At 51.5% G+C, this 57,671-nt stretch carries 39 protein-coding genes (2 of these 39 cut by a window edge); 28 read left to right on the plus strand and 11 right to left on the minus strand.

Annotated features, from left to right (window positions below):
* From Q4E93_RS00185 to Q4E93_RS00195, 3 genes are all read left to right on the plus strand, one after another.
* A protein-coding gene (locus tag Q4E93_RS00185) for a chemotaxis protein CheB (protein ID WP_303581959.1) crosses the window boundary here: on the plus strand, positions 1-2,754 show its 3' portion. It extends 636 nt beyond the left edge of the window; only the last 2,754 of its 3,390 coding nucleotides appear in the window; its start codon lies off the left edge, out of view; its stop codon occupies positions 2,752-2,754.
* Positions 2,755-2,839: 85 nt separating this feature from the next.
* Positions 2,840-3,925 carry a fatty acid desaturase gene (locus Q4E93_RS00190; protein ID WP_303581960.1) on the plus strand — a complete coding sequence of 362 codons (1,086 nt, stop codon included), beginning with the start codon at positions 2,840-2,842 and terminating at the stop codon, positions 3,923-3,925.
* A 3-nt stretch (positions 3,926-3,928) separates the two neighbouring features.
* Positions 3,929-5,035, plus strand: coding sequence for a fatty acid desaturase family protein (locus Q4E93_RS00195; RefSeq protein WP_303581962.1), 1,107 nt, complete (start codon positions 3,929-3,931; stop codon positions 5,033-5,035).
* Here Q4E93_RS00195 and Q4E93_RS00200 read toward each other — a convergent pair.
* Positions 4,998-5,558 carry a helix-turn-helix domain-containing protein gene (locus Q4E93_RS00200; protein ID WP_303581964.1) on the minus strand — a complete coding sequence of 187 codons (561 nt, stop codon included), beginning with the start codon at positions 5,556-5,558 and terminating at the stop codon, positions 4,998-5,000. The genes Q4E93_RS00195 and Q4E93_RS00200 overlap by 38 nt on opposite strands.
* Before the next feature lie 88 nt (positions 5,559-5,646).
* The gene (locus tag Q4E93_RS00205; protein ID WP_303581966.1) at positions 5,647-6,588 is read right to left on the minus strand and encodes an NmrA/HSCARG family protein; all 942 of its coding nucleotides are present in this window, start codon (positions 6,586-6,588) and stop codon (positions 5,647-5,649) included.
* Between the two features lie 83 nt (positions 6,589-6,671).
* Here Q4E93_RS00205 and Q4E93_RS00210 point away from each other — a divergent pair, with 83 nt between their 5' ends.
* The gene (locus Q4E93_RS00210) at positions 6,672-7,049 is read left to right on the plus strand and encodes a winged helix-turn-helix transcriptional regulator (protein ID WP_303581967.1); all 378 of its coding nucleotides are present in this window, start codon (positions 6,672-6,674) and stop codon (positions 7,047-7,049) included.
* A gap of 20 nt (positions 7,050-7,069) precedes the next feature.
* Here the strand turns inward: Q4E93_RS00210 and Q4E93_RS00215 are convergent, their stop codons facing one another.
* On the minus strand, positions 7,070-8,944 hold the full coding sequence (locus Q4E93_RS00215) for an acetate--CoA ligase family protein (RefSeq protein ID WP_303581969.1): 1,875 nt from the start codon (positions 8,942-8,944) through the stop codon (positions 7,070-7,072).
* A 15-nt stretch (positions 8,945-8,959) separates the two neighbouring features.
* Positions 8,960-9,466: a nicotinate-nucleotide adenylyltransferase gene (locus tag Q4E93_RS00220; RefSeq protein ID WP_303581971.1), complete on the minus strand. Its 507-nt coding sequence runs from the start codon at positions 9,464-9,466 to the stop codon at positions 8,960-8,962.
* A 338-nt stretch (positions 9,467-9,804) separates the two neighbouring features.
* On the opposite strand from Q4E93_RS00220, the gene Q4E93_RS00225 reads away from it, so the two are divergent.
* Genes Q4E93_RS00225 through Q4E93_RS00235 form a run of 3 tightly spaced genes read left to right on the plus strand, consistent with a single transcriptional unit; the run spans position 9,805 to position 12,928 of the window.
* On the plus strand, positions 9,805-10,941 hold the full coding sequence (locus Q4E93_RS00225) for a COG1470 family protein (protein WP_303581973.1): 1,137 nt from the start codon (positions 9,805-9,807) through the stop codon (positions 10,939-10,941).
* Positions 10,942-10,944: 3 nt separating this feature from the next.
* Positions 10,945-11,937: an ABC transporter ATP-binding protein gene (locus Q4E93_RS00230; RefSeq protein ID WP_303581975.1), complete on the plus strand. Its 993-nt coding sequence runs from the start codon at positions 10,945-10,947 to the stop codon at positions 11,935-11,937.
* Entirely contained in the window at positions 11,873-12,928 is a 1,056-nt protein-coding gene (locus tag Q4E93_RS00235; RefSeq protein WP_303581977.1) for an ABC transporter permease, read from the plus strand. Before Q4E93_RS00230 ends, Q4E93_RS00235 begins: the two co-directional genes overlap by 65 nt.
* A 45-nt stretch (positions 12,929-12,973) precedes the next feature.
* Here the strand turns inward: Q4E93_RS00235 and Q4E93_RS00240 are convergent, their stop codons facing one another.
* A complete protein-coding gene (locus Q4E93_RS00240) occupies positions 12,974-13,840 on the minus strand; it encodes an OmpA/MotB family protein (RefSeq protein ID WP_303581979.1) in 867 nt (288 codons plus the stop codon).
* Positions 13,841-13,937: 97 nt separating this feature from the next.
* Positions 13,938-14,942 (minus strand): glycoside hydrolase family 43 protein, encoded by a 1,005-nt coding sequence (locus Q4E93_RS00245; protein ID WP_303581980.1) that lies wholly within the window; start codon positions 14,940-14,942, stop codon positions 13,938-13,940.
* A gap of 68 nt (positions 14,943-15,010) precedes the next feature.
* On the opposite strand from Q4E93_RS00245, the gene Q4E93_RS00250 reads away from it, so the two are divergent.
* Positions 15,011-15,829 (plus strand): AraC family transcriptional regulator, encoded by an 819-nt coding sequence (locus Q4E93_RS00250; RefSeq protein WP_303581982.1) that lies wholly within the window; start codon positions 15,011-15,013, stop codon positions 15,827-15,829.
* Positions 15,830-15,897: 68 nt separating this feature from the next.
* Positions 15,898-17,541, plus strand: coding sequence for a serine hydrolase domain-containing protein (locus Q4E93_RS00255; RefSeq protein WP_303581984.1), 1,644 nt, complete (start codon positions 15,898-15,900; stop codon positions 17,539-17,541).
* A 28-nt stretch (positions 17,542-17,569) separates the two neighbouring features.
* Here Q4E93_RS00255 and Q4E93_RS00260 read toward each other — a convergent pair whose 3' ends face one another.
* Positions 17,570-18,859, minus strand: a complete 1,290-nt coding sequence (locus Q4E93_RS00260) for an NAD(P)/FAD-dependent oxidoreductase (protein WP_303581986.1) — start codon at positions 18,857-18,859, stop codon at positions 17,570-17,572.
* A 259-nt stretch (positions 18,860-19,118) separates the two neighbouring features.
* On the opposite strand from Q4E93_RS00260, the gene Q4E93_RS00265 reads away from it, so the two are divergent.
* The 11 genes from Q4E93_RS00265 to Q4E93_RS00315 all read left to right on the plus strand — a co-directional run bounded on the left by Q4E93_RS00265 (position 19,119) and on the right by Q4E93_RS00315 (position 37,669).
* On the plus strand, positions 19,119-19,352 hold the full coding sequence (locus tag Q4E93_RS00265) for a hypothetical protein (RefSeq protein WP_303581988.1): 234 nt from the start codon (positions 19,119-19,121) through the stop codon (positions 19,350-19,352).
* 304 nt (positions 19,353-19,656) lie between these two features.
* Positions 19,657-22,806 carry a SusC/RagA family TonB-linked outer membrane protein gene (locus Q4E93_RS00270; RefSeq protein ID WP_303581990.1) on the plus strand — a complete coding sequence of 1,050 codons (3,150 nt, stop codon included), beginning with the start codon at positions 19,657-19,659 and terminating at the stop codon, positions 22,804-22,806.
* Between the two features lie 35 nt (positions 22,807-22,841).
* Positions 22,842-24,422: a RagB/SusD family nutrient uptake outer membrane protein gene (locus Q4E93_RS00275; protein WP_303581992.1), complete on the plus strand. Its 1,581-nt coding sequence runs from the start codon at positions 22,842-22,844 to the stop codon at positions 24,420-24,422.
* 167 nt (positions 24,423-24,589) lie between these two features.
* A complete protein-coding gene (locus Q4E93_RS00280; protein WP_303581994.1) occupies positions 24,590-27,724 on the plus strand; it encodes a SusC/RagA family TonB-linked outer membrane protein in 3,135 nt (1,044 codons plus the stop codon).
* Positions 27,725-27,738: 14 nt separating this feature from the next.
* Positions 27,739-29,613, plus strand: a complete 1,875-nt coding sequence (locus Q4E93_RS00285; RefSeq protein ID WP_303581996.1) for a RagB/SusD family nutrient uptake outer membrane protein — start codon at positions 27,739-27,741, stop codon at positions 29,611-29,613.
* A 27-nt stretch (positions 29,614-29,640) separates the two neighbouring features.
* Entirely contained in the window at positions 29,641-30,045 is a 405-nt protein-coding gene (locus Q4E93_RS00290) for a hypothetical protein (protein ID WP_303581998.1), read from the plus strand.
* Positions 30,046-30,071: 26 nt separating this feature from the next.
* A complete protein-coding gene (locus tag Q4E93_RS00295; protein ID WP_303582000.1) occupies positions 30,072-31,082 on the plus strand; it encodes a DUF4466 family protein in 1,011 nt (336 codons plus the stop codon).
* Complete coding sequence (locus Q4E93_RS00300) at positions 31,072-33,147, plus strand: right-handed parallel beta-helix repeat-containing protein (RefSeq protein WP_303582002.1); 2,076 nt, start codon at positions 31,072-31,074, stop codon at positions 33,145-33,147. Before Q4E93_RS00295 ends, Q4E93_RS00300 begins: the two co-directional genes overlap by 11 nt.
* Positions 33,148-33,171: 24 nt before the next feature.
* Entirely contained in the window at positions 33,172-35,073 is a 1,902-nt protein-coding gene (locus tag Q4E93_RS00305; protein WP_303582004.1) for a heparinase II/III domain-containing protein, read from the plus strand.
* Positions 35,070-36,116 (plus strand): LacI family DNA-binding transcriptional regulator, encoded by a 1,047-nt coding sequence (locus tag Q4E93_RS00310; protein ID WP_303582006.1) that lies wholly within the window; start codon positions 35,070-35,072, stop codon positions 36,114-36,116. The genes Q4E93_RS00305 and Q4E93_RS00310 overlap by 4 nt, the downstream gene beginning before the upstream one ends.
* 233 nt (positions 36,117-36,349) lie before the next feature.
* A complete protein-coding gene (locus Q4E93_RS00315; protein ID WP_303582008.1) occupies positions 36,350-37,669 on the plus strand; it encodes a sensor histidine kinase in 1,320 nt (439 codons plus the stop codon).
* Positions 37,670-37,687: 18 nt separating this feature from the next.
* Here the strand turns inward: Q4E93_RS00315 and Q4E93_RS00320 are convergent, their stop codons facing one another.
* Entirely contained in the window at positions 37,688-38,791 is a 1,104-nt protein-coding gene (locus tag Q4E93_RS00320) for a terpene synthase family protein (protein WP_303582010.1), read from the minus strand.
* Between the two features lie 180 nt (positions 38,792-38,971).
* On the opposite strand from Q4E93_RS00320, the gene Q4E93_RS00325 reads away from it, so the two are divergent.
* The 6 genes from Q4E93_RS00325 (at position 38,972) to Q4E93_RS00350 (ending at position 49,514) form a co-directional block, all read left to right on the plus strand.
* Positions 38,972-39,583, plus strand: coding sequence for a response regulator transcription factor (locus Q4E93_RS00325; RefSeq protein ID WP_303582012.1), 612 nt, complete (start codon positions 38,972-38,974; stop codon positions 39,581-39,583).
* Positions 39,584-39,717: 134 nt separating this feature from the next.
* Complete coding sequence (locus Q4E93_RS00330) at positions 39,718-40,182, plus strand: Hsp20/alpha crystallin family protein (RefSeq protein ID WP_303582014.1); 465 nt, start codon at positions 39,718-39,720, stop codon at positions 40,180-40,182.
* A gap of 185 nt (positions 40,183-40,367) precedes the next feature.
* Positions 40,368-40,793 (plus strand): hypothetical protein, encoded by a 426-nt coding sequence (locus tag Q4E93_RS00335; protein WP_303582016.1) that lies wholly within the window; start codon positions 40,368-40,370, stop codon positions 40,791-40,793.
* Between the two features lie 171 nt (positions 40,794-40,964).
* The gene (locus Q4E93_RS00340; RefSeq protein ID WP_303582019.1) at positions 40,965-44,219 is read left to right on the plus strand and encodes a SusC/RagA family TonB-linked outer membrane protein; all 3,255 of its coding nucleotides are present in this window, start codon (positions 40,965-40,967) and stop codon (positions 44,217-44,219) included.
* Positions 44,220-44,242: 23 nt separating this feature from the next.
* On the plus strand, positions 44,243-45,868 hold the full coding sequence (locus Q4E93_RS00345) for a RagB/SusD family nutrient uptake outer membrane protein (protein ID WP_303582021.1): 1,626 nt from the start codon (positions 44,243-44,245) through the stop codon (positions 45,866-45,868).
* A 70-nt stretch (positions 45,869-45,938) separates the two neighbouring features.
* A complete protein-coding gene (locus tag Q4E93_RS00350; protein ID WP_303582023.1) occupies positions 45,939-49,514 on the plus strand; it encodes a VCBS repeat-containing protein in 3,576 nt (1,191 codons plus the stop codon).
* Here Q4E93_RS00350 and Q4E93_RS00355 read toward each other — a convergent pair.
* The gene (locus tag Q4E93_RS00355) at positions 49,477-50,544 is read right to left on the minus strand and encodes a LacI family DNA-binding transcriptional regulator (RefSeq protein WP_303582025.1); all 1,068 of its coding nucleotides are present in this window, start codon (positions 50,542-50,544) and stop codon (positions 49,477-49,479) included. The two genes, Q4E93_RS00350 and Q4E93_RS00355, sit on opposite strands and share 38 nt — an antisense overlap.
* 172 nt (positions 50,545-50,716) lie before the next feature.
* Here Q4E93_RS00355 and Q4E93_RS00360 point away from each other — a divergent pair, with 172 nt between their 5' ends.
* Complete coding sequence (locus tag Q4E93_RS00360) at positions 50,717-52,054, plus strand: AGE family epimerase/isomerase (RefSeq protein WP_303582027.1); 1,338 nt, start codon at positions 50,717-50,719, stop codon at positions 52,052-52,054.
* A gap of 29 nt (positions 52,055-52,083) precedes the next feature.
* On the opposite strand, the gene Q4E93_RS00365 is transcribed toward Q4E93_RS00360, so the two are convergent.
* Both Q4E93_RS00365 and Q4E93_RS00370 read right to left on the minus strand, forming a co-directional pair.
* Positions 52,084-54,510 carry an ABC transporter permease gene (locus tag Q4E93_RS00365; protein ID WP_303582029.1) on the minus strand — a complete coding sequence of 809 codons (2,427 nt, stop codon included), beginning with the start codon at positions 54,508-54,510 and terminating at the stop codon, positions 52,084-52,086.
* Positions 54,511-54,522: 12 nt separating this feature from the next.
* Positions 54,523-55,167 carry a 3-keto-alpha-glucoside-1,2-lyase-like domain-containing protein gene (locus Q4E93_RS00370; protein ID WP_303582031.1) on the minus strand — a complete coding sequence of 215 codons (645 nt, stop codon included), beginning with the start codon at positions 55,165-55,167 and terminating at the stop codon, positions 54,523-54,525.
* 211 nt (positions 55,168-55,378) lie between these two features.
* Here Q4E93_RS00370 and Q4E93_RS00375 point away from each other — a divergent pair, with 211 nt between their 5' ends.
* Positions 55,379-57,671, plus strand: the 5' portion of a protein-coding gene (locus Q4E93_RS00375; protein WP_303582033.1) for an ABC transporter permease. Its footprint extends 77 nt past the window's final position; 2,293 of the gene's 2,370 nt are visible here — the first part of the coding sequence; the start codon lies at positions 55,379-55,381; its stop codon lies off the right edge, out of view.

The following is a 57,671-nucleotide window of genomic DNA, read 5'->3' on the forward strand; positions in this document are numbered from 1 at the left end:
GCTGAACAAGCACAGGAAAATGGCTTTAAGCAAATTATTACCCTGCTGCGTATCAGGAGGGGCGTAGATTTCACCTATTACAAGCAAACTACGATCCGCAGGCGTATCAACCGGCGGATAGCCCTGAGCATGAAAGGAAGTATTGCCGAATACCTGGCTTTTTTGCAGGAGAATACAGCGGAGCAGGATATTTTATACCAGGACCTGCTTATTCCCGTCACGCAATTTTTTCGCGATCCTAAGATTTTCGAAAGTTTGAGCGAAACGGTATTTCCTGCACTTTTAAAGGACCGGAAGGAAAATGAACCGTTGCGCATTTGGATAGCCGGTTGTTCCACCGGCGAGGAGGCGTACTCAATGGTCATGTGCTTTCAGGAATACGTGACGGTTAACGCATCCAATTTGAAAATGCAGCTGTTTGCAACTGACATTTCCGAGACGGCTATCTCCAAGGCTAGGAGCGGGATCTATACGAGTAAAGAGATGAATGGCCTTTCCGCCGATCGCGTGCAACAATTCTTTACCAGGACGGATGGTAATTTCCGGCTTAATAAAACGATCAGGGATGCGTGTGTATTCGCCCGTCATAATTACCTTAAAGATCCGCCATTTGCAAAAATTGACCTCATCAGCTGCCGGAATTCATTGATCTACCTGGAGCCCTTCCTGCAAAAAAAAGCGCTGACGACCTTTCATTATTCGCTCAAAGAAAGTGGGTTTTTGGTCCTGGGAAAGTCGGAAACCTCCGGTCAGGCGGCGGAGCTATACAATGATTTTGATAAGACAAATAAATTTTATACGCGGAAAGCCGTCAAAGGGAATTTTTTACATGTGCTGGCTGATCGAAATAATGGGACTTTTAAAGCCGGCGACAGTATGGTTTTTAAGAGCGATGGCAACAAAAATGACTATCAGAAAAGCGGGGATGAGGTGTTATTGTCTAAGTATGTGCCGCCCGGCGTGATCGTCAACGAAGAAATGGAGATCGTTCAATTTCGTGGGGCGACAGGCATGTGGTTGGAACCCTCTCCGGGCAAACCCAGCTCACACCTGTTGAAAATGGCGCGCGAAGGTCTGGCCTTTGAATTACGTAATGCTCTGCATAAGGCAAAAAAGAGCAAAGAGGAAGTGGTAAAGGAAAATATTCCTTTACAGTTTGCAGGCAGGGAACACCTGGTGACCATCGAGGTCATCCCTTTGCCTGAGACGATTGAACCCTACTTCCTGGTGCTTTTCAGAGATACATCGGCGCCAGGCGACAGCACCGGGGAGCCAAAGACGGGGAATAAAGATCTGGGTACGCCGGATGCAAAGCTCGATAAAGCGATAACCCGAAATAAGCTGTTGCAAAGGGAACTGGCCCAGACGAGAGAGGACATGCGAAGTGTTACCGAGGATCAGGAAGCCGCCAATGAAGAATTGCAAAGCGCCAACGAGGAGCTTCTTTCAGGGAGTGAAGAGCTGCAAAGCCTGAATGAAGAATTGGAGACCTCAAAGGAAGAGGTCCAAACCAGTAACGAGGAACTGATCATCGTGAACCAGGAACTATTTGACCGTAATGAGCAGCTGAACCTTTCCCGCCTGTATGCGGAGTCCATCGTTACCACTATCAGCGAGCCGTTGATCATCCTGAATAAGGAATTGAAAGTAAGAAGCGCCAACAGGGCATTCTATGAAAAATTCCAGGTCAAAGAAGAAGACACTGAGGGGAAGCTCCTGTTTGAATTAGGTAAGAAGCAATGGAATAAGCCCGAATTGAAAAAAAAGCTGGAAAAGGTCCTTCCGCAAGGGGGCAGTATTGTTGATTATGAAGTGGCGGCCAATTTCCCTATACTTGGCGAGCGTATTATGTTGTTGAATGCCATCCAGATCGTAAGGGATCCCAGTGAGCAGCAGTCAATACTGATAGCCATTGAAGATGTCACCGATAGGTGGAAGAAAAATAAAGAGGACAAAGCGCTGGCTGCAGAAATGGAGAAAAAGGTGCTGGAGAGAACATTTTCGCTGCACGAGGCAAATAGTGAGCTCCAACATTCAAATGAGAACCTGGCCCAATTTGCATACATCGCGTCGCATGATCTGCAAGAGCCCCTCCGGAAGATCAGGACATTTTCAACCACGCTTCAGGATAAATATTTCACCGAATTGCCGGACCCGGTGAAAATACTGGTGACGAAGATCAACGCTTCTGCCGAACGTATGTCCAGCCTTATTAAAGAGCTGCTCAATTTCTCACAGCTGCTTAATAGCGATGCCGCTTTTGAACATACGGACCTTGATCAGATCTTAAGCCATGTGATAGCCGATTTCGATCTGCTCATTGCTGAAAAAGGAGTGGTTATCAAACGGCAACCCTTGCCTGTCATCGACGCGATCCCCTTGCAGATGAATCAGCTGTTTTACAATTTGCTCAGTAATGCTATTAAATTTTCCAGACAGGGAATAGCTCCGGTCATTACGATCACTTCGAAAATACTCAAGATCGGAGAGGCTGCGAAATATGCCAGCCTGAACCCGCAGTTCTCATACTGTGAAATAGCCATAAAAGACAATGGGATAGGGTTTAAACAAAAAATGGAGGAGCAGATATTCCTGGTTTTCCACAGGCTGCATAGTCAGGAGAAATATAAGGGGACGGGCATTGGACTGGCGTTGTGTAAAAAGATCATAGATAATCATCATGGTGAAATATCGGCTAAAGCAAAGGAAAATGAAGGGTCGATATTTAAAATTGTATTGCCTTTAAGCAGGTAGAATGTGTGAATTGTATAACGTTTGTGCAGAATGATGTAACACAAATGCGAAAGGGGATCTGTTAACTTTGGGTATCCCCACAATTATGCATCAATATCACACATCGGCCGACCCAGGTTGCATGCATGCAAAAAAGGCGAACCTGATGGACTATGTACTGCAGGTGCCATCCTATGGATGGTGCGACCTGGAAGGGCGTCTGGTCATCCCCACTTCCCGCCAGATATTAAAAGAGTGCTGGTTTCGACTGAACATTTTCAGGACTAAAAAGAACTGGCTGGGCTTCTTCAACTGGATCAAGGTGCTGCTGCTCATCCCCTGCCTCTTTATCTTTTTGCTGCAATATTTCAACTTTCACCTGCTGGGGATTGCTTTTATTTACAGCATGGTGGTCATGGGCACGCACGGGACTATCTGGTATCACCGGTATTGCACGCATGGCGCATATACGTTCAGGAACAAGTTCTGGCGGTTTATCACCCGAAACATGACCATCAATATGATCCCGGAGGAAATCTATGTCATTTCCCATCACGTTCATCATGCCAAGTCGGACCAACCCGGAGACCCTTATAATGCGGGTGCCGGATTTTTATATTGTTTTCTCGCAGATGTCAACCACCAGACCATTTCAGGATTTTTAACCGAAGACGAATATGCCCGTGTGGTACGGATGATGGGACATTCCGGTGTCAGGCCGAACACGTACCGGCAATATCAAAAATGGGGGTCTGTTGCCAGGCCAGGCTGGTCATTGGGTGGATGGATCCTTAACTGGGCCTTTTGGGGCGTGGCATTTTACCTGTTGGGAGGTGCGCCGCTGGTCTTCGCATTATTCGGGGCCGCCGGCTTCTGGGCCATAGGGGTTCGGACCTTCAATTATGAAGGGCATGGCAAGGGGAAAGACAAGCACAAGGAAGGCGTCGACTTTAATAAGGACGATCTTTCCATCAATCAGCTGTGGCCTGGGTATGTTGCCGGTGAGTGGCATAACAATCACCATCTCTTTCCATCAAGCGCCCGCAGCGGTTTCCTGAACTATCAGCTGGACCTGGCCTGGTATTATATCAAATTCCTGAAGATCATTGGAGCCGTCAGCAGCTATCACGACTCCAAAAAGCTATTTCTCTCTCAATACCTGCAACCTTATATGAAGAAGAAAAAGCCGTAGAAAATGCCTGCAATAACCTTCAACAATAGCAATAATTCGTTCTTTCAATCTGTCAGAAAGTCGGTGGATCTTTACTTCAAGACCAAAAAGCTGAAAAAGACGGGAAACTGGAAACTGTATTTAAAAGCGTGGATCTTAATTCCAGGCGGCCTTGGCATTTACTTTTATCTCTTGTCGGGGCATTACAGCCGGGTGATAGGAATAATAGTATCGGTCCTTTTAGGGCTGACGCTGGTATGTATAGCTTTTAATGTTATGCATGATGCCTGCCACAATAGCTACTCGGAAAGGAAATGGATAAACAGCATTATGGGACTGACCATGAATGCACTTGGCAGCAACGCTTTTCTATGGAAGATTAAACATAACATCATACACCATACTTATACCAACATTGATGGGATCGATGATGATATTGCCAATAGCCCTTTATTGAGGGAGTGTACTACCCAAAAATGGATACCGATCCATCGCTTCCAGTTTCTCTATATGTTTGTCCTTTATTCTATCAGCACCTTATCATGGATGCTCGGCACTGACTTTGTGAGATACTTTGCCAAAAAAGTCCATACTACGCCGATCAGCAAGATCAGCGTTAAGGAGCACGTTATATTTTGGGCCAGCAAGCTGTTATATGTTTTCTTCTATGTTCTGGTGCCCATTTATACGTTGGGTTGGCGGCCCTGGCTGACCGGCTTTTTAGTGGTTCATTTAACAATGGGTTTATCCTTATCAGTGGTGTTTCAGTTAGCCCATGTGGTAGAAAAGACTACTTTCAGGACGGTGGAAGGGCCACATAAAGTAATAGCTACCGAATGGGCGGTCCATGAAGTAAGCACTACTGCCGATTTTGCCCCGCAAAACAAGGTGATTTCCTGGCTGTTGGGGGGGCTGAATTTCCAGATAGAGCATCATCTCTTCCCCCAGATCAGCCATATACACTATTTCGCCTTAAGCGAAATAGTGCGAAGACAATGCGAACTTTTCGGCATTCCCTATAATTGTTACCCGTCTGCAAGACAAGCATTTTATTCGCATGTACGGCTGATGAAAAGATTGGGGAGCAAGTCATTTACAGGTCTTCCAACGTCGAGCGTCTCTTGTTCTTGAGCTCTTTAAAATGAGAAGGGGTCAGCCCAGTGGTTTTCTTAAACTGGGTGCAGAGATGCGCCACGCTGCTGTAGTGCATTTTGTACGCAATCTCGGTAAGCGACAGCTCATTATAGACAAGAAATTCCTTCACTCGCTCTATCTTATGAGATATATAGAATTTTTCGATCGTAATACCCTGTACCTCTGAAAAGAGGTTGGCAAGGTAGGTATAATCGTAGTGTAATTTTTGACTCAAATAAACGGATAAATTGATGGTCAGCGGCTCCTCGGAATAGTGTACTAATTCAACAATGAGGGTCTTAATTTTCTGGATCAATATGCTTTTCTTGTCATCCATCAATTCAAGTCCATATTTTAGCAATCCTTCCCTGACCTGTTCACGTTGGGCACGGGAGATATCTTTCTCAAGTTCCGCCTCTCCTAATTCAACTGAGGTATACTTCAACCCTAATTTTGCCAGTTCGTCCTTAACCACCATTTTGCAGCGGATGCACACCATATTTTTGATATAGAGTTTCAAGGAGAAAAGTGTTAAATAGCGGCAGTATTGACAAAATCGGAACGGATTACCCTTCTTTGAAAGTTAGCAATTTTTTGTCATATCGCAATTATTGCCCTATTGCCCCTGTCCCTATGGTGCGCAGAAATTGTTCCCAACTGAGGCTGTTCGGGTTTATTTGGCGGCTCCACAGCAGGTGGCGATCTTTTCTGAAATATCCATATTCGACCGCGTACCCGACCATTCCCAGGATCTCACGCACTAACATCTCATTTGAACCAAATTCCGGGAAATGATGAAGGAGGCCCTCCCGTGTGAATGCGGAACTGTATGCCGCTTTCTTTCCCGTGACCCGGGTGAAAGTATCGACCATCTCCTGAGGTGAGATCATCTCGCCGATTACCGGCAAGGACTCACCGGCATACTGACCTGGATTCGAAAAAATTTCCAGCACGGCAGGGCCTGTGGCCGTAAGAGGATCAACAAATGGCGCACGGAAGTCCTTTGGCAAATAGATCGGGAATACAAGTGTATCGCCTTCCATACGAGGCGGGTAGAATTCAATCAGGTTAGTGTAAAAGAAAGCCATGTAGATAAACGAGCTGGTGACGGGCAGCGTACGAATATATTCTTCTATTTTGGCTTTGTCTGTAAAATGGGGAGCAAACATTTTTCCTTCCGTAATTTTATCTACATTTTCCAGGCTGCTGAAGATAACATGCCGTACTCCCGCCTCAACCGCCGCATCCGCCAACTGTTTGCCCAACTCCATCTCGTGCGTTGCCGGTGGGACAATGGCTGGCGTCATCATGAAAACGCCCTCCGAGCCACGAAATGCTTCCACCCATTCTTTTTTATATCCCAGAGCAAGCGGTAATCTTACCAGTTCGGCCCCTTGTTCTGCGAGTTCAAGCGCCTCGGGCGAATCAATGCGGCGAGTGAGGCCGCGTACACGATAGCGGCCGCTCTGTAACAAAGTGCGTGCAGCGCTGCGCCCCTGTTTGCCCAAAACGCCAACGATCGTAATGAGTGGTTTGTCTTTTTGTGTCATTGCTTAAAATATAGTTGCAAAACTATTTATAGTTCAATAGTTTTACAATAGCTATCCATTTGGATAGCTTATCAATACATGTTATGGGAATAGAATGTAAAAGTGATTTTATAAAAGTCAACAATAAATTATATCCTTGCACGGTGAGCGTAGCAATGGATATGGTCGGCGGAAAGTGGAAGGCGGTTATTCTATACCATTTAAAGGATGCTCGTAAACGATATAGCGAACTTAGAAAGGAAATGCCTGGCGTCACTGAAAGGACATTGAGTTTGCAATTAAAACAATTGGAGGATGACGAGTTGATCTCAAGGCAAGTCTATGGAGAGAAGCCGCCCATTAAAGTTGTATACAGTTTAACGGAGCTTGGCAAGTCTTTCTCCCCTGTACTGGATGCAATTCTGGGGTGGGGTAATCAGATAGCGATTAAGAAAGGCGAATTTGTCGAAAGATCTTTATGACGCTGCGGGCAAGATTTAGTTCATAGATAAGACACGGCCTCCGAAAGCTCCTCGAAGTACGTCACTCCTTCCGAACGCAGCCGGCGACAGGCCGTCTCCATTTTTTCCCCGCCCAGCAACACAGGGAAGACTTTCGTCCGGAAAGGATGCGTATAAAAGATCTCGCCGATCTTATTGGTATCTGTCATGAATTGTGGCGTCACCACTACCAGAATGGCATCGGCTCCGAATGAATCGGCGATAGTCAGTGCCTTCAGATACCGCTCATACGTGGCATCGCCGATAATATCGATGGGATTGTTTTTCGACCAGTGTTTGGGCAGCACTTTGCTGAGACTGTCTATCTGCGCCTGGCTGAGTGGATATAGCTTGTCACTGATCATATCGCTGATGACGGTGCCCGCCCCGCCGGCATTGGTAATGACAAGTACCTTCTCAAAATGATAGGGGTACAGAAGCCCATTGATGTCGCGCATCATTGTCGCGCCTACGCTCTTCAGGAGGCCGGTGAACATTTCATAATTTCCAGCCAGGTTGCCCGTATGAGAGAAAGCAGCCTTCCTGGCCGCTTCCGTCCGTCCTGCCTTGAATATCCTCACCGGGACCTTGCTGCCGCGGATCGCGCGCAGCAGGTTCTTTCCATTTGACACTCCTTCGATATAGAGATTCACCGGGTGGGCGCCTTCATACGAATGAATAAGATCGGCGAAATCGACGTCCGCCATATTGCCGGCGGAAATAATATTCGCGAAGCCGATGTTTTTATAGACCGCCTTGTCCATCAATTCTGCCACGATGGCGCCCGACTGGGAAAAGAAATTGACATCGCCGGCCTTGGGCGTACCTGGCCCGAAAGTAAGGTTCTTTCCATTGGCATATATACCCAGACAGTTGGGACCGATGATATGGATGCCATATTTTGCCGCCAGCTCTTCCAGGAAATGCTCGTCGCGCCCCGCTTCACGGAAGCCGGCCGTAATAATGACGACATTCTTCACATTTTTTACGGCCAACCGCACGATGCTGTCCTTTAAAGCAGCCGGTGGGATACATAGGACGGCCGTATCGATCTGGGGAAGGTCCTCGACACGGGGAAATACCTGTTTGTCGAATAGCTTGTCCAGATGCGGGTTTACATAATAACAATCCGGATCCCCGGAATTGTTTTTTGCCAGCGCATATCCCACTTTTTCCGGATGGCTGCTGACACCGATAATGGCCGTGCGTTGCGGGCGGAATATCTCAGGGATAAACTTTAATGGCTTGGACTGCGTGATGCATGTGCCTGTCACCATCCGGGCGTCCACGACCACCGGTCCTTCCTCTGTCAGGATCACCGGGTTGCAATCCAACTCCCTGACCTCTATGCGCTGTAATTTCTGTACGAGCGCCACGATGGGCCCCGGATCATATTTTATGCCGCGGAATCCCCTGGCGAAATACTGTCCAACCCGGGTCTGCAGGATGCCATTCCGTATTTCCTGTTCGCCCGCCTCGCTATCGATGTAGCATATGTCCCTGAATAGCTCCACCGTTGTACCTCCCGCGCCGAATAGGATTACTTTCCCGAACACTGGGTCCTGAACGACACCGAAAAAAAGTTCGATACCTGTATATTGGCGCGTAACGATCCATTCATCCTTTGAATCCGGTGTAAAACCTTTCAGACACAGCCGGTGAAGGATATTTTTCCGTGCTTCTTCCAGTTCTTCCTGGTTGTTAAGGTGCAGCGCTACACCTCCCAGGTCCGACTTATGCACAATCCTCGGGGACATGATCTTTAAAGCCACGGGCCAGGATGTCGCCGTCAGCGCTCCTTCCAGCGGGAAGCAACTATATTCCGGTGTAGGAACGCCGGCCGCTGCCAGGCATTGATATACTTCCTTTTCCAGCACGTTGTACAATCAGATTTACTGGAAATTTCCGTTCTCATCGCACTTTACCCTTAAGCGTTTATCTCCGTTCTCCAGCAGAAGTTTATAGACCTTTTTCGTGTCTTTCCCTTCCGAATAGTTGACCAGGTATACGTCCTTGGTGATACCCCATTGCGGGAACCTGGTTGTGACAGCCTGACTGATGGCCTTCGGGATGGCGATATTTTTAAACTTTTCAATGGTGCGAAGAAGCTTCCCGTCCTTGTCATAAGCAGCCAGAATACTGCCGTCCGGGATGTAAAAGGAAATATAATATTCATCATAGTCATCTTCATAGTACTCGGAATTTTTGACGTCATAAGCCGCCGCTCTTATTTGAAGGAGCTTTACTGGCTGGGCAGCCTCTTTAGTGTTAACTGAACTAAGGTATTTATAATTTACCGCTGTTACCGTTACAGGGGGTAAAGGCTCCTGGGCAAAGGATTGGGACGTTATTCCCAAAGCCAGGGCAAATAGCAACCACTTTGATCTTGACGATTTCATAGTTTTTTGTTTAAAGATTATTGAATAATACGACGATCGAAGCTACAATGGACATGCCTGGTATAAAATGATGGGGGTCACTTGCTATGCTGAAGTTCATCAGGGGTTGACAGACCGGCAACTAATTGCGCTGAGAACAAATTTCAGAATGTTAAGAATTTGTAAAAAAACAGCCCTGACATTTTTTCTATTTTTTTCAAAATTATAAATTTGCGACCGTCCGAATTTTAACCAAAACACCGGGAAATTTTTACCGACATCAGTCGAAAATATCTGTATAGAAGAAGCTCAAGGGAACAATTTATATAATATATTTTCTTATGACTATGCTTGAAAATTTGACTCGCTCATTATCTGCCCTGCTGTTGGCTGTCGCGCTCTCGGCAGCATCGTCTGACAGCTGTCTTGCGCAAAGCCTTTCGCTCTACACCCCTTTTACAGAGATCGCTGTCCCGCCGGGAGAATCCATCGATTATCCCATCGACGTCATCAACAAGGGTGGCTCGACGCGGACGGCCGAGATCGCAATAGAGGGACTGCCCAAGGGTTGGACCTACCACATCAAATCCGGCGGGTGGACGATCAGCCGTGTTTCGGTCCTTCCGGGAGAGAAGAAGAATTTCTCTTTGCAGCTGCAGGTTCCGTTGAAGATCAACAAGGGATCGTATCATTTCGTGGTAGCTGCCAAAGGGATCAGCGCGCTGCCGCTGGCCGTCGTCGTGTCGCAACAGGGGGCTTTCAAGACGGAGTTCACCACGGACCAGGCCAATATGGCGGGTGCTGCCAACTCTACTTTCACCTTCAACGCCAAATTGCGGAATTTTACGGAAGGCAGCCAGGCTTATGCCCTGAATGCTTTAGCCCCTCCGGGTTGGAAGATAAGTTTCAAGGCGAACTACAAGCAGGTGTCCTCCGTCAACATAGATGCCGGGCATACCCAGGACATCAGCATCGAGGTAGATCCGCCGGACGAAGCAGGGGCAGGAATCTATAAGATCCCTGTCGTCGCAACCACCGGTGCAACGTCAGCAGATCTTGCCCTTGAAGTGAGCATCACAGGATCCTACGCCCTGCAGCTGTCGACGCCTTCGGGCCTGTTGAGTACGGGTACGACGGCAGGCGATCCAAAACGATTGGAGCTCGTGGTGAAGAACACGGGGTCCGCGGAGCTGAAAAATATCGACCTGCTCTCGACGGCTCCCGTTAACTGGGATGTCAGCTTCGATCCAAAGAGGATCGGGAACCTCCCTCCCGGCCAAACGGCGCAGGTCTCCGCCACTATCACACCTGATCAGAAAGCCATCGCAGGCGACTATATGGCCAATCTTACAGCAAAGACGGCGGAAACCAGTTCCATGGCCCCAATGAGGATCTCGGTGGAAACGTCTCTGTTGTGGAGCTGGTCCGGCATACTCCTGATTCTCGCTTCCCTGGGACTCGTTTACTATCTGTTCAGAAAATACGGGAGGAGGTAGGCGATGAACGAACCGATCATAACTATTTCCGGTCTCACCAAACGTTACGGGACCTTGGCCGTAGTGAACGGACTCGATCTGTCCATCCACAAAGGTGAAGTTTTTGGGCTGCTGGGACCCAACGGCGCCGGCAAGTCCACCACCATCCTGATGCTGCTGGGATTGACCGAACCCTCGGCCGGAAAAGTGAGCGTATGCGGTATCGATCCCACGCTTCATCCGATCGAGGTAAAGAAAAAAGTCGGTTATCTGCCGGACGATGTCGGCTTCTATGACGGCCGAAGCGGATTGGAGAACCTGCTCTATACGGCCCGGTTGAACCGTCTCCCGAAAGAGGAGGCCTATCGCCGGGCGCGGCAATTGTTAGACCAGGTGGGCCTGGGCAATGATGGCGACAAGAAGGCCGGCATTTATTCCCGGGGCATGCGCCAACGGCTGGGTCTCGCCGATGTCCTGATCAAAGATCCGGAGATCATCATCCTCGATGAGCCTACGCTGGGCATCGACCCCCGGGGCGTCAGGGAATTCCTCGATCTTATCGTGCACCTGAGCAGGAAGCAAGGGATTACTGTGCTGCTGTCTTCTCATCACCTGCACCAGGTGCAGCAGGTCTGCGACAGGGTAGGATTATTCGTGAGTGGCAAGCTGATTGCCGAAGGTGATATAGCTACCCTTTCGGCAAGGCTATTTGCCGGCGAGCCTCTTTTAATCGAGGTCAATGTAGCCTGCCCGGGGAGAGATGAAATGCCGGTAACGCATGAGAAAGAAGTCCTGTCACTACTGGAGGCGCTCAGGGAGGTGGAGGGAATCGGTTCCGTGCGCTTCACTGGCGGAACGATCCATATAGGCTGTAACCGGGACGCATCCGCCGCCATCGCCAGGACTGTGACCCGATCGGGTTTTGGGTTAACCCATCTGCAAAAGAAAACGTATGGCCTGGACGAAATTTATCACCGCTATTTCGAAGGAGGCGAATCATATGGAAAAACTGCTTAGTACTCCGGCGCCCGCCCAGGCGGCCAAATTACCCTTGCATCCTTTTTGGGTCATCGTGAGCAAGGAAATGTCGGATCATGTCCGCAGCTGGCGTTTTATCATCCTGCTGTCGCTGATCTTGCTTACCTGCGCTGGCTCGCTGTATACGGCGCTAAATAACATCGGAACGCCGTCGAAGACTGGCAGCCCGGTGAACGGTACATTTTTCTTCCTTCAGCTTTTCACCGCGACGGACGGGTCATTGCCTTCTTTTATCGTATTCATCAATTTCCTGGGACCCCTGCTGGGGATCGCCATGGGCTTCGACGCCGTCAACTCGGAATTCAACAGGGGTACGCTTAGCCGCATCATGGCGCAGCCCGTGCACCGCGATTACCTTCTCAACGGGAAATTCGTGGCTTCACTGCTGGTAGTTGGCATTCTGTTCTTCTCTCTGACCCTTCTGGTGACAGGCCTGGGCCTTGTCTTCATAGGGATCCCTCCTACGGCAAGCGAATTCCTGCGTATCCTTTCATTTTCGCTGCTAAGTATCCTGTATGTTGCCTTCTGGCTAAACTTGTCCATTCTATTTTCCATTCGCTTCCGTCAGCCTGCGACCTCCGCCCTGACCTCTATAGCGGCGTGGCTGTTCCTGACGATCTTTTACCCCATCCTTATCAGGCTTGTTGCGAAGCTGCTCGCCCCGGACGCCGGATCGTTCCCCGGGCCGGGAGATGAGCCCTACTCCTACCAGCATACATTGCTGAAGCTGCTACGGTTTGCACCCAGCCAGCTCTTCAGTGATGCAACCACGACCCTGCTGATGCCCTCGATCCGCAGCCTGGGGCCGCTGACAATGGAACAGGTGGCAGGCGCCATACCGAATCCGCTGCCATTGGGAGAGAGTGTGCTCATTGTCTGGCCACAGCTTACGGGATTGGTCGCTGCCACTGTATTATGCTTTGCCCTGTCCTATGTTTCCTTCATGCGAAAAGAGATCCGGTCGCGTTGAAGAAAATGGCTATCGGGCCGACGGATGAAAACGTCATGACTAACGCTATTTTCGCTCCAGCAATTTGAAGAACTGGTCCAGCTGAGGGAGGATGACGATACGGGTCCGGCGGTTGGCTGCCCGCCCTTCGGGTGTTTCGTTAGACGCGACGGTGACATATTCGCCACGACCGGCGGCCGTCATCCGCTCAGGTGGTATATTATATTGGTTCTGGAGTATCCGCACGACGGAGGTTGCGCGTTTGACACTCAAGTCCCAGTTGTCCAGCAATACGCCCTGAAAATAAGGTACGCTATCCGTATGCCCCTCTACCATAAATTCAATGTCCGGCTGGTTCTTCAGGACCAGCGCCACCTTGCCTAATACCTCCTTTGCCTTATCCCTGACAACATAGCTGCCCGTATTAAATAGCAGCTTGTCCGAGACATCGATGTAGATAACGCCTTTTTCAATTTTGATATTGATATCCTGGTCATCCAGGTTGCCGATGACACCTTTCAGGTTCATCACCAGGGCCAGGTTCAGCGAGTCCCGTCGCGCAAGGGCCGTTTGCAGGTCCTGGATATAGACGTCTTTGGCGCCGATGTTCTCCAGTGATTTTTTTATGCTCTCCGCCTGGGAGCTGCTGATCACCGACAGGTCTTGCAGTTGCTTTAACAACTGCGTGTTATTCTCTTTGATGAGGGGTAATTTGCTGTTCAGGTCATCAAAACTCTTTTGCAATGCTGATTTTTGCGCGCTAAGGTCCGCATTCGCATCCCTGCAGGCTTTGAGATCATTCTGCAGCTTCGCATTCAGGGAGTCGTACCTCGCCTGCGCCTGTTGCTGCATGGTATTGAATTTTTTGGTGCTGACGCAGGAAAGAAGCAGGACTGATATGAGAATTGAAAGATAAAAATGTAACGGTTTCATATAAAAAGGGATTTAATTCACTAATTTCTTCCGTGAATTATCAAAGGTGGGTACTACCGTTAGATTTTTTTATGACGCAGGTCACACAGGAGAATGATTATAGCTTGGTTTTGGGCCAGTTTTCCGAGAGCCTTTTCGCTTCCCCTGCCGTTATTGGCATCACCGTGCCGTGCCGGGGATGGAAGTCCATGCTGACGGCCTCGTCTATCACCGTAAAATGCCGCATGTCGGTGGTCCTGGTGAACTGATAGCGGCCGCTGGTGTACATATCATACATGAGGACATAGCCGCTGCCATCGTTCAGCTTGAAAGTGCCGGCGCCTTCCACCGGGGAGGTGGTTTGCTGTACATAATCCGTGCTTTGCATGACGTAGCCCCCTGTGAGGTGGTGAGATACCGCTATTTTGATGCCGGGCAGACGGTCTTCCGTTTTAAAGAAAAGATAGTAGGTTCCCTCTTTTTTTATAATATCCCCATCAATGCAGGCTGCATTGTCCGGGCTGAAAAAAAGCTGCCTGGGTGTTCCTTCCAGGCCAGTGAAATCCTTATTGGCGTACACATAATAGATCTTGTCCGGGGCGTTGCCATGCTTCATGGAAAAGTAGATCATGTACTTTCCGGCTGAATCATCGTAAATGGTCTGCGGCGCCCATACCCGTAACAGGCTATCCTGGCCCGGGTACTTTTTCTGAATATTTACAGCCGACGCGGTCCATTTGATAAGGTCAGCCGATCTCAGGAGCACCATGCCGCGGTTGGAGTCCCAGCCATTGGCCGAAACCATATCGGTGGCCACCATGTAAAATGTTTTACCATCAACCCCTCGCAGGATATGGGGGTCACGCACGCCTCCGGTTTCGCTTATGCCATCCAGGTTGATAACGGGCTGATTGCCGTTGAGGGCATGGTACCGGAATCCATCATTACTGATCGCAAACCGGATCTGTTCTTCTTTTTTGTCGTTGCCTGTGAAATATACAAACAGGTAGGCCCGGTAGTTGTTGGAGGAGGGTTTCTGCGCTTTGGCGGGTGCCATCGGAAGCAGCCCACAGCTGCAATACAGGAAAAATGATATGCGGCGAATATTCTTTCTGAAATTCATAATATGTAATGTACAATTTTTCCTTTTTCTGTTACTTTATGCTTTGTAATAAATTGTATCTTGATTCCATGAAATTCTCAAAAACAGGGCAATTTTATGGAACAACGAATGAGACGATCCACCTGGATGGAATTACTTTGACGGATACCGAATATTCACAGGCCAGGGTACCCTGGCATTTTCATGAAAACAATTATTTCACGTTCATCCTGGAAGGCGGCATGATTGAAGGGAATAAAAAGGAGATATATGAATGCTGTGCCGGGGATCTGTTATTTCACAACTGGCAGGACGCACATTATAACATCTCATCAGGCAGATTTACCCGCGGTTTTCATGTGGAGCTGGGGGCCGGGTGGTTTGAATCCTTTGACATCGTCAATGACGTGACCGAGGGCAGCATCGGCATTTCCAATCCACGTGTAAAAACCGTGATGTACAATGTCCTTAAGGAAATGAAGCTGACCGGTAATGCCGGTCAGTTGAGCATCGACGCCTTATTATTGGAGATCTTCAGCCTCCTGGGAAGGATGAAGGGTGCAGCGGATACGAAAAAGCCCAAATGGGTGGGCAGGATCAAAGAGATGCTGCATGAAACCAGGGAGAATTGGAAATTGACCGAGCTGGCAAGCTCATTGAATGTCCATCCCGTGCATTTATCCAGGGACTTTCCCAAATACTTTGATACGACGCTGGGGGATTATATAAGGGCCACTAAGGTTCAACGCGCGGTTGCACTGTTGCCAAACACCGGGCTTTCCCTCACCGATATCTCTTTGGAATGCGGCTTTGCCGACCAGAGCCATTTCATCCGGTCGTTCAGGTCTTATTATCATGTTACGCCATTGTTCTATAGGAAATTACTGTTAAAAAAGGGGGGACGTTAAAAACGTTCTATTTTCGGTAGATAACCTCCCCTAGTTTTGGATCAACGAGTAAGATAAAAACTATAACTATGGCCCCGCGCTTTTTGCTATTTTCTTTCCTGTCACTGTGGATATTTCAGCTTCCCGCCCAGGATATCGTAAAAGACCAGGGAATTACTTCCCCCCTCCATCAGGGTAATGTCGGCAGGATCGTTTTCACTTCACGGAAGATCGACTTGTCAGCGCTTACTCCCGCAGATTTTTTATACGCATACGAATTGACGAACAAGAGCAACCTGTTCATCACCGTATTCATGGCCCGCTCATTGACAAATTACATGCATGGACTTGCGCCGGAATTACCGCTGGACAGCCTCCATAAGAACAGCGGGTACCAATTTTCTTTGCTTATAGATGATCGACTTATCTATAAGAGCAATATCCTGGGGGCGCCTTTGCCAAAGATCAGGGACACGGAAACGACGATCAGTAAACCGCTGATCGATAATGAAAATGAAGGCGTATGGTGGAGTCAGTTCTACTGGGGGCGATTCCTGCAGAATGGCGGTGACAGCGCATTGACAGAAGGGCGCCATTCCCTTAAAATGGAGATCCGGCCTTATGTGCAAGCGCTGGTCGGGGACCTCATCGCTTCGGGCGAGCTGAGCCTGGAGGTGAAGAGAAAGCCGGTGATCGATGTCTCCCGGATCCAATTGAACCCCATTCAGCCTTATAATGGCTTTCCCGCCTCGACAGAGCAATTCGATAGTAATAAAATAAAAGAATTAAAAGGTAAAATAGAGGCGGGGGTATTTAAGAGGATCAACAGCGTCGTCGTGATCAGGAATGGCAAAATATTGGTAGAAGAATATTTTAATGGTGAAAACCGGGATTCCCTGCACGATCCGCGATCGGTGGGGAAGTCGTTTGCTTCGACCATGATCGGTATTGCCGAAAGTGAAGGCTATTTGAAAAGCGAGCACCAAACGCTAAAGGAATTCTACCCCATCCGCTCGTTCGCGAATTATTCGCCCGAAAAGGAGAATGTTCCTCTTAAAGACCTGCTCACCATGAGCTCGGCATTTGACGGGGACGATAACGATGGGGATTCGCCCGGAAACGAGGAGAATATGTATCCTACGGACGATTGGGTGAAGTTCACGCTGGATCTACCCGTCAGTTCGACGCGGCCCAGGGAGCAGTGGCATTACTTTACCGCCGGGGCAATGCTTTTGGGTGACGTTTTAAATAAGACCGTACCCGGAGGACTGGAAAAATATGCCGATCGAAAACTTTTTGGTCCCCTGGGCATCAAATACCAGTGGACGTATACGCCGCAGCATGTCCCGAATACAGCAGGCGGGATCCGGCTCAATGCACTGGGTTTTGCCAAATATGGGCAGTTATATAAGAACGGAGGGCAATGGAATGGCAGACAGATCGTACCGAAAGATTGGGTCAATAAAACGTTCACCAGGTACCGCCCGATACCCGGCAGGTCCGATGAGTTTTATGGGTATTTGTTCTGGAATAAGAAATACATGGTCAAGGGTCAGCGCTATGAGACATTCTATTGCACGGGTAACGGAGGCAATAAGATCTTTGTGTTCATGGATCAGCCCCTGGTGATCGTAATAACCGCCAGCGCCTATGGACAGCCGTATGCCCACCCCCAGGTGGATAGAATGATGACCGAATATATATTGCCGGCTGTTTTGAATGTGAAGGACTGAGCTGGAGTCCATGGCTCAATGGATCGCATCAGGTGCCCCGGTTCCCCGAACGGAAGATCATTCTCAATGCCTGGTCCCTGGTTAAATAGGCCACCAGCCAGCTGTACAAGGTTTTGATCTTGTTATTATAATTGACCAGGGATATGAGGTGGATGAACAGCCATCCCAGTAAGCCCAAAAAGCCGCTGAGATGGAGTTTGTGCTTGAACAGATCGGCCATGGCCTTATTGCGTCCGATGATGGCCATATCTCCCCGGTCGAAATATTTGAATGGCTTCATGGGTTTGCCTTTCGCCATAGACAGGAAATTTTTGGCCAGTGTTTTTCCCTGCTGAATGGCAGGCTGCGCCAGCTGCGGGTGCCCTTTCGGATAAGCCGGATCGGTGTCCTGTATGCTGATGTCGCCTATGGCCCAGACATTATCGAATCCCTTTACCTTGTTATATACATCGGTGATCATCCTGTTGCCGGCTCCGAGACAGGATGCGGGAATTCCTTCGAACGTATGCGCAGTGACGCCGGCCGCCCAGATCAGCGTAGCAGCCTCGATCGACGCGCCATCGGAAAATTTGATGATATTGTCTTCATAGCTGGTGACGCGTGTATTCAATTTGATGTCCACGCCCAGCTTTGTTAGTATCCGGAAGGTTTCCTGATGGGTTTTGTCACTCATAGGGGCCAGCAATACAGGGCTGCCGTCTGCTATATGAATGGCCCCTTCGGCGCCTTTAAGCTCCGGGTAATCTTTTGCCATGATGTATTTTCTCATTTCGGCCAGCATACCCACCACCTCTACCCCTGTAGGGCCGCCTCCCGCAACCACCATCGTTAAAAGCTTCCTGCGCTCGGCCGGGTCACCCGTAATCGCCGCCTTTTCCATGGTTTTCATCAGCTCATTCCGCATGTAAATTGCGTCATCGATCCCTTTCAGCGAAATGGCTTTTTCCCGGATGCGCTCGTTGCCGAAGAAGTTTGTTTTAGTGCCCGCCGCAAATACCAGCTGGTCGTAGGAAAGATCGCCGTCGCTTAATTGAATGGTGTTGTTTTCTGTATCTATCCGCAACAGCTCAGCCATCCGGAACTGGATGCCTTTCTTTCTAAACAGCTTACGGAAAGGATAACTGATGCTTGAAGGGTCGAGAAAACTGGTGCCAACCTGGTAAAGCAAGGGGGTGAAATAATTGTAGTTATTTTTATCCACCAGGGTGACCTGGTAGTCCCGGTTATTGAAAAGCTGCCGTACAAAGTTTAATCCTGCAAAGCCGCCGCCTATCACGATGATCTTTTTTCTATTATCAGATCCTTTTAAATTTTCCATGGTGATATTATTTTCCGGATGTTTACTCAAAAGGATAAAACATTGTCTTCCAGTCCGCCTGATGTGTTTTGGCCGAGACAATACCGCGCCGATGAAGTTAGCAAATCTTTATCATTGAATGTTTCATGCCGGGTGGTAGTTGCGCAGGGCATGACGTTTTAGGTGTATAGCTAAAATTTAGCTTTACAAATAGGCGGACCCGGGGAATGGTTTTTGCGACGATTTCCGGAATGATCAGCAACAGTTAAATAGTGAAATAGTGAAAAAAGAAGAACTGGAAGCCCTGCCTGCATCTATCCTGCGGACAATGCTTATTACTGAAATACAAAATTTTATTCACGCCCTGGGTCTAATGGCGCCGATGAAAAGCCTTGTGGAGAATAGAGATCATATTAAGTCTCTGATACAAATCCTGACCAGAAAGGAAGAGGAGGAATTTGACCAGATGATGGGAAGATATTTCCCCAATGCCTCATTAAATCGTCTACAGTGATTCTGGGATAAAGGTTTAGGTTTAATGGCTATGGAGCTGATTACGGCGGCCCGTCAGGATTGACGGGTTTTTTTTGTGTGATCCATTACAAGGTCAGCGCTTGTGCGGCCCTGTGAATAAAATTTTCTTTTCTGCACTGGCAAGATATTTGATGCGGTGTCAGAGCCCCCCGAGTATCATATCCCACCGTTACGATTGCATACTACCTACACATGTGACAGTGACCTCCTATAACTACCATCACCGTGGGCGCGGCGCTATACCAGCTTGCCGGAGATTCCTCATTTAAAAAAAATGGCTGTTTATGACAATTTGTACGTCAGCCCTCACAGGACCAAGGACCTTATTTTGTATTTTTTTATTGCTATTGTATTCCGCCGTCTTTTCACAGGACACGAGCAAACCCGCGAAGGATACGTCCGGCGTGGACAGTATAAGTAATAAGCTGAGGATAGATGGGACGGTCAGCCTGGCGGGCGGAGGCGCCGACCTGTCGGGGACGAGTGTCCAGATCAAGGGAACTACTATTGCGCGGCCAACCGATAGCGCGGGGCACTTCACTATTTTGGTATCCCCGCAGTCCACGCTGGTATTCAGTCATGTCGGATATAAAACGACGGAGGTCACCGTGGACAGCAAGCTGCCCATCAATATCACGCTCACAAGGGAGGAGAATATGCTCGAACAGGTGACCGTAAGCTATGGCAGGCAGGCCAAACGGGATATCACCGGTGCGATCTCCAAGGTGGATGCCGCCAGTGTGGCGGATATCCCCGCTACCGAATTCGGGCAGAAATTACAGGGAAAGGTCCCGGGCATCCAGATCCAGCAAAGCAGTGGTATTCCGGGAAATAATATTGTTTTTCGCATCCGCGGCGCTGCATCGCTGGGGTCGGGCAACCAGCCACTCATCGTCGTCGACGGCCAGCCATTGAACAGTGATGTCGCAGGGGGTACGGGGGACATCAACCTGATAGCGCCTGATCAGATTGAATCGTATAGTGTGCTGAAAGACGCCAATGCCACAGCCCTGTATGGCAGCCGTGCTTCCAATGGCGTCATCCTCATCACTACGAGGACGGCGAAGATCGGCAAATCTTCTGTCAGCGTGAATGCCTATCACGGGTGGCAGACCGTCCCCCAGCGGGGCCGGCCGGATATGATGAATGCCCGCGCGTTCGCCACCTTTATGAATGGGTTCTACCAGGACAAGATCACCTATGAGGGTTGGGTAAACCCCACTACGGGTACGGCCACCATTCCCTCGGACTATGCAAACCCTTCCGCCTACGGGAAGGGGACTGACTGGTACAACGCGTTGATCCATACAGCGCCAATAGACAATTATACCGTCAACTTTTCGCTTGGTACCCAAAAGGTATCCACCAGCACGACCATGAACTATTTCAACCAGGACGGCGTGCTGTATAACACAGGCACCAAAAGGTTTGCCTTTCGCACCAACACGGAATACCGCCCTGTCGAAAGACTGAAGATAGGGCTCAACCTGGCGCCTGCCTACCAGATCGATCATAATACCCGGGGCGGCCAGCTGGCGCTGAATGGTAACCGGCAGGTCGTCAGCGGCGCTGAAATGGGCTCACCGCTGATACCCGTATTCAGGGCGCCGGGCGCTTATACGCTGTCGACATCCTCCTTCGGAATGTATGCCATGCCGAACTATGTCATGCAGGCAAGGCTCATGGACAACGATCAGACCAACTTTTCGTTCCTGGGCAATGCATATGCCGACCTGGAGATCATCCGGGGCCTGCACGCCAAATCCTCCATCAACGGCGATATCCTGAACCAGGATTACAATGCCTACTATGGCACCATGTATGGACAGTTTGGGAATGTCCCTCCCCGTCCCAACGCTTCCTCGCAGGCACAAAACAGCGCGAACAATGTGTACTCCTGGACGAATGAGAACCTGCTGACCTATAATACGCGGCTGGGCGATCATTCACTGGACATATTGGCGGGATACACTACCCAGAAATCGTATACGACGCTGAAATCTATTACAGGAACGGGCTTCGCCACCGACCTGACCCCTTTTATCTCCGCCGCCACCAACACTTCGGGTTCCTCGAACAGCACTTCCTGGACCATTGCTTCTGCGTTGGCAAGGATTAATTATGACTATAAGAAACGGTACTATTTATCGGCCAGCATCCGCAATGACGGCAGCTCCCGTTTTGGCACGAATAAGAAATACGGCACTTTCCCTTCCGTGTCTGCAGGATGGGTGGCCAGCAGCGAGAAATTCTTCCCCCAATGGGGGGCGCTGAATTACCTGAAGATTAGGGCCAGCTACGGCAAAACGGGCAACTTCAACATTGGTAACTACACGCAGGCATCATTACTGAGCCCGGCCAACTATGGCAATACCACTTTGGGAGAGGGGAATACTGTCCTGGGCAATCCCGACCTGACATGGGAGACTTCGAAGCAGTTTGATATAGGGGCTGACCTGACGCTCCTGCATGGCAGGGTGAACATCAGCTACGATTATTACAACACCCGTAATGAAGGCATGCTGTCACAGCTGCCCCTGCCGTATACTTCCGGGTATGAATCGATCCAATACAACGAAGGGTCGTTCCATATCTGGGGACATGATATCCAGGTAAGCACGGACAATATCAAAGGGCCCTTCACCTGGAATACGGACTTCAATATATCCTTCAATGATAACAAAGTGGTGTCGCTGGTGAACAATACGCCCATCGGCGGAGTGGACACGTATGGCGACTACAATCGCACAGAGGTGGGCCGCCGCATCGGCGAGCTCTACGGGTATGTCTTCGACGGCGTGTACATGAACCAGTCGGAGTATGACAAGTATCCCAAGTATGCCACTTCGGTCGTCGGGTCGGCCCGCATGCGCGATGTCAACGGGGATGACACGGTGGATATCAAGGACCGCACTTTCCTTGGCAGGACGAATCCCAAATTCATCTATGGCATGACGAATACCTTTACCTGGAAGAATTTCGATCTGGGTATTCTGGTGGCCGGCCAGGTGGGGAATAAGATCATGAATACCAACCTCCAGAATATCCATAACCTGGATGGGGTATTCAATGTCACCAGCGATATGGCAAACCGCTGGCGGAGCGAGGCGGATCCCGGGAATGGGAAAGTGCCCGGCACGCGGTCCGGCTCCACGGAGCTGTATCGCCTGGTCAACAGCTCCTGGGTATTCTCCGGGGACTACCTGGCCGTGAAGAATATCTCGCTGGGATATACTTTCAATAAAAAGGTGCTGCGCTACGTCAAGGATATAAGGATCTACGGCAGCGTACAGAATGCTTTTATGTTCACCAAATACCCGGGCCAGAACCCGGAGGTCAACGATACAAAGGACAACCAGACGCAGGCGGGACTGGACAACGGCAGCTACCCGATACCGAGGCTGATCATGGTTGGCGCCAACCTGAATTTTTAGAAAAACGATTAATGGGATCTATTATGCAAATTACCATGCGATACAAAATCATTCCGGCGGGTGTTGTGCTGGCATTGGCCGTAACCTCCTGCAGTAAAAAATTCGTGACGCTCTACCCGGAAGGGCAGCTGAACGAAGCTGTTTTTTATAAGACGAACTCCGACTTTCAGCAAGCGCTGACGGGCGCTTATGTTCCCCTGCGTGATGCTGCGAATGTCGCCTTCTACCTGGAGGAAATGCGCGCCGACAATACTTTTTTCGATTATAACGCGAAGGACCGGGGCGGTACGGGCAACGAAAGTATCGCTGAATTCCTGGATGATGCCAGCAACGACAATACCACATCCCTGTGGCAGGCTAACTTCCAGGGCATACAGCGCACCGACATTATTCTCGATAAGCTGGCGCAAAGCTCGCCGGCCGACATGACTGACTCGTCGAAGAATGAGATCGTTGGCCAGGCAAAGGCGTTGCGAGCGCACTATTATTTCGAGCTGGTGCGTCTTTTCGGTTCCGTCCCCCTATACCTGCACCAGGTGACGGACGCGAAGAATGCGATCGTCAATAAAAGCCCGGTGGACAGCGTCTATGCCCAGATCATTGCCGACTTTACCGATGCGCTCAGCAAGCTGTCCCCGCCTGCATTCCCGCAACCGGGGACGATCAACAAGGGGATGGTGGCTACCGAGCTGGGGTTGGTGTACCTGACGTTGAAACAATATGACAAGGCGACGCCGTTGTTCCAATCGGTGACCCAGATGGGCTATTCGTTGCTGCCGAAATATGCGGACGTCTTCAGGGCGGCGAATGAGAACAGTGTGGAGTCCATCTTCGAGATTCAGTATTCGGCCGGGAATACCACCTCAAATGGCGCGCTCGCGGCCAATAACCAAAGCAGCGAGTTTGTGTACAACTTCATTCCTAATATGGCCAGCACGCAGTTGGTCCTGGGAGTAGACTATAACAATACGGCCGGCGGCTGGAATGTTCCTACGCAGAACCTTATTTTGACGTATGAGCCCGGGGATACCCGGCTCGATGCCAGCATTGGGGTGATCAAGGGACATTTGAATGAGCAGACCGATTTTGTGCCGGACAGCGTGGTAGGCATTTTGCACAATATCGATACTACGGGAAAAGGAATGGGCTTTACCACGTCTTCGACACACCGGTTCATCAGGAAACAATACAATGCTCCTTATACGGGCGTCACCCAGAAATACAACACGGGGGACGACTGGTATGTTTACCGGTATTCTGACTTACTGCTGATGCTGGCGGAATCCCTGAATGAGCAGGGGCAGCCAGCGGCCGCGCTGCCTTTTCTGAACCAGGTTCGTCAAAGGGCCGGCCTGGCGCCGGCGATGACCGCGGACCAGGGGACGCTGCGGGAAACCATCGCGCACGAACGCAGGGTGGAGCTGGCTTTCGAGAACCATCGCTGGTTCGACCTGGTACGCACCGGGAAGGCCGTAACTGTTATGTCGGCCTATGGGATACAGCAAAAACTGGCTTATCCCTTCCTGCTGCCGAACGCATACAATGTGACACAGGGCAAGCTGCTCTATGCGATACCTTCGCGGGACGTGCTGATCAATCCGGGGTTGGGGCAGTAAAGAATTAGCTGATCTACATGACTTCTACATCATTATATATATAATTCCTTTTTATTCAGGAATTCTTAGCAAACGTTTGCGTAAATAAACTGACGTCCATATGAAAACGATTTCAGTTATTTTCGACAAGTTTGGGGGAGAGTACTTTAAACTCCAAAACGATTGCTATGCTATTATACATGACTCCTCCACTGGGCCATAGCTCCCTTCGTAAGCTAACCTTTTTCCTTTTTTTACTTACAGTCTCCTTGTCCTCCACTGCACAGGTGAGAACAGTGACCGGTGTGGTAAAGGACGTAGCCGGCAGCCCCCTGTCGGGCGTTTCGATCGTCGTACAGAAGACCAGCACAGGGACCACCACGGACTCGGCCGGCCGTTATTCCATCAGGGCGGCCGTCGGCGCCACGCTCATCTTTTCTTCTGCCAATGGGGCCACAGCCAAGGTCACCGTTGGAGACAAAACAGAATATAATGTCACGCTGGAACCGAAGGTCAGCGCCCTGAACGATGTGGTCGTCGTCGGTTATGGACGTCAGAAAAAAGTAAACCTGGTGGGCGCCGTAGGTACGGTGAATGTGGACGAAAAGATGACGGGCCGCGCCATTCCCAACATCTCGGTCGGCCTCAGCGGAATGATACCCGGTCTGACAGCGACCCAATCCACCGGCATGGCAGGCAAGAACGGCGCCACTCTCCTGATCCGGGGCCTGGGCACTCCCAACAACAGCAACCCGCTGATCGTTGTGGACGGCATACCCGACGTGGATATCAACCGGGTGAACGTCAACGACATCGAGACCGTCTCCGTCCTGAAGGACGCTGCCTCCGCCTCCGTGTACGGATCGAGGGCCGCCAATGGGGTCATATTGATCACTACCCGCACAGGCAAAGGGATGAACAAGACGCTGTTCAGCTTCAATGGCAACGCCGCCCTGGAAAAACCGACCAAGGGCATCGACTTCCTGGCAAACTATCCGCTGGCCCTGACGCTCGAACAACGCCGTGCATCCGTGAGTACGCTGCCTGCCAACCAGGCGTTCAGGAATGGCACTATCGACCAATGGATGGCCCTGGGAATGATCGATCCGCTGCGCTATCCCAATACGGACTGGTGGAACATCATCATGCGGGATGGTAAGCTGCAGAACTACAATGTTTCCGCCACTGGCGGCAGCGAAAAAGCGAATTTCTTCGCTTCGGTGGGTGTGAGAAATGAGAATGGCCTGCAGATCAACAACGATTACAAGCAATATAATGCACGGTTTAATTTCGATTACAAGCTGAAGAGCAATATGAACACGGGTGTAAGGTTCAACGGCAACTGGTCCTACTTTACCTATGCACTGGAAGAAGGGTTCACTGATGGCGCTCCCACCAATACGGCCGGCCTGGACATGCAATATGCCATCGCCGGCATCACGCCCTACGATCCCGTCTCCGGAAAATTTGGCGGCGTCATGGCTTATGGCGATGATCCCCAGGCATACAATCCTTATATGCTATATATCAATGCCCCCAACAAGCAGAACAGGCAGGAGGTCAACGCCACCGCTTATTGGGACTGGACCCCTGTGAAAGGGCTTACGGCCGGGCTGGACTACAACCTGATCTATTACAACCAGTTCAATTCCAGCGCACCTATACCGGCCCAGGCATGGAACTTCCAGACGAACGCATACGGCAGCCGTGTATATTTTGGCCCCAATGCCCCCGTCAGCAATACCAACCTCAACGGCTATAAGACGTTGATGAATGCCCGGCTGAATTACCATACGAATTTCGGGGGCGATCACGATCTCTCGGCCCTGCTGGTCTACAGCGAGGAATACTGGAACGATCGCTCGCTGGGAGCCTCCCGGAATGACCGCTTTTCGTCCAGCATTACCGAGATCGACGGTGCGCTGCCCAATGTGTATTCCAACAGCGGCAGCTCCAGTGCGGAAGGGCTACGATCCTACATCAGCCGTGTCAACTACACCGCTTTTGGCAAATATATCCTGGAAGGGGATATGCGGGTGGACGGCTCCTCGAAGTTCGTTCCGGGCCAGCGCTATGGGGTCTTCGGTTCCGGCGCCATTGGCTGGCGTTTTACAGAAGAGCCTTTCCTGCGGCCTTTCCTGGACAAGTTCCTCAGCAGCGGTAAGCTCCGCGCCACTTACGGAACCCTGGGCAACAACAGCGGCGTAGGAAGATATGAGCAGCAGACGACACTGACGGCCAACAACTATATGATCAATGGGGTCGGAGTCATCGGCCTGGTCAATGCCAAGCTGATCAACCAAAATCTGTCCTGGGAGTCTACCACCGCACTGAACCTTGGAATGGAGCTGGGATTCTTCAACAGCAGGCTGACAGCTGAAGTGGACTACTACGACCGGTTGACAAAAGGCATCATACAGCCTGCACAGCTGTCCAACCTGCTGATCGGTGCGTTCAACCCTCCCAATACCAACATCGGCAATATGCGCAACCGGGGTGTGGAGCTGACGCTCGGATGGAGGGATCGTATCGGTCAGGTGACCTATGGGGTCAGCGTGAACGGAAGTTATAACAAGACACGACTGGAATCATGGAGTCAGCTGTTGACCCGGGGAGCCACGTATACCAACTCCAGCAACGTCACCAGCAACGTGTTCCTCAACATGCCTTACAACTATGTGTACACCTATGTCGACTATGGCATAGCCCAGACATGGGCCGATGTCTATAGCCATACGCCGCAGAACATCCAGCCCGGAGACCTTATCCGCGCAGATCTCAACGGGGACGGAAAGATCGATGAGAATGACCGGAAAGCGCTGCAGGCCTCCCGCGACAGGCCAACCACCAGCTTTACGCTGAACGCGTATGCATCCTGGAAAGGTATCGACGTAGCGATGTTATGGACGGGCACCGGAGGCCGGAAGGATTTCTGGATCAATGCTTTCAATAACCCTAATTTCGGCGCCACGCGTTATGCCGTCAACCAGCAGGATGTCACCAACCCCTGGTCCGTCGAGAACCGGGACGGCACCTGGCCCCGACTCGGCGGCAACACTAATAATTCGAGCACCACGGCCCCCACTTCTTTCTGGCTGTATGACATGACCTATCTCCGGCTGAAGAACGTGCAGGTGGGCTATACCTTCCCCAAGCCATTGTTCAGGAGCCTGGGTGTAAGCAATTTCCGCATTTCAGGCTCGGCGGAGAACCTGCTGACGATCACCTCTTATCCGGGTCTTGATCCGGAAAAGGCTGGTAATAACAATAATATCTATCCTCTCAATAAAGCCTATTCAGTAGCTGTTCAGCTAGGATTCTAAAACTTGCCATCTATATGAAATCGATACACCTCATTTTTCCAGCATGCATTCCAGCGCTGCTCCTGGCCATGATACTGACCGTATCCTGCAGGAAGGGGCTGCTGGACCAGACACCTACTACCAATCCTTCTCCCAGCACTTTCTGGAAGACGGAATCGGACGCTACTTCGGCTCTCTATGGTCTTTACGCGGCTGCAAGACCCTGTTTCGACCGGGACTATTATTTTGACGGCCAGTCCGAGTATTTCAGGTGCCGCGGCACCAGCGCTACGAACAACAATCTCAGGCTGGGAGATGCTTACCAGAGCAACAGCTCTGCCAACATGTTCGCGCCCAGCGGCTATGGACAGTACTTCGACAAGATGTATCAATATCTTTTCGGCGTCGTGGACCGCGCCAACTATGTCATCGACAATGTGACGAAGATGCAGGCTTCCGGCGGGCAGCTGGCTACTTCCAAAATACTCCAGACCATCCAGGGAGAGTCGCGGCTGCTGCGGGCGCTGGCTTATTTCAAGCTGATCTGCATGTGGGGTGATGTGCCCTATTATACCCTTTCGCCTGCCACCAATGCGGATGTGGCCACGCTGCCGCGTACGCCCATAGGGAAGGTGAAGGACTCCATCCTGGCGGATCTTACCTTTGCTTTTAACAATATGCCCACGAAGGCCACCGACCTGGGACGGTCCTCAAAGGTCGCGGCCCTGGCCCTTCGGGGAAAGGTACAGCTGTACTGGGGTTCCTGGAATAAATACGGCTGGCCCGAGCTGGATGGGTTTACGCCCAGCGCTTCCGAGGCAACTGCTGCCTTTACCGCTGCTGCCGCTGACTTCAAGTCCGTCGCCAATGACTATAGCCTTACCCTTTATATGAACGGCGATCCCGGCCAGATCGATTCGCTGGGCAAGGCAGACGTATTGCCCAACTATTTTACCCTGTTCACGCCAAAGGCCAATGCCAATAACCCGGAAATGCTGCTGGTATTTACCCATGGCGGTACAGGGACCAACCAGGGTGAGGAGCTGATGCGTGACTTCGCGGGACGCTCGCACGAAGGCTCCCAATGCTGGGTCTCTCCCCGTTATGAGCTTGCAGACCGGTATCAATCATTGACCACCGGTGATTTTGTCACACCCCTGATCCCGATGAACCCTACCGTCCCTGCCGCCGGCAATGTCGCAAGGACCACCCCCGGCTCCGCCGTAAATCCCAACAGCTACCGGGACCGTGACTATCGCATGAAGGCCACCATTCAATGGGACTATGAGGTGAGCATCGGCAGCGCATCGCAGGCATCCACGGGTTTTGTCCCTTTCATCTATAAGACATGGGCTGGCAACGTCACCATCAACGGCGTCAACTATCTCACCTATAATACGGACGGATGTAATTCGGGATATGTATTCCGCAAATTCGTACGCAACTATGCGGGACAGGGACGCAGCGATGGGGATTACGCCTGGCCGGTGATACGTCTGGCCGATGTTTACCTGATGTATGCCGAAGCCTCCAACGAGATCGCCGGGCCACAGGCGGATGCCATCGACCTGGTGAACAAAGTGCGCCACCGGGGCAACCTGCCCCCACTGGCAGCCACAAAGACAGATAATTACCAGGACTTTTTCAATGCGATCGAGCAGGAGCGGATCGTGGAGCTCGTAGGAGAAGGGCAACGTTCCTTCGACCTTCGCCGCTGGCGCGCGATCGAAAGAGTATGGGGACCTCCCGGCAGCCCGGGCCTATGGCGCATCGATACCTGGGGCGCCCAGCAATCACGCTACTTCCAGAATACGTCGGACCTGGAATACCACCAGGATTATATTTTCAAGATCCCCCAGTCGGAGCGTGACAAGAACTCGAACCTCACCCAGAATATACCCTGGAGATAAGTTATTACACTCAAAAATCTAACAACAATGAAATATATAGCGATAGCATTGATAGTCCTGCTGGCGGCATGCACCTGGGCCGCCTGTAGTAAGAGCGTCCCCGTGGATGAGGACGGCCTGCTGATCACGACCCGGAGGGATTGCTTTGTCAGCAGCTTCGAATTGCTGGGAACCGATTATGTCAGCGTCCGCTCCGGCGCCGCCACCATCGATACCACGGCCCAGACCGTAAAGGTCACGGTGCTGTTTGGCTCAGATCTTAAGCACCTCTATCCCCAATTCAGCCTTGCCCAGGATTGTAAGCTGAATCCCAAGATCACGGGCTTTGTGGACTTTTCCGATACGTTGAACCCTAAGAAATGGACCGTCATATCCGGCGACCGCCAGGTGAAAAAAGAATATAGCGTCATCCTCAGTGTTCAACACAGGTAAAGATTATTCATTCTAAAAGAAACAAAATGCAATACAGATCCAAATACATCGGTTATGCTGCCTTACTGCTGGGGGTGCTGTCGCTTTTCGCCGCCTCCTGTAAGAAAGATGGATATGCCCTTCCGAAGCCCTCGGACAAGCTGCAGAACGAAGCCATTAAAAGAACGCTGGGACCGAATATAGTGGGCCAGCCGATCGAATTTGCCTATGCTATGGCCATCCTGCCCAGTAAAGGCAAGTTGGTGTCCTGTACGGCGGAAGCCTCCATTGCGGGCGCTGCCGGCACCTATATGGACAATAGATCTTATTATACGGATGTCACGGGCACCGATGTCGGCGTCACCGTAGGATCACCTTCCGTCACCAGCGGCGCCACGACGACAGTGACCTACACGGCCGATACTTCTGCGGCTACGCTCCGGTACTTCTATGTGATCCCTGAAGAAGCCCGCGGCAAATCAGTGACCATTAAGTTTACAGCCAAAAGCAGCAATGGCGAGACGATCTCTACTACGATGGGGCCCTATACCATTACCCGGATGGATATGCGGCTGAACATGAAGCTCTCCAATAAGAACATGATGTATATTTCCATTGGGGACAGCACGGTCTATGATTCCGCGGGCGCTGCCGCCCATGCCGGCAACATCGACCTGGTCTACCTGTACCGCAACCTCACCACCAGCGCTTTCAACCATGCCCTGGTAGCTCCCGCAGCCGACACGACCTACCTGCCGGGCGTGCTCCTGCCCCCGGGCGTGAACAGGACAGCCAAATTGCTGAAGGTCTTTAACCTCCAGGATCATAATCTTGCACCCACCGAGCAATACGGTGGTACTTTTATAGACGATGTCGATTTCCAAAAGCTTGATCTGACAGGCGATCCGAATTACGCCATCAATCTCAAACAAGGCGCGGGCGTATGGGTGGAGACGGCCGACGGGAAATACCGGGCATATATCTATTTCAATGCGGTGGCTACTGCGGGAACTGCTACTGTCAGTATGAAACGGTATACTTTGACTAATGGGAAATAAACACTTTATTATCCTGCTCGTGGTGGCAGGATCGGTCGCCCGCTTTCCGGCCAAAACAATGGCGCAAACTTTTGTGCATCCGGGCATCGACCAGACGTCCCAGGACCTGGCCTATATGAGGAAAAAGGTACTTGCCGGGGACCAGCCCTGGAAGGCTTCATTCGACAGGCTGAAAGCTGCGGCAGACACGGACTTTATCGTGAAGGTGCATACGCATGTGCTCCGGGGGCCTTATGGCAGGCCGAACATCGGCGGCGATGATCTGTCGAGATCCGCCAACATGGCTTACAACTATGCGCTGGTGTGGTATGTCACCCGGGATAAGACCTATGCGGACAAGGCCATCGCCATCCTGAATGCCTGGTCTCCCGCGCTATGGGACCTGGATTACAACGACGCCAAGCTGCTGGCAGCCTGGACGGGCCATCTTCTTTGCAATGCGGCAGAGATCCTGCGGTACACCGGCGCCGGCTGGCAGCAGAAGGACATTGCTGCTTTCAGCCAGATGCTGATGACTGTCTACTACCCGTTGATGCGCCCCTATTTCCCCCAGGCCAATGGCAACTGGGATGGGGCCATTATCCATTCGCTGATCGCCATCGCCATATTCACCGACAGCCGGGCCTTGTTTAACAATGCCATCGACCATTTCAAACATGCACCCGTGAATGGCAGCATCTTCAAATATATCTATCCCAATGGACAATGCCAGGAAAGTCCAAGGGACCAGGGGCATGTTCAATTGGGCATCGGAGAGTTTGCCGGAGCTGCACAGGCGGCGTATACCCAGGGGACCGACCTGTTCTCCATTGCAGACAACCGTATAGCACTGGGTTTTGAATATACAGCCCGTTTTCTGCTGGGCGATACACCCTATTGTTACTGCAATATTTCGGAACGTGTAAAAGTGCTGCGGGATGATTATGAATATGTTTACCGCCACTATTCCGCGAAAGGCCTGAACCTGCCTTATACCAGGCGGGCGGCTGATTCGGTGCGGCCCAGGGCTTCACGCAGCGTGCTGACGGCGGTGCGCACGCCTGCGGGTGGACCGGTGTCCAAAGCCTCCACTTTGAAATTCAGCGGTATTTCCTATATCGCGGGTGCGGGGGCTATGCCGGCTCCGCGTCCGGAGGTCCCTGCGGACGCCTTATGGGTGGCGCCGGGTCAATCGATCCAGCGGGCCCTGGACTCGGCTGCCACGACGCACAGCAAATGGATCGTGGTAAAGGCGGGTCTCCATATTTTCCCCGCCCCGTTGAAGCTCCCATCTGGTGTTACCCTCATGGGTGAGGGCGCCGGCACTGTGCTCACCCTCGACACGGCATCGGGTGGCAGGGAAGCCATGATCAACGCGGATCCCGATATGCACGATGTAACCCTCCGGGACCTGGTGATCGAGGCCGGCAACAGGACCATCCCGGGTTATGATCCGAATAGCTCCCGTTCTATAAAGGGCGGGTACAACCGGGGCGGCATTCTCTTCCGAAGCGATGGCGAAAGGCGGATGGAACGCATCAACCTCATCGATCTCACGGTGAGGAATGCCACCTATTCCGGGGTGTCCATCAGTGGCGCAGCGAATGTCAACGTCGACCACTGCGACCTTTCAGAGAATGGCGCCAGCGTGCCGCCTGGTCCTAAGCTCAACCACAACCTCCTGCTGGCGCATTGCGACCATATACAGATTCGCGGCAGCAGGCTGGTGACTTCTCCCTTCGGCAGCGGGGTCTCCCTGGACCAATGCAGCGACGTATCCGTTGCCAATTGCGAGATCGCACGCAATGGCTATTACGGTATTCTTCTCGCGGAATGCAAGCACGTATCGGTGACAGGGAACCTCGTGGAAGCTAATGACCGCAGTGGCATCATGGCGGAATGCTTATTTAACGGGAACGCTTATCTTGTCGTCAGCGGCAATCGTATCCAGTATAACAATGGCTATGGAGTGGAAAGCTATGCCGCCGCCAACAGCACGGTGAAGAACAATATGTATGAGGGGAATGGTAATGAGCCAGGCCAGGAGAAGATCAGTGCGGACAAACGGCTGCTGATGGATAAGTGAGTGGATCACTACAATACTTGCGATATGAACCTAATGAAGATCTTTACAGCCAGCCTGTTCCTTTTGTTCAGCCATCTGCTGATGGCGCAAACCGATTTTATCGGCGACCCTCCCCATTTTCCCGGACATCCCCGCATTTTGCTGCTAAAGGGGGAAGAGGAGGTCATTAAAACGACCATCGGCGGGAATGTGATCTGGGGAAAGATGCACCAGGCCATCCTGGATGAGTCAGATCACATATCGGGACTACCACCCGTAGAGCGGATCAAGATCGGCCGGCGGCTGCTGGACAAATCGAGAGAAGCCCTCAGGCGGCTGTTCTTTCTTTCCTATGCCTGGCGCACCACCCGGGATCTGAAATATCTCCGGCGCGGGGAAAAAGAAATGCTGGCGATTGCAGCATTCAGTGACTGGAACCCGTCCCATTTCCTGGATGTGGCCGAAATGACGATGGCGTTGTCCATCGGGTATGATTGGTTGTATGACGACCTTTCGCCGGCATCCAGGTCGATAATAAAGCAGGCCATCATTGAAAAAGGGATCAGGCCATCCCTGGATCCCAGGAGCAATAGCAACTGGCTCAGGGCAGAGCATAACTGGAACCAGGTGTGTAATGCCGGTATGACCTATGGCGCACTGGCCATCTATGAAGATGATCCGGCATTGGCTAAGCAGGTGATCAACCGTGCCATCGAAAATGTCGTATATGCGATGAAGGCTATGGGGCCGGACGGCAACTATCCCGAAGGCTACGGATACTGGGGGTATGGCACCAGCTTCAATGTCATGCTGATCAGTGCGCTGGACAAAGCATTCGGAAAAGATTTCGGACTCAGCGAAATGCCGGGTTTCCTTAAAACCGCCGCTTTCCTGGAGAACATGACGGGGCCTGCGAACCAGCCTTTCAATTTTTCAGATTCCCATGCCAATGGCGGCATCGAGCCGGCCATGTTCTGGTTTGCCCAAAAGAATGCAGACCCTTCTCTGTTATGGGTGGAGCGCAGCCGCCTGCTGACCGAGGTTCCCCAAAAACATGTCAACGACCGTTTGCTGCCTGCCATGATGATCTGGGGAAAGGACATCAGGATCGGGAATATCCGGCCACCCAAAGCCACGCTATGGGTGGGCAGGGGTGCGAACCCCGTGGCGCTGATGCGTACGTCCTGGACGGATTCCGCCGCGATCTATGTTGGCATGAAAGGCGGCTCGGCCGGCATCAATCATGCCCATATGGACGTGGGGGCCTTTGTCATGGACGCCGGGGGCGTAAGATGGGCGATGGACCTCGGTGCGCAGGATTATGAGTCGCTGGAGTCCAAAGGCATGCAGATCTTCGGCAGGACCCAGGACGCCCAGCGCTGGACCATTTTCAGATATGTCAACCAGGCGCACAATACCCTGACCATTAATGACCAGCATCAGCGTGTAGCAGGCTTTGCGCCTATCACGGGAGCCTCTTCGTCGATTGATTTTATGAATGCCGTCACCGACTTGTCGGAAATATACAAAGGAGCTGTGGCAAAGGCACGGCGTGGCATCGCCATCGTCGACAGACAATGGGTGGTCGTACGGGATGAGATAGAGACGGGGGATACGGCAGCCATCGTCCGGTGGACGCTGGTCACCCCGGCGGCTGTAACGGTGACGGATAATAGAAATGCGGTGCTTACACAAAGCGGACAACGGCTGATGATGCGGGTAGACGCACCTGGTGAGGTCGTGCTGCGCACCTGGCCTACCGATCCGCCGCCCAATAGCTATGATGCGCCGAATCCCGGCACCATCCGGACGGGATTTGAGCTGCGACTGCCGGCAAGGACCAAAACGTCCATTACGGTGTCGCTGATCCCTGAGAAAGCGGCTACTGCAGCCAATAAGAACATCGGCCCCTTGTCATCCTGGAAACAGGATAATTTAATCAAATGAAGAAAGAAGGATCCCAGCAACATTCCATACACGATCTTGCAAAAAAGCTGCACCTGTCGCCGGCGACGATCTCTCGGGTGCTGAACAACCATCCGCACGTCCATACAGAAACAAGGCGCAAAGTAATGGCGATGGTGGAAAAATTAGGGTACAAGCGCAATGCCATGGCTTCGGGGCTCAGAAGTAATAAAACCAATACGGTGGGGTTGATCGTTCCGCGCATATCCATGTTCTTCCATGCCGAGATCATCACCACCATTCAAAATGGGCTGCATGGATACGGCTATAACCTCATCATTTGCCAGTCCAACGACTCCCTGGAAATGGAAAAGGAGCTTATCCGCACTTTGTATGCCTCCCGCGTAGATGCTGTCATCGTCGCCTGTACATTGTTTACCACCGATTTCGGCCATTTCGACCTTTTGACCGGGAACAATATCCCTGTCGTCTTTTACGATCGTGTGCCCGTACAGCCATATCCGGCCTGTATCATTAAAGGGGACGACGTCAACGGCGGCTACCTGGCGGGCATGCATCTGCTGGAGCTGGGATGCCGGAGGATCGCCTGTATTTCCGGGCCGCTGAACTGCAACCTGTACATCGATCGCCTCGCAGGCTTCCAAAAGGCCATGCAGCAGTACGACGTACCCTTGTCGGAGGGTCAGCTGTTCTACCATGAGCTGAGCGCTGAAAATGCGAGAAGGACAATGCATCGATTGTTTGCGGAAAAACCTTATCCGGATGGTATTTTTGCCGCCAATGATGTCAGCGCGCTGGAAGCGTTGCAGTTTGTAAAAGAGATGGGCGTACGGGTGCCTGATGAACTAAAGATCGTGGGTTATTCGAATGACCCCCGTTCTTCCATTATCTCACCTTCCATGACAACGATCGAGCAATTTCCGGCGGGCATCGGTAAGGTGATCGTGACCGAGCTGGTCAGGATGCTGAAAGCGGACAAAGCCAGGACAGCCGGGGCTGTTGCCGGCTTTCCCCAGATCATTACGCCTGTCGAATTGATCAAACGGAGGTCTACTTGTGGATAAATGGCCAGGTCATGGCATAAAAAAATCCCCGGTTGTTCACCAGGGACTGCTTAATCAAATACCATAACCATTAAACCTTATCCTATTAGTACCTGCAAATTAAGCCTCCTTCATGAATACCCGCTAGAACTAGTTCTAGCTGTATATTGGGCATTGTGCATAGAAAGCCTATTTTAGCCTTTGGATGAACGGAAATTTATTCCTTAAATTATTGAAAGGCAATATATTATACTATGTCCAACCTTCACCTGAACCTGCTAAGCCTCATTACATCCGTCCGGAATACAGGTACAAAAGGGATCAAAGAGGAGGAGGAGCTCAGAAGGATCCGCCTGGTCAACTCGCTGAGCATGGCTATCGTAAGCCTGATCCTGGTGATCGGCCTGCTTTTTTTTCTCCTGACAGGGAAATTATCTATTCTCCTCCCGGCAATCGCGGAGCTGCTGCTGGCCCTGAGTCCCCTTTTTTTGAACAGGAACGGTAAGTATGTGGCAGCCTGTCTCGTGACCTATCTCACCCAATGCGTCGCTTCTTTATATTTCGGAATGGTGCTGGGAAATGTAATTGAGCTACAGACGGTGGTGTTTTTTCTCCTCCTCCTTACTTTCCTGCTATTTGACAATTCAATTCTCCGAAAGGTGTGCTTTACGGTGGCGCTGGTCATACTTGTCACGCTGGAAGCCAATTATTTCCTGGTGTTTGTCAAACCCCTGCCTTTAAGCCAACCATATTCGGTGATCTTTAAGACCCTTTCTTTCTTTGGTCTTTTCTGCCTGATCATTATTGTCGGGTCTCCTTATGTAAAGAGCCACGACTCCAGCTACAAGCTGAAGAAATCACTGAAGAACGAAGAAAACCAGAACTATGCAAAAAGTGTGTTTATCAGGAATGTATCGCATGAGATCCAGGGGACTTTTCTCGGGATCATCAAAATGGCGCAATCCCTCAGGGCGGGCCTGGAAAGGAAAGAAGATATCGTGTCCCTTTCCGACGATCTGATCGATGGGTGCCATACTTACAAGCGCATGCTTACAAATCTGTTGGAGTATACGAAGATCGATGCCGGGGTGATGGATAGCGTTTACGCCAGCGCAATAGATCTCCGGACATTCCTGCAGAAGATAATCAATGTCAACAAATACTCCGCCATTGAAAAAGGTGTGGAGATCCATCTGTCCGTCGCCGACGAAATTCCCCTGGTATTAAGGAGTGACGAGATCCGGCTTACGCAGATCTTTAACAACTTACTGACCAACGCCATTAAATTTACACGCCCCGCCAGCAATATTTATGTCATCGTTGAAAAGGGGGAAGATTCCTGGCAACTATACGTAAGGGATGAGGGTCCGGGGATCCCTGAAGAAAAGCTAAAAAGTATCTTCGACCTCTTTGTAACGGACCGTGACCTGGAAGGCAACCGCGAAGGCGTGGGCCTGGGCCTGTTTATTACCAGGCATTTGGTGGAGGACCTGTTAAAAGGCACGATCAGCGTAAAAAGTCAGGAGAACAGGGGGGCTTGTTTCCAGGTGTCATTACCCCTGGAAACAATATAAGCGCCCGGACCCGGCATATCAGGACGGCAGCCTTGTCTCTTTCCAGATCGACTGCGGTCTTTTATACCTTTTTGTATATACCTGCCATACCCAGCATGCCTGAACGCATCTTTCAAGTCCGGTGAGATACCCGTTCAATGTATCGTGAAGCCCGGGATCATGAATGGCGCCTCTTATCTTATCCAGTAGCGTGAAGCATTCCTGCAGCAGATCGCGTACAATGGAGGATGCGGCCAGGAGGGCGGACCTCAGGGACATTTCCGGGTTGTTCAACAATATGATCATGACCAGGTTTGAATCGCAATTGTTGTCTATGACTTCCTTTTCAAATGAAAAGAGATCATTCATCAGACAGCCGATGAGGCTTACCACCCAATTGAGCCGGCTAAGATCATCGGCGATGCCCAGGTGATCCAGGACTTCCCAATCAAGGAATGCACCAGCGCTGTATTCTATCATCATGACCGTGTGGGGCATACCGGATACATGACAGCGCTGTTCGAAATATTCATCCGGGCTCAGGACGTATCCGATGCCGGAGGAATTACAATCCTTATGAGCCAGTTCGATATGATAGCAATAGAGCTGCAGGAATTTGTCAAACCAGCCCTTTGTGGACGTCGCATCCATGTCGTTCAGCATCTCGAAGTTGGCGATCTCGATGGGCTTTGCTTCCGCGGTCAGGGCCCTGGACTGCGAAAGGGCGGACATACGCTCCTTGATATTGCTGTACAGCGTCCTTTGCAGGAGGGGTAGATGGGGAAAGACTTCTCTTCCCATGATGTCGTTGAGATAGAAATCGATGACATTGTTCTTTACGATGGGGATGATGCGGGACAGGGGAGCGGACGGAAACAAATACATCGCGCAGGTGATGTAATGTTCGGCGCCGGGTAGCCATATGCCGTATGCATCACAAAAACATTTGATGTTTTTTGCTAATGCATCAGCGTCGGGATGCGGTGCGAATGGCTTGCAATATTCGTCCAGCTGAATGGTTCGGGGGGATAATAAATGCAGGAGCGAAAAGGGAGAACGGGCTGCTGTCAGACGGCGATATTCCGGGCGAATACGGTCCAGGAGAACGCATGCGGCTTCCTGAACGTTTTGTTCAAGTTTCATAATCAATGGTTTAATAGTTAATGTTGCCCCTAGAAATTAGTAAGAATAATTTTATCAAATAATAGACGATTGTCTATGTGGAAGGGTAAGAAGAAGCACTTATGCAGGACTAAAGCAAATGCGAATATTCTTGTAAGGCAAACGTATTTTGTAATTTTATCATAGCATCCAACCAATCACATGCAACCGAAGATCCTATTGGCAGATGACCATAGTATGATCCGGAGGGGACTGAGGGCCTCGTTCAAATTCGAACTGGGCTATACGGACGTGGCCGAGGTTGCCAGCTGCAATGAGCTTATGAAGGAGCTCAAGAGCAAGGAATATACACACCTTATATTGGATATCAATTTATCGGATGGCAGCAGCCTGGAAGTGCTGCCGAATGTCAGGCTGTTATATCCCGATCTCAGGATTGCGATGCTCAGCATGCAGCCCTCCGCCATCTACGCAAAAGTGCTGAAGCAATACGGGGATATGTACTTTATCAACAAGGCGGCGCTGGAAGAGGACACGACGCGGCTGCTGAAGCAGTTCCTGTCGAATGAGCCGCCGCCGGAGGACATAGACCGGAATGATGACTCCAATCCTTTTACACATTTCACGATGCGGGAGCTGGAGATCCTCCATTATTTACTGAAGGGTTTTAAGACCAGTGAGATCGCGGCCGAGCTGGGGCTGAGGAAGAATACGATCTCCACCGTCAAGAGCAGGATCTTCGAGAAGACGAAGACGAGGAATTTGCTGGAATTGACGGAGCTGGCGACCCTGCTGAACGTAAGGTTCCATTAGGACGGGTGCTCCGCCCTGATGACAGTACTGTGAAAAATTTTCAGCCCAGGCGCCATGCTGAAATGTCAAAATATCATTTTCTACGGCGTTGGCATTTCTCTTGATATGCTCTTTTTTAAAAAAAGGAGGATCATATGACTAACATCATCAAGAAAGAAAACCGCCAGCCGGCAACTTTTGGAAGCGTTGTAGATCAAATCTTCCACAATAATCTAAGCCGGTTCTTCGAAGACACGTCCTGGGGGTTCAACGGACTGCAGGCACGCAATCAGGTCCCTGTGAATATACGGGAGACGGATAAGACGTATGAAATGGAGATCATCGCTCCGGGACTGCGGAAAGAAGATTTTCAGCTGAATCTGGCGGGCGACCTGCTGACGGTGTCCTTTGACCACAAGGAAGAGAAGGAGGGAGAGAACAAGGAGACTGGCTGGTTGCGCAAAGAATATGGCAGGCGCAGCTTCAGCCGGAGCTTTACCGTTGACGATACCGTCGATGTGGAGCAGGCGGCTGCAAGGTACCAGGACGGGATCCTGTATGTGAGCCTGCCGAAAAAAGAGCATGCTCAGCAGCTGTCCCGGACCATTCAAATTCAGTAAATACTCATCTGGCAACAAAGATGTATGACGTTTGCAGGCGGGATAGTCCTATTCCGCCTGCCTTTGTTGAACCTGCCTCCATCGATGGGCGGCTCCGCAAACGTTGCCGGTGTCGTTGCCGGAAATAAATCCACACAACGCACATAAGCGCTGCTTCAATTCTCCTTAAATTGTATCACTGGCCAATGAAAGAGGAAATTGTTCATAGCGCCCTCGATAATCTGAAAAAGGCCGCACCTGTGCGTGCCGCGTGGAAAGCTACGAATAATAAGGAGATGGATGGGCGGCTGGAGATTCACATGATGAACAGGAAAGTGGTGTTGCAGACTATTGTAATAAAGGAAGTGGGTGATGATCAGTTGAGCCAGATCTATAAGCTCGCCTACAAGCATGCCGCTTTCATCGTCATCGCACGTAAGATCTCTCCGAAGGTAAAAGAGATATTAAGACAAATATACCAGCCCTATCTCGAAGAGAGTGGGGACATTTTTCTTTATCAAAAGAACGCCTGCCTGCTGATTGACCGGCAATCTGACGCACCGCACTCGTTACCGGCATCGATTCCGGAAATAAAGTCATCCCTACCATTAAGCCTTAAAGAGAAAGTTTAGTAAGATTGTGTTGCTTATGATATATGTGCGCACTCCGTCGGGGGTGATGCACCGGAAGCCAATTAAAACTACAGCATATGAAAATTCTTCATTCTTCACCTCAGGCATACCATTACCTTTTTTCTCTTTCCTAAAAAAATACCAGTAACAATAACCAAAACTCAATAATCAATGAGCAACGAAATATTGAACGGCAAGCGCTACCTGGTGAGAAATGTCACGATGGTACTGCTTTTTCTCATTGCTTCAATCCGGCTGTTGGCGCAGGATAAGCAGATCACGGGCAGGGTGGTTGCCAATGAAAATGACAGTTCGCTGGCTGGTGCATCTATAACCCTTAAGGGAACGAATAATAGCATTGCCACCAAGGCGGATGGCAGCTTTTCGTTAAATGCCCCGGCGAATGGGACACTGGTGATCACGGCTATTGGCTATACAAAACAGGAGATAGCCATCAACGGCCGCACCACGATCAACATCCGCCTGATAGTCGATCCAAAGCAACTGCAGCAGATCGTTGTGGTGGGGTATGGAACCCAGCGGCGAAGGGATGTCACCGGCGCTATTGCGAGCATATCCGCCGATCAGATAGCGAAAGTGCCTGTAACCACCCTGGACCAGGCCTTACAGGGCAGGGCCCCTGGTGTACAGATCACCAACAACGACGGGGCGCCGGGTGGCGGTGTCTCAGTACAGATCAGGGGTGTAGGTACTTTCGGATCCAATGACCCTCTGTATGTAGTGGATGGCTATCCCATCAGCGGGGGTATCAATACGATTAATCCCAGCGACATTGCCAGCATCGATGTGCAAAAGGATGCATCCGCAACCGCCATTTACGGCAACCGGGCATCCAATGGCGTTGTGATCATCACTACAAAACGCGGCAGAAAGAACATGACGCAGGTGTCCGTCGATGCCGAATCTGCGATCCAGTCCAGGCCAAAGACCTATAAGGTGCTGAATGCGCAGCAATTCGGAAAGCTGGCCTTCGATCATGCCGCGCTGGACGGATATACAGCTCTTCCCAACTGGGCAAACGCAGATACCCTGCATGAGGCGGACTGGCAGGATGCCGTCTACCGGACGGGGCTAAGACAGAAATATAATATTGCCATCCGTGGCGGAAGCGATAAGACGCAAACGGCATTCTCTGCCGGATATTTCGATCAAAAGGGAATTGTGCTTGGTTCGAGGTTCAAACGCTTTAACCTGAGCGCGAACCTGGATTATCAGCCCCAGACCTGGTTAAGATCCTCCACCAGTATCAAGTACAGCCGGGGCGATGCGAAGACTTCGTTTGGTACGGGAGGCCAAGGCGCTGCGGCCGGCATTGGTTATCTGACAAAATTGCCGCCCACGCTCGATGGCGGCAACCTGCTGACCAGCCAGATCAAGGATGGGAATGGCAACTATGGTTTTTTCAATCCGAATAATCAGGCGGTGCGGAACTGGGGCAATGGCCCGGTGTACAACATAGAGACCCAGGATCAGAAGAACCTGACCAATTATTTCCTGGGCACCAGCTCCCTGGAGCTCACTATTCTCCCGGGGCTGCGGGTGAAAACGAATTTTGGCGCCAATGTCAGCGATTATTCCGGCTACTATTTCACACCATCCGATGTGCGGGCATTGACCCAATATGGGACGGGCACGCAGTCGACGCTGAACTTTTACAGCCAGTCGGCGAACAATACTTTCGAGTGGCTGTGGGATAATACGGTTTCCTATACCCGCACATTTGGCGAACATAGCATTGACTTTGTGGGTGGCTATTCGTCACAGAACAATACTTTCCGCCAGATCGGCGGCCAGGGCAATAACCTGAACAGCGATCAGCTGCGGGATCTGGGGGATCTTCCTTCGTTGACGAATTACTATGGCAACCAGCGAACGATCACGCTGATCTCCCAGTTCGGCAGGTTGCAATACGGGTATAAGGACAGGTACCTTTTGCAGGGCGTCATCAGAAGGGACGGGTCGTCGAGGTTTGCCGAAGGGAAGCAGTATGGCGTATTCCCTTCTATTTCCGCGGGATGGCGGATCAAGGAGGAAAGCTTTATGCAGAGCGTCAGCTGGCTGAATGACCTGAAGCTCAGGGCCAGCTATGGAGAGCTTGGCAACCAACTGACCATACCTCCTTTCCAGTACCTGTCGCTCTATACGTCCGGTCCGGGCGCCGCCAATCAGGGCAACAACGGTTATCCCTTTAATAAGACCTACCAGCCAGGCCTCGTATTGGCCTTCTTACCCAATCCCAATCTGAAATGGGAGACGTCCAAGCAGACGGACATCGGTTTTGATGCATCATTACTGAACAACCGCGTGACCTTTACGGTAGATTACTACCGGAAAGAATCGAAGGACTTTCTGCTGGTGATCCCGGTTCCTCCACAAACGGGATTCACCTCCGGGAGCGCGAACGTGGGCAGCATTGTGAACCAGGGCGTCGAATTCAGTGCAACCTACGCTCATGCGGCAGGGGATTTCCATTATAACATCGGGTTCAACCTTACCACGGTGAGCAACAAGGTGCAGAGCCTTACCACAGGGCTGGATCATATCTATAATCTTTCGGACCTTGGCTTCTCCAACACCGGCTCCAATAACTGGCATACCTACAGCATTTCCCAGGTAGGCCGCTCTGTCGGCGAATTTTATGGATATAGGTCGGCCGGCATCTTCCAGTCCCAGAAAGAGATAGATGATCTGAATGCGGTGGCGGCAGCTAAGTATGGTCCGGGTATCTATTATCAGTCAACGACCGGTCCGTCCAAGAGCGCGACGGTCGGCGATCGTAAATACGTAGATATTAACCATGACGGCAGGATCACGTCGGACTCCGACCAGGTGGCGCTGGGCAGTCCTATCCCTAAGTTCTATGGAGGTGTGACGTTTGATGGATCGTATAAAAATTTCGATTTCAGCATTTTCTTCTACGGCACTTATGGCAACAAGATCTACAATTTCCAGCAAAGGACACTGGAAAGCTTTGGCTCCTCGACGGGATCGGTGGGCATAGAGAACATCGGCACGGAATATTACAATAATGCATGGACAGCCAGCAACCATTCCAACCGCTATGCCAAGATCGATGCAAATGAGTTCAACGCCAATACACGACCGTCTGACGTCTATGTGGAGAATGGGAGCTATTTGCGATTGCGTAACCTCACCATCGGGTATACGGTGCCCTTAAAGCTCACGGGCGCTTTCGCTCCGAGGATCAGGATCTATTTCACCGCGCAGAACCTGTTTACCATTACCAAGTACTCAGGGCTCGATCCTGAGATCGGTATTCCACAGGGAACGGATGTCAACAATTCCGCCAATACGAATGTGCGCAGCGTGACCTCCGCGGGGGTCGATGTGGGAACTTACCCATCCTCCAAGTTCTATACATTAGGGTTTAACGTGACGTTTTAATCAATACTACAAACACAAGCAATATGAGAAGCAAAAAATATTTATTATACGTCGCTCTTGGTTGTCTGCTGGTGCCGCTGGCCTGTTCCCGGAACTTTCTCAACCAGAAGGACACCTCGAATGCCAGCGAGGAAGCGTTATTCAAGACACCGCAGGACGGGATCAGCCTGGTGAATGCCATCTATGACGGCTTCCAGCACGATAACCAGAGCTTTGTCCTGAAGGCACTTTGGTACAACGCCAACTACTGCAGCCAGGACTTCTTCAACTGGGGAGCGGATGTCTCCTATAATACTTATCTCTTTCCAACGGACTTCGGATCAACCGCCCAGTTCTGGAACCTGTCGTACCAGGGTATATCCCGGGCAAATTCGGCCATACCTATCATCGCCAAAATGCACGATAATAAGGTGATCGGGGATTCGCTGGCCAACTTCCTTACGGGGCAGGCTTACTTCCTGAGAGGGGTGTTCTATTACTATCTTGCCTGTACGTTCGGCGGTGTCCCACTGGAATTGAATGTGGTGACGAATGGACTTCATCCCCGGGCAAGCCAGGATTCGGTGTTCCTGCAGGTGGTGGCTGATATGACTGCCGCTTCGGGCCTGCTGCCCTGGCCGGAAAACCTTCCTCCCTCGGACCTGGGAAGGGCTACCCGGGGCGCGGCTTTCGCTTATATGGGCGCCGCCCAGATGTGGCTGAAAAAATATTCTGATGCCGTGGCGACATTCAACCAGGTGATCCCGCATTACCAGTTGATGTCAAATTACATGGACATCCATGAATACAATCACCAGAACAACCAGGAGTCCATCTTCGAGCTGCAGTTCTCGCTCCCGGGCGGCGTTACCCCGGACTGGAGCTACAACAACAACGAAGTAACCTGGAACTCCTCCTTCATGTGGCCCTGGGAAACCTCGAACTTCGGCTATACATATGCCAATAAGAAGCTGTATACTTCCTTCGAGGCGGGCGACCTGCGCAAGGCTGCAACGATCATCGGTCCGGATGATACCATCGCCAGCCCGGGCATCGTAGCTATCGGGGGGATCAAAAACTATGCTCAGGTGAAAGCCGGTTTTGCAGGAACGCTATCCCTGCCTAAGTCCCACTTCACCGGCACGGACGGTAAGATCATCAACACCTGCGGTAAGACGGGCGACCTTTGGACTGGCGACCAGCCGGGCCAGCCCAGATCCGGATATTACGGTATGAAGTTCTGGCGCGACCCGAATGTCAGCGGTAACACGCCCAGCGCTGCCGATGGCAAGACGCATATCTTCGGGGACCAGAACGTGACGATGCTGCGGCTTAGCGAAGTGCTGCTGGACAAAGCCGAAGCGCAGTTCAAAAGCAATGATGCCGCCGGCGCCACAGCTACGCTGCAGACCGTAAGGGACCGCGCCTGGGGCGGCGCCGCTCCCCCCTCGCCTTTTGGTCCTGACTTCATGCAAATGATGCTGCAGGAATACAGGCATGAGCTGGCCGGCGATATGTCCCTTTGGTACGATCTGAGGAGAACGGGCCTTCATATCCAATACATTAAGGATAACTTTGGGATCGATATACCCAGTGGTCATGATCTGCTGCCGATCCCTCAGTCAGCCATTGCCACAAACCCGACATTGAAGCAGAACCCGAATTATTGATTTTCACAGTTTAGCTATAAAGTGAAGGCTTTGTATTTTTACAGAGCCTTCCTTTTTATCCAACGTATTTATGAAGCGACTCTCTCATTTGTATGTGCTGCTGCCCTTTATGCTGCTGGGCGCCTGTCATGGGAAACCTACTTTATTCGAAAGTATCCCTTCCTCCCATTCAGGGATCCATTTTAACAATGTCATCACGGAGACGGATTCCATCAACCCGATGGATGTGGTGAATATTTACAATGGAGGAGGCGTAGGCATCGGCGACTTCAACAATGACGGGCTGCAGGATATTTACTTCGGCGGCAACCAGGTGCCCGGGAAGCTCTACCTCAATAAGGGCAACTTCTCCTTCGAGGACATCACAGACAAGGCCGGCGTCGGCGGGATGGGACGGTGGGCCAGGGGGATCTCCGTCGTCGATATCAATAATGACGGGCTGATGGATATTTACATTTGCAACACGATCTATAAAGACCCGCAGAGAAGACGGAATATCCTGTATGTGAACCAGGGTATGGATAAGGAAGGTGTCCCGCACTTTAAGGATATGGCTGCGGCATACGGCCTGGATATGCATGGCCAGTCAACGATGGCCAGCTTTTTCGATTATGACAACGATGGGGATCTGGATATGTATCTTACGGTGAATGAGGCATCCAACGGGGAGAAGTTCAGCACCTTCCTTCGACGCAACGACCTGAACATTGCCGCCAGCGTGGGGAAGCTGTATCGCAATGACATGGACAGCAGCTTGCGGCATCCCGTCTTCCATGATGTGTCGGATGCCGCCGGCATAAAATACGAAGGTTTCGGGCATGCCGCCTCGGTATGCGATATCAACAATGACGGCTGGAAGGACATCTATGTCTCGGACGATTTTTTGTCCAACAATATCCTTTACATCAATAATCATGACGGCACGTTCACCAACAGGTTGAAGGACTATTTCAAGCATACTTCTTTCAATTCGATGGGCCAGGACGTGGTGGACATCAATAATGACGGGCTGCCGGATGTGATCGAGCTGGACATGAACCCGGAGGACAATTACCGTAAGAAGAAGATGCTGGCTTCGGATACCTATCTTACCTATCAGAATTTCGACAGCTATGGATATGAATACCAGTATGTGCGGAATACCTTGCAGATCAACCAGGGCCCCCGGGTAGGTGAAAATGATTCCATCGGCGCGCCCCTCTTCAGCGACATCGGGTTTATGAGCGGCATATCCCAGACCGACTGGAGCTGGAGCCCGATGGTGATCGACCTGGATAATGACGGATTACGCGACCTCATTGTCACCAACGGATTTCCCAGGGATGTGTCGGACCACGACTTCATGGCCTACCGGGAAGAGCACAAAGGGATGGCCTCGAAAAAGGAGCTGCTGGGGCAGATCCCGCAGGTAAAGCTGCATAACTATGCTTTTAAGAACAAGGGTGACCTCACTTTCAGCGATGAATCGGCGGGCTGGGGCTTGATGAAGCCGACCTTTTCCAATGGCATAGCTTATGCCGACCTGGACAATGACGGGGACCTCGACATGGTGATCAATAATATCAATGACGAGGCCCTGGTGTACAGAAATACCATGCGGGAGAAGGATACGGCGAAAACCCATTTCCTGCAGATCAGGTTCCGGGGCGGCAGGGAAAATGTCAATGGGCTGGGCGCCATTGCGGACATTTATTACGATCATGGGAAGCGGCAGACCTATGAGAACAATCCCTATCGGGGATATTTGTCCACGATGCAGGATGTGGCGCATTTCGGACTGGGCGGGGTGAAGACGGTGGACTCCGTCGTTGTGCGGTGGAGTGATGGCAGGCAGCAGACGATGAGGAATATCGGCGCCAACCAGGTGCTGACGGTGAGCCTGGCTGATGCCGTGGGGCCCTGTTTATTGCATCAGCCGGCTGTTGCTTCCGATGCCCTCCTTAGGGAGATCACGCGGGAAGCGGGCGTGACCTACCGGCACCATGATTATGATTTTATCGATTTCGATATTCAGCACCTGCTGCCGCATAAGCTATCTGAGTATTGTCCTGCGCTGGCAGTGGCGGACCTGGACGGCAACGGGCAGGATGACCTGGTCATCGGCGGGAATGGCGTGTATGCGACGCATGTGCTCCTGCAGCAGGCGGACGGCAGATTTGTCCAGCAGGACTCACTGCCGGGAACGATCTTCCATTCAAAGGTGGCGAAGGATGAGGGGATCCTCTTATTTGACGCCAATGGGGACGGCAAACAGGACATCTACATCGCCAGCGGAGGATATGAGCTGGCTCCCGGCGATGAAGGTTACCGGGACCGGCTGTATATCAATGACGGCAAAGGTCATTTCAACCAGGATACGCTGGCTTTGCCGCGGGATCATACCAGCAAGTTCTGCGTGCGGGCCATGGATTATAACCATGACGGGAAGTTGGACCTGTTCGTTTCGGGGCGGGTGGATCCCTGGAATTATCCGAGGCCGGTCAGCAGCTGTATCCTGAGGAACGATTCGGAGCATGGCAAGGCCAGGTTCACGGATGTGACGGAGGAAGTGGCGCCGGCGCTTAAGAACATCGGGATGGTCTGCGATGCTTTGTTCACCGACTTCGATGGGGATGGGCAGACGGACCTGATCGTAGTGGGCGAATGGATGCCTGTCACTTTTTTGAGGAATGTGGGCGGCAGGTTCAGTAATGTCACCGCCGCCACTGGCGCCGGCGGGCTCAGCGGCTGGTGGAATTCCATAGCAGCGGGTGATTTCAGGCATACGGGAAGAACGGATTATATCGTAGGGAATGTGGGGTTGAATACCTTGTACCAGGCCAGTGACGAATACCCCGTGTATATGACGGCAGGGGATCTTGACGGCAATGGCAGAACGGTGGGGGTGCCCTCCCTGTTCCTGCCCGACCGGAATGGGGTGAAAAAAGAGTTCCCTGCTGCCGGTCGCGACGATATGACCCGTCAGATCAACAGCCTGAAAAGGCGTTTTCCCAACTATAGGTCATTTGCGGAGGCTACCCTGGAGCAGGTGCTGACGCCGGAACAAAGGAAGCGGGCCCTCCGGTGGAAAGCCAATATGCTGCAGTCCTGCTATCTGCGGAATGACGGAGGCGGGAAGTTCACTGCAATACCCTTGCCGAATGAGGCGCAGGCATCCACGATCAATGGGATGGTGGTCGAGGACTTTGACGGAGATGGCAACCTGGATGTACTGATCAACGGTAATGATTTCGGGACCTCCATTGGCATCGGGCGGTATGATGCATTCAACGGACTCTTATTGAAGGGAGATGGCGCCGGCGGATTCAAGCCGCTGACCATGCTGCAAAGCGGCATTTGTATCCCGGGCAATGGCAGGGCGCTGGTGACATTAAGGGGAGCAAAGGGAGGCTGCCTGGTGGCGGCCAGCCAGAACAAGGGCGATCTGAGGTTGTTCGCGGAAAACGGACGGCGTAAAGCCGTCATTGCGCAGGCTGATGATGTGACTGCGATCATCAGCTTCCGGGACGGGCGACAGGAAAAGAAGGAATTGTATTATGGCAGCTCATTCCTATCCCAGTCCACCCGTGCCATCATGTCCAGTGACAATGTCAAAAGCATAGAGATCATCAACGCAAAGGGAGTACATCGGACGGTAACACCGTAACCCTGGCCTTACTGGATTCCCCGATGCGCAGCTCGACAGGCAACAGCTGCCGTTCGTAGTCGGCGACGGGCCGCTTGGATTCTATCGATTTGATCAGGAGCCTGGCCGACACCCTGCCCATCTGGATAGCGGGCTGCCGGATCACTGTCAGGGAAGGACAAAAAAGATCGGTGTTCTCCATGTTGCTGAAACCCGCCAGCGCAACTGTTCCCGGAATATTCAATTTCATATCACGGCAGCACCTCATGGCGGCGATGGTCAGTTTATCGGTGGAAGTAAAAATAGCATCCGGCTTATGGTCGCCGTCGAACAGCTCCTGCATGGCGGCTTCTACTTCATAGTAATCGGCGCCGTCATGCGGACAAAATTTGATCAGTGACTCGTCTGGCGCCATGTGGTGCTCCTCCAAAGCTTTCTTATAGCCTTCCAGCCGCATCGCGGTGATGTATTGCAGAGGGGAGTCTCCAATGAAGGCGATCCTGCGGCACTGGTTCTTTAGCAGGTGATGGGCGCCTTTGTATCCCCCCAGCTTATTATCGATAAGTACTTTATGACCAGGAAGATCTTCGACGATCCTGTCGAAGAAGACGATGGGAAGGCCGCGCTCTTGGAGGTTGGTGAAGTGGCAAAGGTCCGCGGTCTCGGGCGCGACGGAAATAAGGCAGCCGTCGATGGACCTGGAAGCCAGCATTCTTGTGATGCTCATTTCATTTTCGTAGCTGCCCAGGCTTTGTGTGATGATGATGTTGTATCCATTTTCCCTGGCAACCGATTCTATACCGTTGATGATCTGTGAGAAGAAGCTGCTGGCGATCTCATGTACGATGACCCCTATGGACCTGCTTCTTTTCGCTTTGAGACTTACCGCGATGGGGTTGGGGGTGTAGTTGATCTTATTTGCATAGTCCAGGACCAGCTGTTTTGTCGTCTCGCTGATGTCGTTGCAATTCCTCAGCGCCCTGCTTACTGTCGACGGTGAAAAGCCTAAGGACCTTGCGATGTCTTTTATGGTGGCTGCTTCGAATCTCATTTTTATGGATTGTGTAGTTGAAATTGATCTATCCACCTATTCTTAAGCTAATTTAACGTTGTTCCCGCTCAAATGGTGCAGTCTGTTTAATTTTGGCCATGATCGGCTAAAAATGTATCAGGATTGCGCCATCGGGTGCTTTAACATTGTACACCCATCAAATCGTTAGTTTATGAAGATCCTTTTATTGTTGTGTGGACTGGCTTGGATGTCTATCGGTAATGGTCAGATGCGGTCCATACCGGACAGTATCCTGGCGCAGATGCGCTATGCGGCGAAGGAAGGTTTGCTCGACAAATATTATCCCCGCAATATCGATACGTTGTATGGCGGCTATCTCAGCACTTTCAGCTACGATTTCAAACCCGTGGGGCCGCAGGATAAGATGATCGTGACGCAGGCGCGTCATGTCTGGTCGACGGCAAAGGCGGCGATATTTTATCATGACAGCAGCTATATCCCGCTGTCGCGTCATGGTTTCTATTTTTTGCGGGATAAGATGTGGGATAGTGTATTTGGTGGTTTTTATAATCTTGTAACGCGGCAAGGAGTGGCGAAAAGCAAAATAAAGGAGGCATATGGGAATGCTTTTGGGATCTATGCCTTGTCGGCGTATTACGCATGTTCCGGGGATACCGCGGCGCTGGGCCTGGCAAAGCGGGCCTTTCTCTGGCTGGAACGGCACAGCCATGACGCCGTGTATAAAGGATATTTTCAGCACCTGGAGCGGGATGGGACGCCGGTGGTCCGGACGGAGACAGTAGACAGCCGGGCAGAAACAGGCTATAAGGATCAGAACAGCTCGATCCATCTGCTGGAGGCTTTTACAGAGCTGTACCTGGTTTGGCCGGACCCGCTGGTGCGTCAGCGACTGCAGGAGATGCTGGTGCTGATACGGGACAGGATCGTCACTCAGAAGGGTTATTTGCAGCTATTCTTCAGCGTGGATTGGCGGCCAGTGAGCTACCGGGATTCTTCCGAACAGTCCATCCTGCGGCATAAGAACCTCGACCATGTTTCTTTCGGGCATGACGTGGAGACGGCTTATCTGATGCAGGAGGCTTCGGAGGTGCTGGGTCTGAAGCAGGACAAAGCGACATTGGCAGTGGGTAAAAAGATGGTGGATCATGCGCTGGCCAATGGCTGGGATATTGTGCTGGGAGGGTTTTATGACGAGGGTTATTATTTCAGGGACAAGCCGGGCTGTACGATCATCAACAAGAGCAAGAACTGGTGGGCGCAGGCGGAGGGTCTGAATACGCTGATGATATTTTCGGCCTTGTACCCGAATGACCGCATGCATTATGGGCATCGGTTCATTCAATTATGGGGATATGTACAGAAGTATATGATCGACCATGAGCATGGGGATTGGTATGAGGAGGGGCTTGACAATGAGCCCCAGCGGAGGACGGCGCTGAAGGCGCATATCTGGAAGGGGACGTACCATAATTTCAGGAGCCTGAGCAACTGTATCCGCCGGCTGGAGGCGGCGCGGGCGCAGCGGTAAGGATATCCGGGTGAGTTACCAGCGCCAGATCACTCCGCCCTCAGGCTCTTCGTGGGGTTGGCCAATGCCGACCTTATGGACTGGAAGCTCACCGTGACCAGGGCGATGACGATCGCTACACCGCCGGCGGCCGCAAACATCCACCAAGTGAGGGTGATCCTGTAGGTAAAATTCCGCAACCACCGGTCCATGCCATACCAGGCCAGGGGCGATGCGATCAGGACAGCCAGCAGGGCCAGGCGGATGAATTCACCAGACAGCAGCAGGGTGACATTGGCGACAGAGGCGCCCAGCACCTTGCGGATGCCGATCTCCTTGGTACGCCGCTCGGCGGAAAAGGCTGTCAGTCCGAAGAGCCCCAGGCAGGCTATCAGGATGGCAATGCTGGTGCAATAGATCACGATATGGGAAGTGCGCTCCTCTTTTTCATAATTCCTTTGAAAATCCTGGTCGAGGAAGGAATATTCGAAGGGTGCTCCGGGATTGACCCTGGTCCATGCTTGTTCGATGGCTGCCAGCGCCCGGGAATAATTGGTGGTTTGAAGACCGACGATCGTGTAGTTATATTTATTGGCAAAGAAATTATTGATCGAAAATCCCAGGGGCCTTATGGGGTTATGAAGACTTTCGAAATTGAAATCTCTTATGACGCCCGTGACCTCCATGTTGTAATATACCCCATGGAATTCATAGGTGACCCTTTTGCCGACGGCCGCAGCGGGATCGAGGCCCAATTGTCTCGCGGCAGTCTGGTTTAAGATGATATGATTGGAATCCGCCATGCTATTCCTTGCGAAGGGACGGCCCTCTATCAACTGTAAGCCCAGGGTCTCAAAGTAATCGTCTTCTATGCTTGCTATTGCGATGTCTACATTATTGGCCGCTGATCTGCCCTCGGCGTAAAACAGGGCATCATTAATATTCCTGATACCCGGATAGGTGGACCCGCTGGTGACGGAACCAACGCCTGCCGTCCGCAGTATTTCACTTTTGAGCGAGTTATAATTCTTCGCTACGTTCTTGCTCGTGATGGGCAGGATGAGCTGCTGGTCCTTTTTGAATCCCAGGCTTTGGTTTTTCAGATAATGCAGCTGGCTGCCGATGACGATGGCGCCGAGGATCAGCATTACGGAAATGGTGAACTGGAAAACCACCAATCCTTTGCGAAGCGCGGTGGCCGACCAGCTGTTGAGGATCTTTCCTTTCAGCACTTTTGCAGGCCTGAACGAGGATAGGTAAAAGGCGGGGTACAGGCCGGACAGCAGTCCGGTCAGCAATGAAAGGCCTGCGATCCATAGTATGAGATGCGGGTTGTTTGACAGGGTAAGCTGTTTTTGCGTGAGCTGATTGAACAGGGGTAGTAATAATTGGGTCAGGAGGAGGCCTATCGCAAGTGCGATCAGGCATAGCAGGAAGGACTCGCCAAGGAACTGATGTATAAGGGAGGCTCTTCCTGCGCCGATGACTTTCCTGACGCCAACTTCCCGGGCCCTTTTTTCCGAGCGGGCGGTGGAAAGGTTCATAAAATTGATGCAGGCAATGACCAGGATAAAGGCGGCTATCGATCCCAGGATATAGAGATAGCGGATATTGCCATTGGGTGCGATCTCATCGCCAATCGAAGAATGCAGATAGATGTCTGTCATATGCTGCATGAAGTGGCCCTTGGTCATGCCGGCTTTCTTAAGCTCCGGACCTTCATGCCTGTCCATGAATGCGGCCATCCTTTTTTCAAATGCATGGGCATCGGTGCCCGGTTTCAATTTGATATAGGTATGGAAGATATTATTGGTGGCCCAGCTGGTCTGCTTTTCCGTCCAGGCGCCGAGATCCGAGTTTCGCATGGAGAGGAAGAAATGCGCTGGAATATGTGAATGGTGATTCTCTTTAAAGACGGCCTGTACAGTGTAGATAAAATCGCCGAAGGGCAGGCTGAGCTTCAGTGGTTTGCCGATGGGATTCTCGTTCCCGAATAGCCTGGCGGCGATGGATTCCGAGAGCACGAGGCTATTGGGCCGGGCCAGGGCGGTCTCACCATTGCCATAGGTAAAATCATAGGTGAAGAGCTGGAAAAAGGTGCTGTCGACATAGTAGCCATTGGATTCGAAGAACTTTTTGGGGTCCCGGGGGCGCTCGTTTTGCAACAATACCTTATCCATGTCGGGGAACTTCAACAGGCGGGTGGCCTCCTGCACTTCGGGCATTTCAGCCTTTATGGTAAAGGCCACCGGGGCGGGCTCCGCCGACCAGTCATCTCCGGTGCCCGTGACATAGGCCAGCCGGTAGGTCCTGTCCGCATCCTTATGATGTTTGTCGTAGCTCAGCTCATCGAGGATGTAGAGCATGATCAGCAGACAGACGGCCAGGCCTGCTGCCAGGCCGAAGATGTTGATGGAGGAGAACAGCTTGTTGCGGGACAACTGCCTGAAAGCTATTTTCAAATAGTTCTTAAGCATGTTCAAATATGTTTATCTGTTGTAAGTTAAATGGGCGAAACTGCCGGGTGAATTGTTGCCTACCCAAAGGCCCAGGCCGCCGTGCGTGCTATTGCTGATCCTATTCACTTCAAGGGAAGGCTCCTTTGCATTATTGACATAGACCGAGACATGGTATCCCTTCAAAACGATCTTAACGTGGAACCATTCGTCGGGGTCGGGAGGGTCGTCCACTGCGTGTTCGTATTTGCCGGGAAACTGGTTGCGCAGCTTTTCCCAGTCATTGTCGGGCATGTTGATATATTGTACGGAATGGCTTCGACGCAGCGCTTCGTTGCTTTTGAAGTTGAAGGGCCTGAAATAAACGGCATCGTAAGTCGTGGCATTCTGTATGTGAAAGGCTACTCCGACAAAGCTTTGCTGCATTTGATGGCTCCCTTTGATATCCAGCTCGATGACGCCGTCACCCAGGTCCGCATCCTTCAGGATCATCAGGCCGGGACCTGGCGCCTCGTTAAGGCGGACGGAGTTTTTTTCCAGGACTGTCGATGCTGTACGATTGACGAGCGTCCAGTGGCTAAGGGCATGCAGATCGGTGGAGATATTCTGGGCGTTTGATCCCGGCCGGACGCTGATCAATACGACCAGCAGGAAATATGTTTTGATGACAAGTTTCATGTATTGGAAGGGTGCGAAAACAATGCCAGTCGACTTTGCACGTGGCTATCAATGTATTATCAGCGAGATTCCGGCAGGGGTGTTCGTTTTTGATACGAACAGGTTGTGTCATATCCGGACAGTCAGGGCCGGCGGAGCTGTCGAATCATATGATTTTCAGGGCGATATCGTTCGGGCATCCATTTGGTGGGCTTTGCTTCAAATATTCGTTATGCTCAAGAATCACCTGCTCGTAGCGTACAGGAACCTCACCCGGAATAAAGTTTTTTCGGCTATCAATATCCTGGGTCTTGCATTGGGACTTACCTGCAGTCTTTTTATCGCGCTTTGGGTGCATGATGAGCGCAGCGTGGATAATTTCAATGCACATGGCGACCGGCTATTTGTCGTTTACGAGCGGCAATTCACGGGCGGGGTCATCAAAACGCAGTATAATACGCCCGGCGTGCTGGCTGAAGGGATGAAAAGGGAGCTGCCGCAGGTGGAATACGCCAGCAGCCTTACGCACAATGAGGTGAATACATTTCAGGCAGGGGAGAAGATCCTGAAAGAGGAGGGCTGCTATGCGGACGTTGATTTTTTCACGCTGTTCACGTATCCATTGCTGGAGGGAGATAAAGCTACTGTGCTGTCGCAGCCGGTGAACATAGCCATTTCAAAGAAAATGGCCGTTGATCTTTTTGGCAGCCCGGCGGCGGCTATCGGCCGGCCGGTGGCGTTCAATAATGGGGAGGAGCTGAAGGTCACGGGGGTCTTCGCGGACGTGCCGGCCAATGCTTCGAACAGGTTTGACTACGTGATCAATTATGCGCATTTTTTAAAAGCGAATGGAAATGCGACCAAATGGACCAACACGGGTGTATTGACATATTGCAGGCTGAAGCCGGGCACTATTGCAGGAGCTTTTGAAAAGCAGGTGACGGGATTGCTGGAAAAGTATACGCATTATACCCAAGGTTACCGGGTGGAGCTGGGCATCCAGCGTTTTGACGAGATGTACCTTCACTCCCGGTTCAACGCCCTGGGGCAGCTGGAGGGAGGGCGGATCGAGTATGTCCGGCTGTTCACCGTCGTCGCTGTTTTTATCCTGCTGATCGCATGTATCAATTTTATGAATATCACCACGGCACGTTCGGCAAGGCGGGCCAAGGAGATCGGCGTGCGGAAAGTAGTAGGCGCACAGCGTATTTCGCTGGTACGGCAGTTTGTGGGAGAGGCCATGCTGCTGACGGCTATCGCCGGGGCGGTGGCGTTGTTGCTGGTGGCTATGCTGCTGCCTTTTTTCAATTCGCTGACGCAAAAGCAGATGGCGTATCCTTCCGGCGTGGCTTTCTGGGCGGGTATCGTTGGAGGCATGCTGGTCACAGGGGTCATTGCGGGCAGCTATCCGGCATTATATCTTTCGTCGTTCCGCCCTGTCAGCGTGCTGAAGGGGGGCATCTTAAAGATCAACTGGGGGAATGTCCTATTCAGAAAAGGGCTGGTGGTGTTCCAATTCGTCGTTTCCATCGTATTGATAGTGGGCACTATCGTCGTCTCCAGGCAGGTGGACTATATCCAAACAAAGGACCTGGGATATGCGCGCGAGAACCTGATCTATATTCCACAGGAAGGGAACCTGAATGGTAAATACAAAGTATTCAAGGAGGAAGCGCTGAAGATACCGGGCATTCAGCAGGTGTCCCATATCGGCAGTCCGCCGACGAATATCACCAGCGCCACCTGGGGCATCGATTGGGTAGGGAAGGACCCCAATTCCAAGCCGACGTTCGGCGATGAAGAAGTGGGCTATGATTTTGTAAAGACAATGGGGCTGACCCTGGTGCAGGGGCATGATTTCAGACCGTATATGTCGACGGACTCCACGGGATATATTTTAAACGAAGAGGCCGTCAATATCATGGGCTATAGGGACCCCGTCGGCAAGCCTTTCACCATGTGGGGCAGGACGTCACCGATCATTGGGGTGGTGAAGGACTTCAATTTCAATTCCCTGCATGTGCCGGTGCATGGTATTATCCTCTATCTCGGTGAGGATGCCTGGGGCGGGACGATGTTGATACGGACGGAGCCGGGCAAGACGCGGCCTGCCATGGATGGATTGGCGGCGCTATGGAAAAGGATGAATCCGAAATTTCCGTTCACTTACCAGTTCTCGGATGAGGAGTATGGTAAGCTTTATAAGAGCGAGCAGATGGCGGAGCGGCTTTCCCACTGTTTTGCTGCGCTGGCTATCATCATTTCCTGTCTCGGCCTTTTGGGGCTGGCCATATTTACGGCCGAGCAGCGTACCCGCGAGATCGGTGTGCGGAAAGTGCTCGGGGCCAGTGTAGGGAATGTATTCCGCCTTTTATCGGGTGAATTTTTGCGGCTGGTATTCCTCTCATTGCTGATCGCAACGCCGCTGGCCTGGCTGGCAATGCATAAATGGCTGCAGGATTATGCCTTTCATACCGAGCTGCGTTGGTGGATGTTTGGATTGGCGGGTGGTGCGGCGGTCGTTG

Source organism: Flavitalea plasmicola (genome assembly GCF_030546645.1).
Lineage (GTDB): Bacteria > Bacteroidota > Bacteroidia > Chitinophagales > Chitinophagaceae > Puia.

Bases quoted from the DNA above. Each gene is read 5' to 3' on its own strand.
- Q4E93_RS00315 (WP_303582008.1), top strand. From the start codon at position 36,350: ATGTCCAACCTTCACCTGAACCTGCTAAGCCTCATTACATCCGTCCGG.
- Q4E93_RS00310 (WP_303582006.1), top strand. From the start codon at position 35,070: ATGAAGAAAGAAGGATCCCAGCAACATTCCATACACGATCTTGCAAAA.
- Q4E93_RS00355 (WP_303582025.1), bottom strand. From the start codon at position 50,544: ATGAGATTCGAAGCAGCCACCATAAAAGACATCGCAAGGTCCTTAGGC.
- Q4E93_RS00280 (WP_303581994.1), top strand. From the start codon at position 24,590: ATGCTATTATACATGACTCCTCCACTGGGCCATAGCTCCCTTCGTAAG.
- Q4E93_RS00285 (WP_303581996.1), top strand. From the start codon at position 27,739: ATGAAATCGATACACCTCATTTTTCCAGCATGCATTCCAGCGCTGCTC.
- Q4E93_RS00340 (WP_303582019.1), top strand. From the start codon at position 40,965: ATGAGCAACGAAATATTGAACGGCAAGCGCTACCTGGTGAGAAATGTC.
- Q4E93_RS00260 (WP_303581986.1), bottom strand. From the start codon at position 18,859: ATGGAAAATTTAAAAGGATCTGATAATAGAAAAAAGATCATCGTGATA.
- Q4E93_RS00305 (WP_303582004.1), top strand. From the start codon at position 33,172: ATGAACCTAATGAAGATCTTTACAGCCAGCCTGTTCCTTTTGTTCAGC.
- Q4E93_RS00190 (WP_303581960.1), top strand. From the start codon at position 2,840: ATGCATCAATATCACACATCGGCCGACCCAGGTTGCATGCATGCAAAA.
- Q4E93_RS00255 (WP_303581984.1), top strand. From the start codon at position 15,898: ATGGCCCCGCGCTTTTTGCTATTTTCTTTCCTGTCACTGTGGATATTT.
- Q4E93_RS00370 (WP_303582031.1), bottom strand. From the start codon at position 55,167: ATGAAACTTGTCATCAAAACATATTTCCTGCTGGTCGTATTGATCAGC.
- Q4E93_RS00335 (WP_303582016.1), top strand. From the start codon at position 40,368: ATGAAAGAGGAAATTGTTCATAGCGCCCTCGATAATCTGAAAAAGGCC.
- Q4E93_RS00250 (WP_303581982.1), top strand. From the start codon at position 15,011: ATGAAATTCTCAAAAACAGGGCAATTTTATGGAACAACGAATGAGACG.
- Q4E93_RS00345 (WP_303582021.1), top strand. From the start codon at position 44,243: ATGAGAAGCAAAAAATATTTATTATACGTCGCTCTTGGTTGTCTGCTG.
- Q4E93_RS00350 (WP_303582023.1), top strand. From the start codon at position 45,939: ATGAAGCGACTCTCTCATTTGTATGTGCTGCTGCCCTTTATGCTGCTG.
- Q4E93_RS00240 (WP_303581979.1), bottom strand. From the start codon at position 13,840: ATGAAACCGTTACATTTTTATCTTTCAATTCTCATATCAGTCCTGCTT.
- Q4E93_RS00300 (WP_303582002.1), top strand. From the start codon at position 31,072: ATGGGAAATAAACACTTTATTATCCTGCTCGTGGTGGCAGGATCGGTC.
- Q4E93_RS00195 (WP_303581962.1), top strand. From the start codon at position 3,929: ATGCCTGCAATAACCTTCAACAATAGCAATAATTCGTTCTTTCAATCT.
- Q4E93_RS00235 (WP_303581977.1), top strand. From the start codon at position 11,873: ATGGCCTGGACGAAATTTATCACCGCTATTTCGAAGGAGGCGAATCAT.
- Q4E93_RS00360 (WP_303582027.1), top strand. From the start codon at position 50,717: ATGAAGATCCTTTTATTGTTGTGTGGACTGGCTTGGATGTCTATCGGT.
- Q4E93_RS00220 (WP_303581971.1), bottom strand. From the start codon at position 9,466: ATGAAATCGTCAAGATCAAAGTGGTTGCTATTTGCCCTGGCTTTGGGA.
- Q4E93_RS00210 (WP_303581967.1), top strand. From the start codon at position 6,672: ATGGGAATAGAATGTAAAAGTGATTTTATAAAAGTCAACAATAAATTA.
- Q4E93_RS00365 (WP_303582029.1), bottom strand. From the start codon at position 54,510: ATGCTTAAGAACTATTTGAAAATAGCTTTCAGGCAGTTGTCCCGCAAC.
- Q4E93_RS00330 (WP_303582014.1), top strand. From the start codon at position 39,718: ATGACTAACATCATCAAGAAAGAAAACCGCCAGCCGGCAACTTTTGGA.
- Q4E93_RS00230 (WP_303581975.1), top strand. From the start codon at position 10,945: ATGAACGAACCGATCATAACTATTTCCGGTCTCACCAAACGTTACGGG.
- Q4E93_RS00325 (WP_303582012.1), top strand. From the start codon at position 38,972: ATGCAACCGAAGATCCTATTGGCAGATGACCATAGTATGATCCGGAGG.
- Q4E93_RS00205 (WP_303581966.1), bottom strand. From the start codon at position 6,588: ATGACACAAAAAGACAAACCACTCATTACGATCGTTGGCGTTTTGGGC.
- Q4E93_RS00245 (WP_303581980.1), bottom strand. From the start codon at position 14,942: ATGAATTTCAGAAAGAATATTCGCCGCATATCATTTTTCCTGTATTGC.
- Q4E93_RS00270 (WP_303581990.1), top strand. From the start codon at position 19,657: ATGACAATTTGTACGTCAGCCCTCACAGGACCAAGGACCTTATTTTGT.
- Q4E93_RS00290 (WP_303581998.1), top strand. From the start codon at position 29,641: ATGAAATATATAGCGATAGCATTGATAGTCCTGCTGGCGGCATGCACC.
- Q4E93_RS00275 (WP_303581992.1), top strand. From the start codon at position 22,842: ATGCGATACAAAATCATTCCGGCGGGTGTTGTGCTGGCATTGGCCGTA.
- Q4E93_RS00320 (WP_303582010.1), bottom strand. From the start codon at position 38,791: ATGAAACTTGAACAAAACGTTCAGGAAGCCGCATGCGTTCTCCTGGAC.
- Q4E93_RS00295 (WP_303582000.1), top strand. From the start codon at position 30,072: ATGCAATACAGATCCAAATACATCGGTTATGCTGCCTTACTGCTGGGG.